At 60.6% G+C, this 40,470-nt stretch carries 61 protein-coding genes and 1 pseudogene; 5 read left to right on the plus strand and 57 right to left on the minus strand.

Features of this window, described 5'->3' with window-relative positions:
- The 30 genes and pseudogenes from FGA82_RS17710 to FGA82_RS17855 form a co-directional block, all read right to left on the minus strand.
- Nucleotides 1–387: pseudogene (locus FGA82_RS17710) on the minus strand (phage tail tape measure protein); the annotation flags it as partial.
- Between the two features lie 150 nt (nt 388–537).
- Nucleotides 538–1,137, minus strand: a complete 600-nt coding sequence (locus tag FGA82_RS32760) for a phage tail assembly protein (RefSeq protein WP_141128048.1) — start codon at nt 1,135–1,137, stop codon at nt 538–540.
- 13 nt (nt 1,138–1,150) lie between these two features.
- Nucleotides 1,151–1,654 (minus strand): phage major tail tube protein, encoded by a 504-nt coding sequence (locus tag FGA82_RS17720; RefSeq protein ID WP_102902301.1) that lies wholly within the window; start codon nt 1,652–1,654, stop codon nt 1,151–1,153.
- Between the two features lie 13 nt (nt 1,655–1,667).
- Complete coding sequence (locus FGA82_RS17725; RefSeq protein WP_141128049.1) at nt 1,668–2,837, minus strand: phage tail sheath subtilisin-like domain-containing protein; 1,170 nt, start codon at nt 2,835–2,837, stop codon at nt 1,668–1,670.
- Between the two features lie 103 nt (nt 2,838–2,940).
- Nucleotides 2,941–3,372, minus strand: a complete 432-nt coding sequence (locus FGA82_RS17730) for a phage tail assembly chaperone (protein ID WP_141128050.1) — start codon at nt 3,370–3,372, stop codon at nt 2,941–2,943.
- Between the two features lie 12 nt (nt 3,373–3,384).
- A complete protein-coding gene (locus tag FGA82_RS17735; RefSeq protein WP_141128051.1) occupies nt 3,385–5,337 on the minus strand; it encodes a phage tail protein in 1,953 nt (650 codons plus the stop codon).
- Nucleotides 5,330–5,938, minus strand: coding sequence for a phage tail protein I (locus FGA82_RS17740; RefSeq protein WP_073473012.1), 609 nt, complete (start codon nt 5,936–5,938; stop codon nt 5,330–5,332). Before FGA82_RS17740 ends, FGA82_RS17735 begins: the two co-directional genes overlap by 8 nt.
- A gap of 1 nt (nt 5,939) precedes the next feature.
- A complete protein-coding gene (locus tag FGA82_RS17745; RefSeq protein WP_141128052.1) occupies nt 5,940–6,821 on the minus strand; it encodes a baseplate assembly protein in 882 nt (293 codons plus the stop codon).
- Nucleotides 6,818–7,144, minus strand: coding sequence for a GPW/gp25 family protein (locus FGA82_RS17750; protein ID WP_141128053.1), 327 nt, complete (start codon nt 7,142–7,144; stop codon nt 6,818–6,820). The genes FGA82_RS17745 and FGA82_RS17750 overlap by 4 nt, the downstream gene beginning before the upstream one ends.
- A gap of 5 nt (nt 7,145–7,149) precedes the next feature.
- Nucleotides 7,150–7,398, minus strand: a complete 249-nt coding sequence (locus FGA82_RS17755; protein ID WP_249384258.1) for a hypothetical protein — start codon at nt 7,396–7,398, stop codon at nt 7,150–7,152.
- Between the two features lie 55 nt (nt 7,399–7,453).
- Nucleotides 7,454–8,038 (minus strand): phage baseplate assembly protein V, encoded by a 585-nt coding sequence (locus FGA82_RS17760; RefSeq protein WP_141128054.1) that lies wholly within the window; start codon nt 8,036–8,038, stop codon nt 7,454–7,456.
- Nucleotides 8,035–8,547, minus strand: a complete 513-nt coding sequence (locus FGA82_RS17765) for a hypothetical protein (RefSeq protein WP_141128055.1) — start codon at nt 8,545–8,547, stop codon at nt 8,035–8,037. The genes FGA82_RS17760 and FGA82_RS17765 overlap by 4 nt, the downstream gene beginning before the upstream one ends.
- Nucleotides 8,540–9,205: a hypothetical protein gene (locus FGA82_RS17770; protein WP_141128056.1), complete on the minus strand. Its 666-nt coding sequence runs from the start codon at nt 9,203–9,205 to the stop codon at nt 8,540–8,542. Before FGA82_RS17770 ends, FGA82_RS17765 begins: the two co-directional genes overlap by 8 nt.
- On the minus strand, nt 9,202–9,522 hold the full coding sequence (locus FGA82_RS17775) for a head-tail joining protein (RefSeq protein ID WP_141128057.1): 321 nt from the start codon (nt 9,520–9,522) through the stop codon (nt 9,202–9,204). The genes FGA82_RS17770 and FGA82_RS17775 overlap by 4 nt, the downstream gene beginning before the upstream one ends.
- A 2-nt stretch (nt 9,523–9,524) precedes the next feature.
- Nucleotides 9,525–10,520, minus strand: coding sequence for a major capsid protein (locus FGA82_RS17780; protein WP_141128058.1), 996 nt, complete (start codon nt 10,518–10,520; stop codon nt 9,525–9,527).
- A gap of 62 nt (nt 10,521–10,582) precedes the next feature.
- Nucleotides 10,583–10,927, minus strand: coding sequence for a head decoration protein (locus FGA82_RS17785; RefSeq protein WP_141128059.1), 345 nt, complete (start codon nt 10,925–10,927; stop codon nt 10,583–10,585).
- Nucleotides 10,924–12,078, minus strand: coding sequence for a head maturation protease, ClpP-related (locus FGA82_RS17790; RefSeq protein ID WP_123377022.1), 1,155 nt, complete (start codon nt 12,076–12,078; stop codon nt 10,924–10,926). The genes FGA82_RS17785 and FGA82_RS17790 overlap by 4 nt, the downstream gene beginning before the upstream one ends.
- The gene (locus FGA82_RS17795) at nt 12,075–13,556 is read right to left on the minus strand and encodes a phage portal protein (RefSeq protein WP_141128060.1); all 1,482 of its coding nucleotides are present in this window, start codon (nt 13,554–13,556) and stop codon (nt 12,075–12,077) included. Before FGA82_RS17795 ends, FGA82_RS17790 begins: the two co-directional genes overlap by 4 nt.
- Entirely contained in the window at nt 13,556–13,762 is a 207-nt protein-coding gene (locus FGA82_RS17800; protein ID WP_064596156.1) for a phage head-tail joining protein, read from the minus strand. The genes FGA82_RS17795 and FGA82_RS17800 overlap by 1 nt, the downstream gene beginning before the upstream one ends.
- A 1-nt stretch (nt 13,763) precedes the next feature.
- On the minus strand, nt 13,764–15,758 hold the full coding sequence (locus FGA82_RS17805; RefSeq protein ID WP_141128061.1) for a phage terminase large subunit family protein: 1,995 nt from the start codon (nt 15,756–15,758) through the stop codon (nt 13,764–13,766).
- 4 nt (nt 15,759–15,762) lie between these two features.
- The gene (locus tag FGA82_RS17810; RefSeq protein ID WP_141128062.1) at nt 15,763–16,332 is read right to left on the minus strand and encodes a terminase small subunit; all 570 of its coding nucleotides are present in this window, start codon (nt 16,330–16,332) and stop codon (nt 15,763–15,765) included.
- Between the two features lie 481 nt (nt 16,333–16,813).
- Entirely contained in the window at nt 16,814–17,131 is a 318-nt protein-coding gene (locus FGA82_RS17815; protein ID WP_249384259.1) for a phage holin, lambda family, read from the minus strand.
- A 231-nt stretch (nt 17,132–17,362) separates the two neighbouring features.
- Entirely contained in the window at nt 17,363–17,806 is a 444-nt protein-coding gene (locus FGA82_RS17820; RefSeq protein WP_141128064.1) for a hypothetical protein, read from the minus strand.
- 40 nt (nt 17,807–17,846) lie between these two features.
- A complete protein-coding gene (locus tag FGA82_RS17825) occupies nt 17,847–19,112 on the minus strand; it encodes a tyrosine-type recombinase/integrase (RefSeq protein WP_141128065.1) in 1,266 nt (421 codons plus the stop codon).
- Nucleotides 19,113–19,263: 151 nt separating this feature from the next.
- On the minus strand, nt 19,264–19,536 hold the full coding sequence (locus tag FGA82_RS17830) for a hypothetical protein (protein WP_141128066.1): 273 nt from the start codon (nt 19,534–19,536) through the stop codon (nt 19,264–19,266).
- On the minus strand, nt 19,533–19,958 hold the full coding sequence (locus FGA82_RS17835) for a hypothetical protein (RefSeq protein WP_141128067.1): 426 nt from the start codon (nt 19,956–19,958) through the stop codon (nt 19,533–19,535). The genes FGA82_RS17830 and FGA82_RS17835 overlap by 4 nt, the downstream gene beginning before the upstream one ends.
- Nucleotides 19,959–19,968: 10 nt before the next feature.
- On the minus strand, nt 19,969–20,181 hold the full coding sequence (locus FGA82_RS17840; protein ID WP_141128068.1) for a hypothetical protein: 213 nt from the start codon (nt 20,179–20,181) through the stop codon (nt 19,969–19,971).
- Entirely contained in the window at nt 20,168–20,629 is a 462-nt protein-coding gene (locus FGA82_RS17845; protein WP_141128069.1) for a hypothetical protein, read from the minus strand. Before FGA82_RS17845 ends, FGA82_RS17840 begins: the two co-directional genes overlap by 14 nt.
- 22 nt (nt 20,630–20,651) lie before the next feature.
- Nucleotides 20,652–21,218, minus strand: coding sequence for a hypothetical protein (locus tag FGA82_RS17850; protein WP_141128070.1), 567 nt, complete (start codon nt 21,216–21,218; stop codon nt 20,652–20,654).
- Nucleotides 21,205–21,468, minus strand: coding sequence for a hypothetical protein (locus FGA82_RS17855; RefSeq protein WP_141128071.1), 264 nt, complete (start codon nt 21,466–21,468; stop codon nt 21,205–21,207). The genes FGA82_RS17850 and FGA82_RS17855 overlap by 14 nt, the downstream gene beginning before the upstream one ends.
- 168 nt (nt 21,469–21,636) lie before the next feature.
- Here FGA82_RS17855 and FGA82_RS17860 point away from each other — a divergent pair, with 168 nt between their 5' ends.
- The 5 genes from FGA82_RS17860 (at nt 21,637) to FGA82_RS17880 (ending at nt 24,194) form a co-directional block, all read left to right on the plus strand.
- Nucleotides 21,637–22,302 carry an XRE family transcriptional regulator gene (locus FGA82_RS17860; RefSeq protein WP_141128072.1) on the plus strand — a complete coding sequence of 222 codons (666 nt, stop codon included), beginning with the start codon at nt 21,637–21,639 and terminating at the stop codon, nt 22,300–22,302.
- Nucleotides 22,303–22,394: 92 nt separating this feature from the next.
- Complete coding sequence (locus FGA82_RS17865; protein WP_141128073.1) at nt 22,395–22,646, plus strand: hypothetical protein; 252 nt, start codon at nt 22,395–22,397, stop codon at nt 22,644–22,646.
- A gap of 36 nt (nt 22,647–22,682) precedes the next feature.
- Nucleotides 22,683–23,099, plus strand: a complete 417-nt coding sequence (locus FGA82_RS17870; protein WP_141128074.1) for a LuxR C-terminal-related transcriptional regulator — start codon at nt 22,683–22,685, stop codon at nt 23,097–23,099.
- Between the two features lie 124 nt (nt 23,100–23,223).
- Complete coding sequence (locus FGA82_RS17875; RefSeq protein ID WP_141128075.1) at nt 23,224–23,871, plus strand: ParA family protein; 648 nt, start codon at nt 23,224–23,226, stop codon at nt 23,869–23,871.
- A 59-nt stretch (nt 23,872–23,930) separates the two neighbouring features.
- Complete coding sequence (locus FGA82_RS17880) at nt 23,931–24,194, plus strand: hypothetical protein (protein ID WP_141128076.1); 264 nt, start codon at nt 23,931–23,933, stop codon at nt 24,192–24,194.
- A gap of 69 nt (nt 24,195–24,263) precedes the next feature.
- Here the strand turns inward: FGA82_RS17880 and FGA82_RS17885 are convergent, their stop codons facing one another.
- The 27 genes from FGA82_RS17885 to FGA82_RS18015 form a co-directional block, all read right to left on the minus strand.
- Entirely contained in the window at nt 24,264–24,506 is a 243-nt protein-coding gene (locus tag FGA82_RS17885) for a hypothetical protein (RefSeq protein WP_141128077.1), read from the minus strand.
- Nucleotides 24,503–24,763 (minus strand): hypothetical protein, encoded by a 261-nt coding sequence (locus FGA82_RS17890; RefSeq protein WP_141128078.1) that lies wholly within the window; start codon nt 24,761–24,763, stop codon nt 24,503–24,505. Before FGA82_RS17890 ends, FGA82_RS17885 begins: the two co-directional genes overlap by 4 nt.
- Nucleotides 24,764–24,840: 77 nt before the next feature.
- Nucleotides 24,841–25,419, minus strand: coding sequence for a hypothetical protein (locus FGA82_RS17895; protein WP_141128079.1), 579 nt, complete (start codon nt 25,417–25,419; stop codon nt 24,841–24,843).
- Between the two features lie 35 nt (nt 25,420–25,454).
- Nucleotides 25,455–25,697, minus strand: a complete 243-nt coding sequence (locus FGA82_RS17900) for a hypothetical protein (protein ID WP_249384260.1) — start codon at nt 25,695–25,697, stop codon at nt 25,455–25,457.
- 14 nt (nt 25,698–25,711) lie between these two features.
- A complete protein-coding gene (locus FGA82_RS17905) occupies nt 25,712–25,963 on the minus strand; it encodes a hypothetical protein (RefSeq protein ID WP_141128080.1) in 252 nt (83 codons plus the stop codon).
- Nucleotides 25,964–25,999: 36 nt separating this feature from the next.
- A complete protein-coding gene (locus FGA82_RS17910; RefSeq protein ID WP_141128081.1) occupies nt 26,000–26,395 on the minus strand; it encodes a hypothetical protein in 396 nt (131 codons plus the stop codon).
- Nucleotides 26,396–26,443: 48 nt separating this feature from the next.
- A complete protein-coding gene (locus FGA82_RS17915; protein ID WP_141128082.1) occupies nt 26,444–26,695 on the minus strand; it encodes a hypothetical protein in 252 nt (83 codons plus the stop codon).
- A gap of 35 nt (nt 26,696–26,730) precedes the next feature.
- Nucleotides 26,731–26,985 carry a hypothetical protein gene (locus FGA82_RS17920; protein WP_141128083.1) on the minus strand — a complete coding sequence of 85 codons (255 nt, stop codon included), beginning with the start codon at nt 26,983–26,985 and terminating at the stop codon, nt 26,731–26,733.
- A gap of 178 nt (nt 26,986–27,163) precedes the next feature.
- Nucleotides 27,164–27,406 (minus strand): hypothetical protein, encoded by a 243-nt coding sequence (locus FGA82_RS17925; RefSeq protein ID WP_141128084.1) that lies wholly within the window; start codon nt 27,404–27,406, stop codon nt 27,164–27,166.
- A 19-nt stretch (nt 27,407–27,425) separates the two neighbouring features.
- Nucleotides 27,426–27,674, minus strand: a complete 249-nt coding sequence (locus tag FGA82_RS17930) for a hypothetical protein (protein WP_141128085.1) — start codon at nt 27,672–27,674, stop codon at nt 27,426–27,428.
- A gap of 46 nt (nt 27,675–27,720) precedes the next feature.
- A complete protein-coding gene (locus FGA82_RS17935; protein ID WP_141128086.1) occupies nt 27,721–27,936 on the minus strand; it encodes a hypothetical protein in 216 nt (71 codons plus the stop codon).
- Nucleotides 27,937–27,955: 19 nt separating this feature from the next.
- Nucleotides 27,956–28,471: a hypothetical protein gene (locus FGA82_RS17940; protein WP_141128087.1), complete on the minus strand. Its 516-nt coding sequence runs from the start codon at nt 28,469–28,471 to the stop codon at nt 27,956–27,958.
- The gene (locus FGA82_RS17945; protein WP_141128088.1) at nt 28,464–28,688 is read right to left on the minus strand and encodes a hypothetical protein; all 225 of its coding nucleotides are present in this window, start codon (nt 28,686–28,688) and stop codon (nt 28,464–28,466) included. Before FGA82_RS17945 ends, FGA82_RS17940 begins: the two co-directional genes overlap by 8 nt.
- A complete protein-coding gene (locus FGA82_RS17950) occupies nt 28,676–28,879 on the minus strand; it encodes a hypothetical protein (protein ID WP_141128089.1) in 204 nt (67 codons plus the stop codon). Before FGA82_RS17950 ends, FGA82_RS17945 begins: the two co-directional genes overlap by 13 nt.
- Before the next feature lie 4 nt (nt 28,880–28,883).
- Nucleotides 28,884–30,260 carry a hypothetical protein gene (locus FGA82_RS17955; protein WP_141128090.1) on the minus strand — a complete coding sequence of 459 codons (1,377 nt, stop codon included), beginning with the start codon at nt 30,258–30,260 and terminating at the stop codon, nt 28,884–28,886.
- 47 nt (nt 30,261–30,307) lie between these two features.
- Nucleotides 30,308–30,634 (minus strand): hypothetical protein, encoded by a 327-nt coding sequence (locus tag FGA82_RS17960; protein ID WP_249384261.1) that lies wholly within the window; start codon nt 30,632–30,634, stop codon nt 30,308–30,310.
- 95 nt (nt 30,635–30,729) lie between these two features.
- The gene (locus FGA82_RS17965; protein ID WP_212760541.1) at nt 30,730–31,143 is read right to left on the minus strand and encodes a hypothetical protein; all 414 of its coding nucleotides are present in this window, start codon (nt 31,141–31,143) and stop codon (nt 30,730–30,732) included.
- 62 nt (nt 31,144–31,205) lie between these two features.
- On the minus strand, nt 31,206–31,520 hold the full coding sequence (locus FGA82_RS17970; RefSeq protein WP_141128091.1) for a hypothetical protein: 315 nt from the start codon (nt 31,518–31,520) through the stop codon (nt 31,206–31,208).
- Between the two features lie 745 nt (nt 31,521–32,265).
- Nucleotides 32,266–33,141 carry a hypothetical protein gene (locus tag FGA82_RS17975; protein WP_141128092.1) on the minus strand — a complete coding sequence of 292 codons (876 nt, stop codon included), beginning with the start codon at nt 33,139–33,141 and terminating at the stop codon, nt 32,266–32,268.
- Nucleotides 33,142–33,487: 346 nt separating this feature from the next.
- Entirely contained in the window at nt 33,488–33,670 is a 183-nt protein-coding gene (locus FGA82_RS17980; protein WP_141128093.1) for a hypothetical protein, read from the minus strand.
- Nucleotides 33,671–33,848: 178 nt separating this feature from the next.
- Complete coding sequence (locus tag FGA82_RS17985; protein ID WP_141128094.1) at nt 33,849–34,643, minus strand: DNA adenine methylase; 795 nt, start codon at nt 34,641–34,643, stop codon at nt 33,849–33,851.
- Nucleotides 34,644–34,796: 153 nt separating this feature from the next.
- Nucleotides 34,797–35,342 (minus strand): lysis system i-spanin subunit Rz, encoded by a 546-nt coding sequence (locus tag FGA82_RS17990; RefSeq protein ID WP_141128095.1) that lies wholly within the window; start codon nt 35,340–35,342, stop codon nt 34,797–34,799.
- Nucleotides 35,324–35,983 carry a glycoside hydrolase family 19 protein gene (locus FGA82_RS17995; RefSeq protein ID WP_141128096.1) on the minus strand — a complete coding sequence of 220 codons (660 nt, stop codon included), beginning with the start codon at nt 35,981–35,983 and terminating at the stop codon, nt 35,324–35,326. Before FGA82_RS17995 ends, FGA82_RS17990 begins: the two co-directional genes overlap by 19 nt.
- A 49-nt stretch (nt 35,984–36,032) precedes the next feature.
- Complete coding sequence (locus FGA82_RS18000; RefSeq protein WP_141128097.1) at nt 36,033–37,082, minus strand: phage late control D family protein; 1,050 nt, start codon at nt 37,080–37,082, stop codon at nt 36,033–36,035.
- A gap of 98 nt (nt 37,083–37,180) precedes the next feature.
- Nucleotides 37,181–37,387, minus strand: a complete 207-nt coding sequence (locus tag FGA82_RS18005) for a tail protein X (protein WP_034156567.1) — start codon at nt 37,385–37,387, stop codon at nt 37,181–37,183.
- Nucleotides 37,362–38,207, minus strand: coding sequence for a phage tail protein (locus tag FGA82_RS18010; RefSeq protein ID WP_123377011.1), 846 nt, complete (start codon nt 38,205–38,207; stop codon nt 37,362–37,364). The genes FGA82_RS18005 and FGA82_RS18010 overlap by 26 nt, the downstream gene beginning before the upstream one ends.
- A 9-nt stretch (nt 38,208–38,216) precedes the next feature.
- Nucleotides 38,217–40,470, minus strand: a 2,254-nt coding sequence (locus FGA82_RS18015; protein ID WP_141128098.1) for a phage tail tape measure protein, incomplete at its 5' end; no start/stop codon positions are given.

Below are 40,470 nucleotides of genomic sequence, written 5' to 3' on the forward strand. Positions count from 1 at the left end.
CGCACCGACAGCGCCCTTCATGCCCTTTACGCCAGAATCAATCTGCTGATGACCCTTGGCTTTCAGCTCGGCTTTGTTGGCCGTCTGCCCCATCGAGCGATAGGCTTTTTCCAGCCGGCCGACCTCGACCCCCTGCTTTTTCAAGCTGTCGAGGTTCGAGTTCAAACGGCTGAGTAATTTGGACGCACCGGCAGCGCCGGTGTCGTGAGCCTTTTTCCATTCTTCACGCAGGCGGATGGTGTCGCCAATCGTGCGCTGCAGCACGCGCGCTTTGTTGCCTTCTGCCTCAAGGCGCTTGATGCGCCCGGTCACATCCTTGAACGCGGCGCCGACCGTGGAACTGACGGCACCGCCGATCACCAGCCCGAGGGCGAGTTTGTTTGCCATGTCGTGGCCCTCATGTGCCCAGCACTACCGATGGCGGCTCAATCCGTGAGCCACCACACCATATCCGCGAACGGCATCGACTGGATCTCAGCGGCGGAAAATCCGGTTTCCGCCGCCAGACGTTTCGCCGCCGACTTGATCACGCTGGGGTTAAAGCCCGTCGTCGTTGTCCATGCGAAAATAGCCGGCCTGCAAGCGGTTAAAATCCACCAGCTTCAGCCCCTCCAGATCCGCGACAGGCGCACCGGACAACGCAGCAAACAACACCAGCTCGCGCTGCTCATCATCGCCACCCACTTCACGGTTAGCCGCCCGCACGTCGCCCACGGTCGGCGAACGTAAGGCCAGCTTGTCGACGGTCACGCCGTTGATTTCACTCGGACACGACAGCGTTACCAGCACCTGATCGGTGGTCAGCGACAACCACGCCGGCATCAAGGCCGAATAATCGGTTTTCGGTACCAGGTGCGAATACGCCGTCTGCACGCGGCGATAATCCGTCAGCTTGAGGCCTTCCAGATCCTTCAGTCCGACTTCGGCGAGACCTGCGAACAGCATCAGTTCGCGCTGTTCATCATCACCGTTGGCAGCACGATCAGCCGCACGCACCTCACGCACGGTCGGGTTACGCAGGTTCAACGTCTCGACGTCGACGCTATTGGCTTGGCTTGGGCGGGTCAGCGTTACAACAGCGCCGAGCGCACTGAGCGACAGCCAGGCCGGCAGGTTTTTAGCGATTACTTGAGTCATCTGGATCTATTCCTTACATGCCGAGGGCTTGGCGCACTTCGAGCAGTTGGTCTTTGCCGTCGATCACCTGAATGCCGGCGACCATGTCGATTTCGTACATCAGGCGCCCGTCAATTTCGAGCTTGTAGTACGTGACCGAAACGGCGTGTTTGATCTCGGCAGCATCACCGGCTTTCCAGTCACCGAGATCGACCTCTTTGAGGCGACCGCGCAGGGTGGCAACGACCGCTGTCACCGCGCCCTTTTGGCCCTTGAAGGCACCTCGGAACGTGGCGTTGAACGCCGTGCCGTCAGCCAAGCCGAAGTACTTCAGCGACTCGCGGCGCACGCCTTTGGTGACAAACGAGGCTTCCATTTTTTCAAGCCCCTGATCCATATCGATGGGGCCAGCCATGCCGCCGCCACGATATTCGTCGGTCTTGGTGGTCAGCTTGGGCAGCGTCAGGCTCGGCACGTCGCCGGAAAAGTTCACGCCGTCGACGAACAGGTTGGTGTTGTACAAAGTCTGAGGAATCATTGGTTACGCCCCCTTAGGCTGCTTCAAGCACTTCGGTCATCCACTGATCGGTGACTTCGAAAAGGAAATTCGGGTTTTCTGCCGGCGGCACGTCGGTGAAACGGATGCGCCAATACACCTTGCCCTGGGCGATCTGGCTGGCCGTGTTCAGTTCGGTGTCGGCGAACACTTCAAAGTTGATGATCGCGCCCTGGGCTTTGAGGTCGCGCAGGAATGCATCCAGACCGTTGGTGACATCGGCCACATAGGTCTTGGTGATCGAGCGGTCGACCGCCCATTTGTGCCCGGCCTGCACCGCGTCCATGAGGATGAACAACGTGCGAACGCGGGTAACGAATGCCCACTTCGGATCGCTCGACAGCGTGCGGTTACCCCACAGGCGATAGCCGTCGTCGCGAATAATCGTGGTGATATTGGCGTTGTTGAGCAGGTTGGCTCGGCACGTCTCGTCGCCGTCCAGGTACTCGACCGCGCGGCCGGTACCGGTGATACCGGTCAATTCCTTGTTCGATGGCGAGGCCCAGAAACCGTATTCAGCATCCGTCCAGGCAAACAGGCCTGCTGCCCAAGCCGAGCCGGGCGCGTCGACGGTTTTGCTGGTGATGGTGTCCCAATACTTGACGCCCGGGTCGACCATGAACAGGTTGCGACTGCCGAAGTTATCGGCGTAGGCCATGGCGGCCTCATCAGTCGTGCCCGGGCCATCGATGATGCCGATGGCGCGCAGCTTCTGTGCCAAGCTGTCGAGCGCCGTGGCCACCGCCTGAGTCGCGGTATGACCCGGCGCGATCAACAGCCGCGGCTGAGCATTGAACAGGCTTTTACCATCGAGCAGCGCCTGTAGGCCGGTACGTTGACCCGACTCCAAAACACCGCCGATGATCGCCGAGGTTTGTAGCGCAGGGTCTTCCAGCTTGGCCACGCCGATGGCGACGATCACCGCCTTGGCTTTGACGTAGATCGCCTGACAGGCCTTGGTGATTGCCGAATCGGCGCCGAAGGCGGCAATGGCTTCGCGCTCGGTAGTGATCAACTTCAGCTCGCCCGCCTTGGCTGTACCGCCGCCGAGGACACCCGGGGTGAAGGTGTCACACAAACCAATAATCGACGACGACGGCAGCGAGATGGTGCGCGCGCCGGTCTCCACCACCGTGGTCGTGATGCCGTGAAATAAACCACTCATAAGGGTCAGTCTCCAGAAACGAAAAAGCCCCGCATAAGCGAGGCTGTGAGGGTGTTCGTGTTACGCGTAACGGAAAAGAAAACGCCCCGTCAGTGCGGGGCGTTTATTGGATCTGCTCTGCCAGCCAAGAAGGCGGCGGCGGACGATGATCAATCAGCGGGAATTCTCCCGCCTCCGGCCAGTTGCGAAGTGCTCGGCGATAAGCCTGTAGCTCAGCGTATTGCGCCGTCGTCAGCGTGGTTTCTTGCGCTTCCTCCAGCTCATCCCGGTGGCGCGAAACAACACCATCCGTAGCAGACAATTGAGCGTCCCGCCAAACGCGCTCATTTAATTGCAACACCTCATCACTGACCGGCGGCGGATCAATCAGCCGCGGATAGCCATCATCACCACAAGAAATAACCTTGCCTGCCGCCTGCCCTCCCATCAGCTCGGCGTGCATCTCTGCAGAGATTCCAACAACGTCATCCGGCATAGACGAATGAATAGATTCGTCATAGAACCCTTTGGTAGCTTTTGAATAGAACACGAGCATCTCCCTAAGCCATTATTGCCCGATTGCAATCCACATCACGGAAACGGTAGTTGAGTAAGTCCCGCGCAATCCAAACTGCGTAAGTGAGTAAATAAAAGCGTTGTCAGAGATAATATTTACAGTGGGTTCAGCCCCAACATGCTGCGAAACAAGGCTATAAACCGCTTTAGTGAAAGCGATCGGGTATGTATTGATGATCGTCGTACCCGAGCTGCCAGCAGTCCCAAAACCCCATTGAATAATCAGACCGCTAGGCATCTTTTGAAAGCCGCTGCCGGAAAGCGAAGCCAGCCCGGTGCCCCCGACAGATAGCCAACCCGCACCCCAGGCGATGAACTCTGCTGCAATACCGCTGCCAAGCACCACATTAGGCGAACCACTTGGATTGCCGTTAGGCCCAGACACATTGCCGTTTATGGACTTTACGGTACAGGCAGTGTTAGAACCGGCCTGTATGTAGAGCTTGCTCCCAGCAGGCAGCAAAGCCGCATCAGGCAATGTAAGGGTCATGACTGGAGCACTTGCGTACACATACTTACCGACATCAGCAGCCGTCAACGTAGCGCTTGCCGAGTAGTTTACGTACCCGGCCAAACTACCCGCTGCACGCTGTACAAACTCAGTTGTTGCAAGTGCTTTGGAGCTATCGAACTGAGGCTGCGTTATCCAGTTTTGACCAGACATAAGGGCGGAGTATTTAAGAGACGCAGACCCGCCACGCAAGCGCCATTCGCCCGTCACCTTAATAAAATATGCGTTATCCCCTGCCCCTAGAACGACCGGCACGACGAGGCCGCTTTGCGCAGTCAGCCCGTCACCGCCAGAAGCCAGAACAGTTACTGCCCCGCCGCCCCCAGCATTAACCACTTCAATCGTGGCCCCAAGCGGCACGCCCGCCGTTGGCGGCAACGTCACATTGATTGGCGTTACAGAGGACGCACTAACCACACCGCCGATAATCGAGTTGGTCAGAACCGTGCTGACGCTGACCGAGGCCAAGCCTGAATATTCAACACCCATCCGCTTTGCAAATGCCGTTGTTCCCAACGAGCCACCACTGTCGAACTGAGCAGGCGTCGGGGCCGTTGGGTTGCCGACAAAGCTCGGAGAAAACAAACGGGCGAGGCCGTCGGTGATGTCCTTGAACGTCAGGGCTGTGACACCCACAACAATCGCGCCATCTGTCACCAACTGCCAGATTGTGTCGGCTTGAGTAGCACCCACCTCAACCGCCAGCGTCATATTCGGCGTGACCTTGGCATTGCTGTCGGCATCCTTGGCCCGCGCCCAGGCACCGACCGCGACCACATATGGCCCGTTATCCTTCGCAACCGTCTGATTCTTCACCAACACCCGATCGCCGGCGCTCAGCGAAACACCATCCACCACCTGCAAACCGAGTAGAGCAATGTTGGCCGTCGTTGCGGCGCGCACAGATTGCTTAATGTCGAGCCTGCTCAACTCGTCCAGAAGACGCGAGTCAACATATTCGCGGGTAGCCAGTACCACCGCTGGGTCAATCTTGAGCGTGATATTTCCGGTGTTGCTGACCACAAAGTTCATGCGCACGACTTGCGTGCGGCCAGAGCCTTGCGACAGCAGCGGCTTGAAGCTTGGCGCGCAGTTGGCCACCGCCACCAGATCGCCGTCCGCATCGTAGAGGCCGATTTCGCGGAGCCACTTACCGCCCTCATCGGCGGGAATGATTTGCTCGGCGATGATCACCGCCGGGTTAACCGGGTCGATCTTCAGTTGGTTGAGCGGCTTGCGGCGCCACTCGTTGAGCAGCTTGGTTTGATCGGCCGACGGAATCGGATTAGGCGGATCCGCCAGCCCGTTCGGGTTGGCATCCCCCACGCCCATTTCGGTGAGCTTCCAAGGAATGCCAAGCGCGTCGGCATTCGCCTGCTTGGCCATCCCCACGTTCGTGAGGATCGCGAAAAACTGCGAGTTCGCATCAATCATAATAAACGTCCAGGGTGTCTATGGTGTGTTCGCGGCCGACCACGCCAAAGCTGCCGGTGACCTCGATGTCACGCATGACGGGTGGGTAAACGTCGATCTCGTCGCCGTCGTAGAGGGATACGGCGATATCTAAGTTGCCTTGGGTTTCCAGGCTAATCGCCAGCCCGGTCAGTTGCCGGGTAACGGGCTTGGCGTCGTCAATCAGGCGCTCTAGCTCCTGATACATTTCCTCGGTGATACCGGTATCCAGCACCCCGACCTTCAGCGCGAAGGTGCCCGGCACACCCTCGGGCACCGTCTGGAACCACTCGACGATCTCAATCAGGTAGCCCAGCGGCTCGACCACGCGGCGCAGCGCGCCGATGGTGCCCTTGTGTTTGTGAATGTAGAAAGACGCCTTGATGGCCGCGCGCTTGGTCGCCTCAGACCATCGGTAGTCCCAGCGATCGACCGACCACGCCCACGCCAGATGCGGCAGCAGGTGCACCGGGCAGGTGTCGGGGTTGTAGAGGTCGCGCAGAGGGACAATCGTCTTTTCGAAAAACGCGGCCTCCATGGCCCGTTCCAGTTGCGTGCTGTTGAGCGGCAGTAGACTTTTCATATCAGCCCGCCAGCCTCACGCTGTAACGCGTACAGAACGCCGCTTGCGCCTTGGTCGGGGCCAAGTCCTGCCACCCGATCAACTCAACCCGGGCAACGCCGGCAACGTGCAACTGAGCGTCAACAGCCGAGCGTGCGACCTCGACGCCCAGCCGCTTGCGTGGATTGATCCAACTGGCCAATCGGCTTTTCGCTTCGGCCAAACTGGCATCCACTTCCGGGCCGGCGCCGGCCATGTGCAAGATGGCATCAATCTCGTAGCGGATCACCTGCGCGCTCTGCACAGTCACCCGATCACCAACCGGCCGCACGTCATCGTCATTCAGCGCAGCGGCTACGGTGGCCAGCAGCTCCGGCGGCGCTTCACCCTCCCCATCAAACCCCAGCACCGTTACCGTAACGTAGCAAGGCGCCGGGCTTTCAGCCGTGGCATCTGCCACCAACCCCGAGGCATTACGCGCGTGCAGGATGTAGCTGTTACGCGGGCCGGCCGTGGTCAAGCCCTCATAGGCCAACTGGATGCGCTCGCGAAACGGGTCGTCGTCTTCCATGACCTTGGGCACCGGCGGCACTGCCAGCAGATCCTCGGCCTGAATGACCAGGCGCTGCAGATTGACGTTGGCCCCCAAGTGATCGAGGTCGCCGCGAATGGCGTGCGCCAGCAATAGCGCCTTGCCGGCGTCATTGACCCGGGCGCGGTTGCTGACCTTGTTGTAAGCCCCAACCTCAAGCACTTTGACCACGGGATCGCTTTCCAGCGCGGCCGTCCAGTTGCCACCCATGTACCCACGAAAGACGCCTAAACCGTCCTGATAAACCTCTTCGAAGTCCAGAGGCTCCAGCACGGTCGGCGCCGGCAGCGACGACAGATCAACGGTACTCATACAGCCACCTCCAACGTGACGCCGTCGCCCAGGTACTTCCCGACGATTTGCAGATTGATTTGCCCGCCAATGACGGAAACGACCCGCACCTGATCCAACTTCAAACGCGGCTCCCAGCGCTCCAGAGCGCGGGCAACCTCAGCCTGTACGGCGCTTTTCCAGCCCTCGTTAACGGGCAAATCGACAAACCGACGCAGCTTGCTGCCGTACTCCATGCGGTGCCGGCGACTGCCCAGGGGCGTGCTCAAGATGTCGGCAATGGATTGCCGTAGATGCTCGATGCCGGATATGGGTAGGCCGGTCTGGCGATCCATTCCGATCATCGATGTCACTCCTTGAACGGCTCGTATTCTTCGCTGGCTTTCAGGAACTTGACCGCCTCGATGTCGGAGGCCGGCACCACGACCGTCGCCTTCTCCACCGGATAGGAACGGTCAGTACCGGGCACGATCACCAGTCGCGACGTGTAGATCTTGTCGCGGAATTTCAAGGACTCCGGCGATGAGTAAGTTGAGGATGACAATGCCGGTTCCGAGGACGTTTGCGCATCGGTTGAGGTCATATCGATCTTGGCCATGTGGTTCTCCAGGCATGAAAAAGCCCGCACTTGGCGGGCTGGATGAATGTTTGGGTTAATGCTTGTGGTGATTGTCGCTGTTGCCGACGGCCATGATGTTGCCAGCGCCGTCGATGTTGCCCGTTACGGATAACGCGCCGTCGATATTGACAGGCCCTTTGATATTCACGGTCGCTTCAAGATCAATCGTTCCCGACTTCACCGTTACCGCGTTATCCGTAACGACGACGTCCGTGCCGCCGACCTTGATCGCCACCGTGCCACTCGGCAGGGTGATGGTGTAAGACTTGGCCTGCCAGTCGTAGACCAGCGAGCCGCCATCATCAAAACGCCAGACCTCGACATGGTCGCGATTATCTGGCGGCGGCCCGGCATTGCCATACAAGCCCGGGACAAACGTGCCTTGTGACACGTCACCGCTGGGACTGATCAAACTGCCCTGCTCGCCCAAAGACGGCGCCCGCCAGTGCCTGGCCTTGCCGGCGGCGATGCTGTGCCACCGCACCCAGGCGCTGACCCATTCACTGCCATCCGACACGCGACATGCCGGCGGCGAAGCGGACAGATCCACCGCGACCACGTAGCAAGCCTTTACCGCCCCCGCGATCATGCGGTCATGCTGGGCGCTTGCGTAACTCACGGCAGATCCTCCGGACTGAATTGCCCGTCACCAGGATCGACTTCAAACACCAACGACCCCGGCGGTTCGTCCGGCCACGGCCATTCCTCAAGGCCGAGATAAACCTGCTGAGTCCACTCCACCAGCCACACCGTGTATCCATCCAGGTGCGGCTGGGTCCAGTCCTGCAGCGATTGCACAAACTCGGCGGGTTCAACTGCCAACCCCCACGTCTGCGAACGCAGCAGCACCGCCAACTGCGTCGCCAATTGCACGGCCTGTTGATGATGGTGCGCCTTGATCGGGTCAACAATGATCCGAGCCTCGAACTTGCACACCAGCGAGGTTTCGCCGGTGCCGATATCTTTACCCGGCTCGATCTCGGCCACCTCCAGAAACACCGCTGGCAGCAACACGCGATCCTTAATGTCTGGCCAGACTGTGACGGTTTGCACGCCAGGCAAGTGGGTACGCAGATGCTGTTCTACCGCCCGATAAAACTGGTCCAGGCTGAACGGTTCTTCAGACATTGCCGATCCTCTTAAGGTACTTCTGCAGCTCAAAGTTGAGTTCCTGCTTGAGAATCTCCAGCAGACGCTCATCTGCCTTTTTGACCCAACTGTCGAAATGCGGACGGGCTTGCTCCAGCGACACCTTGGCTTTGGCCAGCGGGAAACGACTACCGTTTTCGGCGACCCAACCCGAACTCGGCCCGCGACCGGGGGACACCGTGCTGTCCGGGTAGTCGTCTCCGTTGAAATGCTTGCTGGCTGTGCGGATCCAGATGTCGGGTTTGTTGCCGTAGACCTTCTTGAGAAAGGCGCCTTCATAACGCCGCCCCGCCACCGACACACCGCTCCCGGTCTGCCGCGCCCGGCCGATCCGGCTGGATTCGATGGAGTTCAAACCGAACCACAGTTTGCCGCTCGCGGCACCGCCGGAAACCGGATAGCTGCGCAACCGCTGACGCACCGCTGCAACAGCAATGCGCTCTGACCGGCTGACGGCTCGGGCAATGTGCGTGCGCAACCAGCCCAACGTCTTGTTGATTGCGCGTCGATGCGCCGCAGCGGCCGCTTTCGGCACCACCTTGGCAAAGTCCTGGAACGCCTGAAAATCTGCGGCCGAGGACTGGATAGAGATCATCCCGCCCCCGGCCGAGGGTTTGAAATAGCTGCCGACGCTCATGGCCGCAACCTCAGAATCAGGGCGACCAGCCCGTCACCGCTCGGTTCGAGCTGGATCAGATCGTAGTCACCGCCGCCATCCAAGGCAGGCAGGTCAACGCTGACCAGCATGCCCTGTTCCAGACCTTGCGAATCGCTGACGCGGATCTCGAAGCGAGGCTCGCGCAACCCGGTGTTGAGCTTGCCGAACTTGGGTTGCAGCCAGGGCGCGGCAAACATGCCGAACACTGGCTCTTCGCGACCCTCGAACCGTGCCGTATCGCCCAGCGTTTCGAACACCACCGCGTCGACGTCGGCGATCAGATCGCGAAAGCCCACGGTCAGAGTTCCAGCAGAATCTGGGCGCGTGGTCGAGTGCACATGTGCAATGGGTTGGACTGGGCTTCACCGGCCATCCCTTTGTTCATCGGCAACGGCTCGATCATGCTGTAGTACGGAATGCCCTGAGTGTTGACCGTTTCCATGTAGTCGGCCGGCGCGAACACCGAGATGTACAGATCCGGCACGCCTTCAGGCACCAGCAGCGCCTTATCGTCATGGACGAAGGAAACACCGGCGACCTTGCCACGGTAGCGCTCCCAGATGATGCCGCCGAACTCGAAGCTTTCCCGGGCGTCGCCACGCAGCGCTGCCGCTTGCTGACTGTTGAGGTAGGTCTCTTTGACCGACTTGTGAACAATCAGCTTGTTCCAGAAGTTCTTGCCGCAGAAAGCGCGCGAACCGGTACTGGTCACGCTGCCCAGCGCATCCTCCTGCATGTCCAGCGCCTCACCGCACATGACCCGCAGCTCGGTATCGGCCTTGGTCAGCCCCATGGACATCTTCTGACGCTGCACACCGAAGCGCTCATACAAGTCCAGCAGCACCGTCGAACCATCAGCGTCGAGGATCTGGCCGTTGAGTGCGCCCATGCGCTGGAACTCATGCGTGGCGTCCAACTGACGACGCGCCTTAGCCAGACGCGCATTGACCACGTCCTGCACCGCCTGCAGCTCAGTGCGAGTGCCGAAGGCGCGGATGCCTTGGATCTCATCCGCCTTGATGGTGAAACGCTCCGGCAGGTGCACGGTGTTGAACGGGATCAGGTTGCGCTTGCTCGCAGCAACCACCAGGCCAGAACCACCGCGCTCACCGGCCGGCACCAGTGCCAGGGTGTCACCGTCCTTTTCAATCTGCACGGTCAGGGTGGTAATGCCTTCCTCGCGGAACAGGCCCAAGGCGCTGATGCGGCCCGGCAGGTAGGGTTGATCATTGAGTGCAGCGGTCAGCGAGGTAACGGTAAACGCTTCGTCTTCAAAAATGGCGATATCGGCCATGGGTACTCTCCAGAAACGAAAAATCCCGCACGCGGCGGGATGCATACAAAAGAAGGATCGACTTAGCGGACGATCACGAAATGAGTGGCGAGTGCTTTCTCGGCGGCCAGATCCAGACCGGTCAAATGCGCTTCGCTGACTTCGGCCAACCGCACCACGGCGCGACCGCGACGCACCACATCGGATTCGCCCAGCGGGCCGTAGAGAATGGCAACAGCGTTTTCGGTGCCATCCTCAGCAGTCGGTTCGTAGGGGGCGAATTCGCCGGAAGCGGTCACCAGCCCGAGGATTTGCCCGGGCCACAACGCTGGACCGGCCGCGACGTTGATCGCTTCACGCGAAATGGTGCCGGCGCCTTCGGACAGCAGGAATTCACCTGCGTGCATCGGTTCCTGTTTGATGGTCATGCTCTTGCTCCTTTCGCGCTTTGCGCGGTTCCAGTTTGGGCCGCTTGGCGAGCAGCCCAAATCGAGTTGGGGTCAGGTTGTTTGGCCAGCACCTTGGGCGCCAGATCGTCCGCCAGCGGCAGACTGTTGTCGATTTCAAAGCCCTTACCGCTGGTGACAATCTTGTCGAACAGACGCGCCCGCACCGCCGCCTCGTCCAGACCTGCCGCGACATACTCGGCGCTGAATTCCGGCAACCGCGCGGCCACGCAGAGGTCGTTTACCGCCTTGGCGCGTGCCAGACCGGCTAAAACGACCTCTTCACTTTCAAGCTGGGTGGACTTAAGCAGCGGCTCGACCAGGTTGCTGATGCCCGCCGCCGTGCAGCGCTGAGTGACCAGCAATGCCAACTTGGTCGAGTCGACTACAGGCGGCACCAGCGGCGGTTCGACAGGATCAAGATCCGGATCCGGTTCGGGTGCCTCGTCGAGCTGGGCCAGCAAATCAGCCGGTGCGTTCTGGAATCGTTGCAGCACCGCGCCTTGACCGAGACAGGCTTTGACCTTGACGCCGTCGCCCACTTCATCGGCCAGCCCCAACGCCACCGCTTCGTTGGCGGTCAGCCAAGTTTCAGCATCAACCATTCGCCGCAGTTCGGCGTCATCAATGTCGGGCGCCTTGGCCTTATAGGCCGCGATGATCGCCTCCAAGGTCTGATCCAATACATCAGCAACCCGGCGGAAGTCCTCAGCGCTACCGCCTGTATAGGTGTATGGGTTGTGAATCATCAACATGGCGTTCGCCGCGATGACTACGCGGTGTGCGCCGCACACGGCCACACTGGCCGCACTCGCGGCCAGTGCATCGATCCGGCCGGTGCAGCGCTCACCCAGCCGCGACAGCGCGTTGTGCATGGCCAGACCGTCGAACAGGTCACCGCCGATACTGTTGAACGCGGCGACCACCGGCGACACACCATCATCCATGGCGCGCAGATCCTGCACGAATTGATTGGCAGTGATACCCCAAGCACCGATCTCGCCATAGACGAAGACTTCGATCACTCGCTCGGTGGCCTCGCCGCTGGCATGAACGGCATACCAGGTCTTGTCCTTGACCTCGACGCGTTTGCCGGCGCGGTTGTAAATACGCGGTTTCGCGCTCTTGCTCATGGTTGCTCCTTGTCGTCGGTGTCTTCGACGGCATCCAGGGTGTTGTAGTTGAGGCCCAGCTTTGTGGCCCGCTTCAGATCGGCGGCGTTTTCCAGATCGACCGTTTCGGCGTCGTAGCCAGTACGCAGGACCATCTCGCTGCGCGACGAAAAACCGGCTCTCACCTCCATCGCTCTTGCTTGCACGTCTTGAACCGGCTGGATATAGGCCCAGCCTTGCGGTACCCAGCGAGTGCGAAGGTACTGGCGGCGCTTCTGTGCGTAATCGTCCAGCACCAGAACACCCGACAGCACCGCCATGTCCATCCAAGCGGCCCGCACCGGGCGGCAAAGTTGATGGACGTACACGCTGAATTGCAGTTGTTCCAGGCGGCGCCGAAACTCGTTGAGCACCACCCGTAATGCTCGGTCGTTGATTCCGCGCATGTCGCCGGTGAGGATCTCGTAAGGCGTACCGCTACCCGCCGCTGCAGCCATCAACTGCTGACGCATGAAGTCCGGGTAGTTGTTGCCCGCGTCCGGCGGTTTGGAAAATTCCACCTCTTCGCCCGGACCGAGTTCCTGCATGGTGCCGGGTTCGAGCGCAACCATGGGCGTGAAGCCGTCGCGGTCCAGATCCAATAACGCGCCGGTGACCGGATCGCGTGGAGCCGGACCCGCGTCAGGCGGCGGGCGCGTGATGAAACCGGCGAACAGGTTGGCCACCTCCTGACGGAACAGCACCGCGTCGTCGTAGTTGTCCAGACTGCGCAGCCGTTTGAGTACCGGCGACAATCGCGGCACACCGCGCAACTGGCCAGGTTCAACCGGTTCGAAGATGTGCAGCACCTGCGCGGCCGGGACGCGCACTAACTGGTTGTAGCCGGCGTTCAACGAGGCCGCATCACGCGGGTGCGACAGGTACATCCAATACGCTACCCGCTTGCCGCCGGGCGTGAACTCGATGCCGGCACGGATGACGTTGCCGCTCTTGGTGCTCTCGAATTTGTCGTGCGGCACGAACTCCGGCGCCAGGATCTGCAACTGCAGCGGAACCGCCAAACCTTCGTCCCGACTGCGAGGACGCAACCGGACGAAGCACTCGCCCGATGTTTCCACCGTGCGCGCCACTAGCGCCTGCTGGCCGTAAAAGTCGGTGCGGTCATCCGCATCAGACTCATCAACCCAATCGCTCCACAGCTCCTGCAGCAGCTTGCGCAGGACATCATCATCGGTCGCTGGCCGAGGGGTGATGCCGGTGCCGATCAGGTTGCTGACGCGCTTGTCGATGACGTTGAAGGCATACGGGTCATTGCGAACCGCTGCCCGGGAGCGCGACCGCAAATTGCGCAGTGCCGGGGTGTTGATGCTGTTGATCCCGTTGTCGGGAGCGTCCCAGTTAGCGGATCGGCGGCCTTCACCAGCGCCTTCGTAACTGGCCTTGATGTTGGACGGCAGCACAAAGCCGTTACGGGTCAACGTCGGAAAATGTCGGGCCATTAAAGTCCCTTGCCCCCGTGATAAAGGCGGACCACGCGCGAACGTGGCCCAGCGTCGCGTGCCAGCGACGAGCGTATTTCCGCGCGCGCCGCGAGCAGTTCATCGACCGTGCGGTATTCCACGGTACGGTCGGTGTAGCGCACAGTTTTCTCACCGCGAGCAATGGCCGCCTCAACCGCGTCGAGGTGCTTTTTCGTAAATGACATATCAGCGTCTCTTCAGGTAGCCACTGGTGGAGCTGCGGCGTTGTGGGGGAGCGGCTGCCGGACGTGATTTCACGGCTGGTTGCGGCGCCTGTGGTGCTGCCGGTGTTTCGACTGGCCGGCTGAGCCGCTCGCTCTGAACGGGTTGGCCACTATCGCCCGAAACCGACTGGTAGATCGCCTGCCGAATCCGCGCCCAATCGTGCTCTTGGTAGCGATTGATGCCCTGGTAATGGGCCATGGCCAGGTTGTACACCAACAGATCGAGCGCTTCGTTACGCTCGGATTTGCCCTTGGTCCATTCGATGCGTTTATGCCCCCTGACGTAACGGGTGACTTTGCGCTCAGCCACGCACTGGGCGAAAAAGTCATCCGGCAGGTCGTTGGCAAAGTGCAGCGCTCCCGGGCCGGTGTCGAATACATAGCGGTTGTAGATCCAGTCCTTCGCCGTGTCGGTACCAACAAACCAAAGCTCGGCGCCATGCCGTTCAGTCAGGCCCTTCCATGTCACGTCGACCATCGAAGGTCGCTGCGCGATCACCGGCCGGCCCCGCTTGCTCGCCCCCTTGATGGCGAACACGTTGCGCCATCGGCGCATACGGCAGAACTGATAGACCTCATCTGTATGCCTACCACCGGAGTCGACCGCAGTCGCCATGATCATCAGATCAGCACCACAAGGGTGCCGGTAACGGGCCTTGAGTAATTCGTCCAGCGCCGCCCAGGTGCGCTCATCTGTGGGGTCGCTGGCGATCACTTGAAAGTCGACCACCCAGCGTTCCATGCCGACACCCCACCCCATCACCATCAGTTCCAGGCGGTCGGCCTGGGTGTCAACCGAAGCGGTCAGCATCAACACGCCGTCGGGCATTGAGCCAAGGCTGTAGTTTTCCAGCCGCGCCCGATCCCTCAGCACATCGGCCGAGGTTTGTTCCTGAGCGCTATCCCAGACCTTGGCCAGACGAGTGTTATAAAACACCTGCATCGGCTCCAGATCGCCTTTGGCCTGAGCCTTTTTAGCCTTCTCGAATTGCTTGGCCAACGAGGCCCAACCGGTCCACCCGGGCGGCGAGTACAACGCATTCAAGTTAAAACCGATGGTTTCGCCATCGCCTTGGGTGTGTGCCCGCCACTCCCCTTTCGCGAGCATCTCGCCCTTATAGCGCTCCTCGATCAGGACGTCGCAGTCGGGGCCGGCACATTGGTAATGCACAACCTGAAAATCCGCCGAGTAATGCAAACGCTCCCATTCGAGAACCTGCATGTGGTCACAGGTTGGACACGGCACGTAGTAGTAACGCTGATCGCTGACCTCAAACAGATCAGCGATCCGTGACGCCCCCCTGACCGTCGGCGAACTGGAAAAATAAAATTTGGCGTTACGGCCGAAAGTACTGCCGCGAGTCTCGGCCAGTTCGACCGGGTCGCCCTCTTCGCCCACGTCCACACTCCAGCGATCAACCTCGTCGCCGTAGATGTAGCGTGCGGAAAGCTCCGCCAGGTTGGCCGCTGAACCGGCCGTGGTGATGTACAGCGAACCACCCTCGAACTCCTTTGTGTCCATGGTGTTGCGCGCATCTCGCGAGCGGTTGGACGCCACGCGCTCACGCAGAACCGGCGTAGCCTTGATGGTTTTACCAATCCGCGACGATACCCGCTTGGCCAACCCCAGACTGGGCAACAACGTGAGGATGTTGGACGGGGCCATATGGATCAGGCCGCCGATCCAGTTCAAGGCGATCTGAGTTTTCATCAACTGCGAAGCCACCATGGTCACCACCCGCTTGCACGGGTGGGCAGGTGACAGACAGCGCATCGGCTCACGCGCATAAGGGGTACGCGAAGTGTGGTATTGACCAGGCTCGGCCGCACCCGTGTCGCGCGGGATGCGCATGTACTCGTCGGCCCACTGATCAATCCAGACATCTGGCTCTGGTCGCTGCCCACGGAAATACGCTTCGCGGTACACCGTCGCACCGTTCGACATTTCTAAGGACATAGGGTTAGCTCGGGGTAATGGCTTGTTGTAGATCTGCTGCTGACAGCCGCTCAGCATCTTCCAGTGTTTGTCGCAAAGCCGACGTCAGACGCTTTTCGATTTGCCATGGATCAGACAGCGATGCCAGTTCCGGCGATAGCTGTGGCGCCATTCCAAGCAAAAGATCACGCAGTAAGCGACCGGCGTTATAGGCCGCATCTTCGACCGCTTTGCGCTCTACCAAGGTGCCTCGGGCTTTAAGGAAGTTGTCTTTTTCCTGAAGCGACAGGTAGTGCTCACGAAGAGCGCGTGACTTTTGAAAGTCGGGTACCTGACCAGAGGGGTCATCTACAAAATCTGCGATGACTATTTCCAGCGGTGGCTGATCACTCCGCTTCGGGCGATTGCGCTCATGTCGAGCGGCGACGCCGGCCTTGCTCGGGTCGCTCGTCATGGCCAGAAGCTGCTCGCTGGCCTCCACATCAATCTGCCCGGCAGCATTCAGAACCAGTCGTTGACTCTTGACCAGCTTGCCAACGTACTGCCGAGACCACCCCTTCAGCTCGCAGTACTCCTTGCGAGTTACAAAAGCCATGCGGCCTCCATCGTCGTGGCTTGTTAAGCCTGTCAACTAACCCGGCTTAGTTGACAAGCCTTCTGGCCATTGCACAGGGGCTGCTGTTCAAGAAATTGAACAGGCATGAAAACGCCTACAGCCCAATAGAACCGGGGGGGACTCCACTAAAAAACACTGTTTGGGTCATGCGAACGCTGTCGCTGAAAACACAGAATTCCTTGTCAACCTGTCAACCGCTGTCAACTAACTTTCCAGCCCTGTGGCTAACGCTTTCCCGCGGGTTTCCGACCCCGTACCCTACGAAAAACCCCAGGGTCCCCGGCGATTTTCAGCACCAAAACGGTGCGCCGCCGCTCGCATTGACCAATTGCAACTCACTGGAACACCTCGTTATGCGTAACGGCCGGCACGTCACAAGCGGCCGACTCTCGACACTCCAAATGTCCCGACAAGGCATAAGCCAGCAGGACAACCATCAACGTCACCAGCGGCCGGCGCTTCACAGCGTCTCCGCCTTGCGCTCAGCCACACGACGGCCGAACTGTCGCACCTGTTCAACACCGAGAATGCCGACAACACCGGCAACCCCGTAAGACCAGCCACCACCTAGACCGGCCTTCTCAGCGCCGATGCCCACCAGGAACGTCAGAACTCCGCCCAAAGCGGCCTCCAACAACTGGCGATCCCAGCGCGGCTCCTTGTCATCGTAGAGGATCCGCAGGTAGCTCAGGGCGAAGGCCAGCAGGCCAGTAAACCCGTGATCCTTGAGTGCAGCAGCAACAATGACCCAGAAAGCCGGGTCTTTTTCTGGGGGCATGTTCGGCATCTCGTTGTCTCCCGAATCACGGGGGAATAGGCATAAAAAAACCCCCGACCTGTGAGGGCCGGGGGCTGAATTGACTGTTTTGCGATGAGTATCGTGGCCGGAACAACACCACAATGACGCAGACGATAGGGGAAACTGCAAAAGGTTGCAACTCTTTTTGTGTAAAAAAACACTAGACGTGTAAACGCCCCGCCCTGTCAACCCTTTGCTTTTTGGACCAGATCACAGCGCCAAAGCCCACTTGAGTTGCGGCAAGGCGCAGGGCAGTTCCCCCGCCCAAACCCCGCCGCAGCCCCGTGGCATGGGCTTTCGGCAGTGTGCGCAGATTTTGCTTTCCGCCACTTTGCGCTGCTGCTTGATCAAATCCGCGTCACGACGGATCAGCGTCAAAATGTATTCGGTTGCGGTATACGGCTCAGCCCCAGATGCCCGGAATATAAGGGCTTCAGCCAATTGCGCCGCCTCGGCCGGGCCGACTCTCACCTTCAATTCCACGACTCCGGCCGCCGCGTCACGTTCGCGCTGATCCCGCTTGCGCTCCGCCGGCGTCTTCGCCTTTTCTTCATCGTCGTGACGCGTCACAAGATCAATCAACGGGCCTTCAACGCGATCGGTCGCCACATCCAGGCCACCCACCACGAACGGAAACGTCGGCACCTCGGTCATATTTAAAATCCTCTTATATGATTAATTTGGGTTGTACGGCTCAGGCCAGCCATTCCGAGGGGTCCAGCGCGATCGGCTTCTCGGCGCGTCTTGCTCCTGTCTTGTCCTGCAACGCGTCAAAGCCCTGCGCGTCGAGCCACGCGTGCCAGCGCTCCAGGGCGTTGCGCTTGACCTGCTCGCCCATGGCTTGGAAGTAGGTGCGCTCCAGTTCGCTGGTCGCATGGTTGAGCAACAGCTTGCCCACCAGCGGATCCACGCCAAGGTTTGCCCATATAGAAGGCGCGAGTTTGCGCAGGTCGTGACTGGTCCATTCGCCAGCGCCGTAGCGGGTGAACACGGCAAAGGCCTGACTACGGGACATGGGTTGGCCGGCACGCACAGACGACGGGAACAGGTAAGCCCCCTCATACCCTCTCGCCTTCTGGCTCTCTCGGTATCGCTCCATAAAGGCCACGGCTTGCGCGGTCAGCGGCAACACATGGTCGCGCTTGGATTTGGTATCAGTGCCGGGAATGAACCACTCCCCCGCTTCCAGATGGATGTTTTTCCATTTGGCCAGACGGGTTTCGGTGATGCGCGTGGCATGGGTCAGCATCAGCACCATCAGGGCAACGCCGGCCGGATCCGCCGCAAAAAACTCAGCCCACTCAGCCAGCAGATCCACCACGGCGACATGACGCAGACGCGCGCCCTTGGGCCGGATCTTGGCCTTGGTGAAGTTGCCAAACGTGATGCCCGCCATCGGGTTGATGGTGATCTTCTTGAGGGTCAAGGCACGGCTAAACACCACCTTCAGCACGTCCAAGGTCGACTTGACGTAGCCCAGGCTGTACTCCGCCTGCATGTGCCACACCAGATGGCGATCGAGGGTATCGGGGTTGAGTTTGCACAGCGGCAATTCGCCCAGGGCGGGCAGCAACTGGCGGGTGATCGCCGACATCGAGGACGCCCGGCGCTCACTGGACAACGCCCGGTCAGCCTTCAGGCGTTCGACATACCAGTCCAGCACCTGGCCGACGCTCTCCCAGCCATCGACGGTGGCCACCGCTGTCGGATCAGCCATCAGCCGAGCCATCACCCCGGGCACGTTGTCGATCATCAGCCGGGCCGGCACGTCGGGCCAGTTCGCGGCCTTACGCCACTTCCCCCCCTTGTCATACCGCACCAGATGCCAACTGCCTTTAGTGCGGTCGTTACGGTAACGAAAACGCAGCGGGTGTCGCGGGTCTTTGAGTTCATCAATGTGCGGATCTGCAGCGTGCCGCTTGATCACCGCATCAGAAATAACGACTGTGAGTGTTGCCATGGTGCGTGCCTCAATGGTGCCCACGGCCATGCCGGCGGGCGGCGTTGTCTTTCTTCAGGCAAAGCAAGGCCAAAGGCGCAGCAATGCCCGGGAATGGATGGAATGGATCGGGAGCAGCAGAACCGACGCGTTGCGCGTCAGCCGTAACGGGTTATTCGGGCAGACCGGCCTGCCACAACTTCGCGGCCACAGGGGTCAGCGGCTTGGCGAACATCAGGCAATGCGCGCCCGGGGCATTCCAGCCACCGGCAAACTGGTAACCAGCCAAGTCGCCGCCCTGATCCATTCGCGCACGCTGCTCGGGATTGAGCGAGGCCGGCAATTTGCCCAGCTCCGTCTCGACATGGATGGCGAACCCGAGGGCATCCCCTACGGCGTAAGGGCTGGCCCCATGAAAGCCAGAAAACAAAGGGTGAAAATTCATTGGATCCCCAGAACGGTTTCAATGGTTGCGCGCGCCTCGGCGAGACGACTGCGATAGGTTCTTAAACTCACGCCCAAGGCTTCCGCCTTTTCAAACTGGCCGATGCCGTCCTGCTCATAACCAACGATCTTTCGGCGAAAAACGACAGCCCACCAGTTCGCGCCGTACTCCAGGCGCAGCACGTCAGCGCGCAGCGCATCGACAACGAACATGCCCAGCACGGCCGCTTCAATCTTGCTTTCGAGGCCATCCACCGGGCCGCCTGATGGGCCGGAGCCGCCGAAAAAGATTTCGCCTTTATTGTCGATGAGCTTGGCGAGCATGGACTTGCCACTGGTGGTGCCGCCGCTTTCCGGCCAGCTCCAGCGCGCCCATAGTTCCAAGGCGCTATCCAGACGGTTGTTGCCTTTGCGTCTCGCCATAAAGCCCTCTTTAGCCGCCGGCTTCGGGCGTCAGCTTGTAGCCGTTGCGATACCCGCTCTTGCAGGCCGGGAACTTGAGGCCGCTGGTACACACTGCCAGCCCGAAAGCGTACTCGGCGCGTACACACGCCTTGCAACCTAGCGCGCGCAGCTCCTGGCCTTCGACGATTCTTGCCGGGTCACCGTAGGCATACCCGGGCAGGGCTTGGCTACGCCCGACCATTGGCCAGCTCTCCGAGCGCCGCGCGCACGCTGCCATTGCGCGCCAGATACGCCATGCAGGCCTCGGAAAGCGCCTCCAACGGTTCGCGCACATGGGAAAACCCGGCATTACCATCCGTGACGATCAGGTCACCGAGGCGAATGCTGACCGAACCCGAAGGCCGGCTATAGAGGTGCCACACAAAGCCACCACGCTTACGGATTTCATCCGCTTCCAGCTCGCTCAGACAGTTGGCAATCACCAAACCGTCCACCGGTGCCGGTTTGCTTTGGTCGTCGGCCGGGCCATCCAGAAACGCGCGCAGAACCTCCAGACGACGCCCTACGTTTTTCTCGCTGGGGGTGGTCATGGCAAAAGCGGCCAAGCGCGCCTTACCACATAAAACAAGGCGCTCGGCGATTTCGCTACGCTCTTTCGGGTGGCCGCCAGACAGTGCAATCAATAACAAGGAATTCCCCTTGGGCACGCCATCAGCGGCGCGCCACTTCTAATTTTTCTTTGCGCACAGTCATCAAATAGTTATGCAGGGTGGCAGGCGACTTGTCCGCCCCCTCCTGGCTGGCCAGCTCTATGGCGGCTCTCATTTCCTCGACCGTCGTATTGGATGCACACCAACGACGGAACAAAGATTGGATATAAGGGTCTTTGCCTTGGTCCTCGGGCATTTGCGCCTCGGAGATGAACCACAGGCGCCACTCATTGGCGACGAGGGGCAACGGCGAAGCCGGCAAGAATGCTTGGAAGTCCGTAAGCGTTACGCGTAACGATGAGTTAGGTTCGGGTGGCTGATCGAGGCACAGGAAGCCGTCGGCCGCGAGATAAGTCATGAACACACTTAATTCAAGCGGGCCTATCTGCAACGCCTCACGCCAATCACTGCCGGCCAGCTCGACGATGCCGGCGGCACGCGTGGGACTGGCGGCGAACTGCTCCAGAAACTTGATTAAGCGGGCGAACCCAACAACGCCAAAACGCTGCTCGACCTTTAGAACGATCGGCAACGCGGAGAAACCGGACGGCAGGCTAAGCCCTGACATTCTTCACCCTGGCCTTCATCACTTCCAAGGCGAACGGCGCATAAATGCCGTTCCAGTCAACGACACCGCCGGACTTGGAAAGAATGTTCATGCCGGCGTTGAAAGACGGTCGCCGCTCTTTGCGATACCACGAGGAAACCGTGCGCGGCTCTTCTTCGAGCAGAGTGGCAACGGCGGTGATAGCGCCTAGGCTCAACTTGCCCGGCACCGCCACACCACCGACGCTTTCAATCCACTGATTTAGTTCCACGGATAGAGTCCATTTACACGAATTGTGGAATTCTATTTCGACCGCGTCCCATTACTCAAGCTTTTTTTCGCAGTATCTACACTTAAAGTGTATATTTCCTCAGGTTACGGATAATATCCATCTATTGCCAAGGCGTGAAAACTCACGGCGCCGAATGAGAGATTGCGCATGTCTGAATTAATGGAAATTGTGGCCAAACGGATTCGCAAGTGTCGCCTAGAAAAGGGCTGGACACTGGAGGAGACGGCCGCGAACCTAGCCCGCGCCTCAGGCGAGCCGTTCGGTTACTCCCGATATTCAAACTGGGAGCAGGCCGCAAGGATGCCACCGGCCGAAATGGTCTTACTGCTAGCAAAGGTCTTCGGCAAAAATCCTGCCTGGATCAACGGCTACACCGAGACGGATAGCCTTAACGCAGTTTCGTCGGACTATCTGACCGCGAACCCTACGAGCATTCAGACCAAGAAAGGGGCCATCCCGCTGCACCAGGCCACCGATAACACGGCCTTTAACGTGCGCTACCTTAAGCAGCGCAGGCTGAATCACAACAAAATGCTCTGCATCAAACAGATTGATTCCAGCATGGCTCCGCTGATCGACATAGGTGACGAACTACTGATTGACGGCGATTTAACCACCGTTGGCGGCGCTGATTTGTTCGGCATTGTTGTGGCTGGAAATGTCTGGATTCGCTGGATTTGCCCCGAGATAGACGGCACCTTCACCTTAAAGGCCAGCGACATCGAGCAGTACCCTGATAGCAAATTGACAGCCGAAGCTGTTGCCGAGCTGGATATTTTGGGGCGCGTTGTGCGCATATCCCACGATAGATAGCAAAACCGCCCTTAGTCTAAGGGCTTTTTTATTGCTCGGTTTTACACTTTGTGTGTAATATGCCACGCATCTTAGGAAAGGTAGGTTCCCCCATGCAGCAAGGTAGCGAAGTTTCCCACACCCCCCCGCAGCCCATCAGCCAAATCGGCGGCGCAGTGGCCATTCAGCGCCGTCGCGTAGTCGCGATTACAGAAGTCCATTCGCTGGCAGGATCCATGCAAACCACAGCCCTGTATTGCATCGACCAGGGGCACGTCACCATTGAACACATGGAACAGATGGCCGACCTGCTTGGGATGCTGCGCCGTCAACTGGGCGCGCTACGCCTCGACCTTTCCAACTAACACCCCTCCCCGTTATTTCGCAAGGAAGCGCACCCCATGAATGCCCGCGTCCAGATCCACGGCGAGGAAGTTATCGGCTACCCGGGACAGAACCTGTCGGACAGTGAACTGTTCGTCTTGGTCAAGACCGCCGAAGGCTTCCCGACACCGGCTATCGCGAGCGAGCTTCAACTTGATGATGCCGGCATGCGCATGGTCGAGCGCAACATCCTCAGTAAGCTCGGCGCAAAGAATAAGGCGCACATGATCACTCGCGGCTTCACCCTCGGCGTACTGGCCCCGCAAGCGCTGTGCTTCATGCTATGCCTGATCGCCGTCATGGAAGTTGACACCGATTTTAACCGCCCACGCTCCCAGCGCCGCAGCCGCACCCTCACCGAGTTTTCGCGCACTGTGCGCACCTCCCCGGCATCAGCCGGCGGCCCACCTTCCAGGCACATCCTCAACGTCTAACGTTTTCGTTATTTCGTTAAATCGTTAATTCGTTATTTTCTTGATCCTTGGCCCGGGGGCGACATATACTCGCCCAGCGTTAACGAATTGACGAATTGACGAATTAACGAAAAGGATTCTTACCGTGGCATTGATCGTAGGCTTCGCAACTCAAAAGGGTGGCCCTGGCAAATCCACCGACGCACGCGGCACCGGCATCGGTTTCGCGCAAAACGACTGGTCGGTAAAAATTGCCGACTTCGACCTCAACCAATCGACCAGCACCATTTGGCAGCAACGCCGGTTGCAGCGCGGCCACCAACCGCAGATCGACGTTGAACAGTTCGGTTCGGTCGCGCACGCGCTGGCCCAGGCCGACAATTACGACGTGATGATCTTCGACGGCGCGCCGCGTGCCAGTAAGGACACCGCCGAGATGGCCGAAGCCTGCGACCTACTGGTCATTCCGACCGGGCTTTCGCTTGACGACCTAGACCCCGCCGTCAAACTGGCCGACGCGCTGCACCACAAGCACGGCATCCCCGTCGAGCGCATTGCTTTCGCGCTGAACCATGTGGGTGACAGCCTCGCCGAACTTGAAGAAGCCCAGGAATATTTGAGCCAAAAGCCCTACCACGTCCTCGACGGCCATTTGCCGCAGAAGGTCAGCTATAGCCGCGCCATGGACATTGGCCTGTCAGTGATCGAGGTATCGCACAAAGGGCTGCGCGCACAGGCCGAACGTCTGATTTCCGCAATCATCCAGCGCGCGACTGCGTTACAATCAAATTAACGCATTAACGCATTAACGCATTAACGCATTGACGAATTGACGAATAAAGGAATGACGCTATGACTGTCGAAGCCCCAAAACCACCCCGCAGGAACTCCACCAAAGGTGATGCACCGGCCTCCCCTATAGCGGCCGCCGCCCTAGTCAAAGCCGGACACACCCACCAGGCAGCGCCGGAAGATTTGGTAACAGCCAATTTCAAAGTTGAAGCCGCGTTTAGGCACGACATGAAGATGTTTGCAGCCATGCACAAGATGAGCATGGTTGCCGTACTGCGCGAAGGCTTTGCCTTACTCAAGGCCTCCAAACAAGCGCCGAAATAGCCGCCGGCCACCAACGCAAAGCCCCGCACTCGGCGGGGCTTTTTTGTGTCCGTGTGACGGGTAACGCGCTTACTGCTCGACGGCAAACAACCGAACACCCACCGCGTCGGCAAACTTGGCCAAGGTGTCCAGGCTCGCCCAGGTGCGCACCGGCTCACGCTGCGAACGCACGGCCAGCCAGTTCGAACCCGGGCCACCCAAGCGGAAATAGAACGCCCAGCGTTCGCCGTACTTACTGGCCTTGGCCTCGCGCACTGCGCCATTCCTGACCAGATCCAGCAGTTGCCCTTCGTCGTAGCCTTTGCGCTTCATTCCTGCCCCGACCGATCCGCCCGAAAGGTCAGCGACGACGGCGCCAGGTAACGCACCTGGCCGCTGCGCTCTTCGCCATCCGGCAGTCTCACGCGCACCCACACCGCCGCCTGTGCCGCCGGCAGTGCATGCGGAAAGCTCAGTTCAAACAACCCTGGCATGGTTTCGCCCAGGGTGACGCTGACGTCGGCGGACGGCTCGGCGCCGTCCTCCTGGATAAACGACAGTCGCGCCGGCCCCACATATGAATAAGCCACTCGATTCTCCAACCAGGTCACCGCCCAATAACCCGGAAGCGTACCAGATGGCCGGCGCGTTACGGATAACGCTTCGATCATTCGAAACTCACCAGTTCGCCCGGCTCGGTCTTGTCAGCCAACATCTGCCGCGTGGTGCCGCACGGCGTGCCGTCCTCTTCGGTCAGCGGCTTGTCCAGTTCGTCGGCGGTCAACTCGCGCACGTCATCGAGGTCGAACGTCTCCGGCATCCCCGAATGCCCTTCACACAATTCAAGCGCCTGCTCGGGGGTGTGCGCGGCATACACGTCATGCTCCCCGACCCAGAACGCCCGCAGCGGTGCGGCCGCCGGCACGTCGCCGAGCAGATCCACCGTGACCCATACGCCACGGCCCAGCCAGCCGCCTCGCCGGGCGGCCTGCAACCGGGCGCGCAGCGTGATCGACGGCTCAGCGCCCATCATCGGCGCGTCGAGGGCGTCCGCGCTCACCGGGCGGACATCGGCCAGCCCGCAGTCAGAGGCCGCCGCGCTGTAGGCTCGGGCCATGGCCAGCGCCTGCTCGGCGTCTTCGGCGGCGAAAACATTTCGCTCCCCCTCCCACTTACCCACCCAAAAGGCCAGCAGCGGCCGGCTCGGATCACGTTCAAGGCACACGGTTACGGCGTTTGCAGACATGGGTGAATCTCCTTCCATCAGTAGGTTGTGACGCGTCACGCCGCGTCGTATTTCGCCGGCATCGGCCGCACGCGGCCCGCTTCGACGTAGCGCACACGCCGGACATGCTCGCGGCCGCGCCAATGCCGCTCGCCGAACACCAGCACTTTCACCCGGTCGCCGGGCATCGCCTTCAAGACGTGGCACGGCATGGCGTAGGTTTTCGTCCAGCGGCAAACGTGCTGGCAAATCAGTTGATGCGTGGCATTGACGGCGGTCATTTCCGGCGCGGTGGTCATGGCCTGAATCCCCCTTACTCGCCTTGATTGGCCAGCATGTTCAGACGCTGGTACGACGTACCCGGGATGCCCTGATAGGGCAGCGGCTGGGCGTCGGGTGACAGCGCGGCGGTGATCGCCTCGTCAATGGTCAGGCCGTAGCCCTCGTACAGCGGCCGGGCGGCATCGTCGTAAACCTCGGCATGCCAGCCACCCTCATGTTCCGGCGTGAGGGCAATGCGCCGCGATTCCATCAGTTCAATCAGCGATTGGTTGGACTTGCTCATAGGTTGAATCTCCCTCTCTCAGTAAGTTGTGACGCGTCACGCGCCGGACTTGGCCAGAAGAACCGCACGCACCCGCTCGGCCTCGAGCAGATCCTCGCCCTGCTGCGACAGCTCCCACAGCGCCGGGCTGCGCTGGACGCGGATCAGCAGGCCCAGTTGCGTCAGCAGGTCGAACCAGTGGCGGCCGATATCGGCGCCCTGGTTGTCTTCGGCGCACGCCCAAAAGCGCTGCAGCTTGCTGACGACCTTGGCCGCAAACGGCGCCGGCTCGCCGACAAACTCGGCCTCATGCAGTACCGCCGGATCGGCGACCTTGGCCATGCGCGCGCACTCACGCGCCCATTCGTCGCGGGTGTAGCTACCCGCGCCGTTCAGCATGCGTTCCATTTTGCGGCTGAAGTAATCGACATCGAGGCCGTGGCTGTTTTTCATCGCGTTGAATCTCCCTCTCTCAGTAAGTTGTGACGCGTCACGCGCCGTTCAGTTGGGCCAGACGGCGCCGTGTTGAATGTCGGCCTCGCGCTCGATGATTTCGCGCACCAGACGCACGTCCCACGCACACACGCCCAGCAGCAACGCCGGCAGTTCGTCCAGGCGCTTACTGCCGGCGGCCAGACACTGGCGAATCTCGACCAGCGTTGTCGCTTGGCTGATCGCGCGCAGGATCTCGTCGGCCGCCTCTTTCACCACTGGCTGCAACAGCAGCTCGGTCAGGTCGTAGGGTTCGCGCACGGCGTGAACCTCCTTTCTCAATGGGTTGTGACGCGTCACGCGGCGTCGGTGTCGGCAGCGGCGCGACGTTCGGCGGCTTGGTTGTTGAACAGCTCGGCCACCCTGTCCGCCTCGATCACCGTCAGCGTCGCGGAGCAGGTATCGCAGCCGAGATAAAACAGGCACTCGACGTCCGAGGTGTTGAGTCGACCTTGCTGCACGGCGGAGCGGTTGACGATGGAATTTGCCCAGGTCAGTTCGGTGCTACCGCATTCGCGGCAATGGGTGATGCTGAAGGCTCGGGGGGTCATGGCGGGGCATCCTTTGCTTTGCGAGTGAGTGGCCGGTATTGCGTAAAATCAGAACCGGCAAAAGTGATGTATCACTTTACCGCAAAGTGATTATCCGAGACAGAAAAAAAGACCCCCGTCAGTCGGGCAACTGACGGGGGTCATTTGACATAGCACACGTTATTCGTAACGCGGCGCCTTACTCGGCCTGGGCGGCTTTCCGCGCCGCGTCCCGCTCCTGAATCAACTGCTCAAACATCGGCACGCTGATCAGGCCATGGGCCAACAATGCCCCCAGGTGACCCGTCACCATCATCACCGCGCCATGCCAGAGCATGGCGTCGTCGGCGTGCCTGATGACCTCCTGCACCATTTCGGCGATTGCCTGCCGGGCAACTTCAATCACTTCAGGGCTGTCTTGCTCGATCGGGATCATGGGCATGGCGGGGGTTCCTTTCAGGTCAGTTCGTTACGGGTAACGGCGGGTCAGTCCGGACGGCCGACCATTTCAACTTTTCCTCGGTCAGCAAGGCCGCCGCCTGCCGGGCACCGCGCTCGGTGCGATAGATCCGGGGCAGCTCGTCGTAGACCTTGAAGCCCGCTCGATCAAAACCGCAGTCCAGCATGTAGATCGAGTAACGCAGATCCGGGTCTTTTTCGATCCACAGCGCACAGCCCTTGGCGTCCTTCGTTTCCAGCACGGTCAGCATGGTGGGGATTCCTTTCAATTGAATTCGTTACGGGTAACGGCGAAGGTCACGCCTTGCCACCGACCGGCATTTCAACCGGCCGCACCGTCAGGCTCAGCGCCTGCTTGCGCGCCTCACGCACATCATCGAGCAGCGCGAACACGGCGGCATCCGGGTCGGACTCGCTGGCCGCCGAGGCGTCCAGACGGGTGATCAGGTCGTTCAACTGGTCCAGGGTCAAAGCCAGCGGGTAACGCGGCTCAATGCGGGTCGGTTCGGTCATGGCGGGGATTCCTGTCAGGTCAAAAAAATCTCGGGGGTTTGGGATGGCTTTGCTCGGCCAGCGCGCACATGCCACAGCCAAAACCCGGCCGATCGATCCAGCCGCCATAGAGTCGCAGGCCGTCGTGATTGCACATCGGGCACGGCTCGCAGACGTCGACGCAGTTAAGCAGGCGATACGCCCGACTGCGCCCGGCCTGCCAGTCATCACCGGGCGCGGCCAGTGCCGCCACCTGGGCGACCGTCAGCCCTGACCAGTCGTCGATCAGTGCATCAGCGGCGGCCAGCTCGGGCACGGCCAACGGCACAAACTCGCCGGGCCGCCAGTTAATGCGCTCGCCGTTGGGGCCTTCGCATTCATCAATGAACCCGGAAGCAATGCAATCGGCGCCGTCAGCGCCCGGCACGGCCGCCTCGTCCGCCGGGACCAACCCGCGCGCCGCTTCCAGCCGGCGCCGCGCCTGCGCCCAGCTTTCGCCCGGGCGCGCGCCGGCCTGCACCTGGGCATCGGTCAGCGGTGCCAGTGGCTCAATCATCGTCAGCCCCCGGCACCACCTCGGCATCGGCGGCATCGAGCAAGCTTTTCAGGCGCAAGGCCCGGGTATGCATCTGCACGGCGTCGAGTTCCATCTGGGCCAGCGCGTCGCGCACGTCGACCGGCTGGCCGTTGAGCAGATCACCATAACCTTCCTCGTCCAGCGCCTCGCTGACTTCGGCATACACGGCGGCTTGCAGCTCGGTCAGGGCTGGCATGGCGGCACCTCAATCGAGGCCTGCACCCCGGCCAGCCGCTGCGCGCGGCCAACCTCGCGAATCCGCGCGCTGCCGGCGTCGTAGCACAGCGGACACCAGCGGCAGCCGTAGACCTGACACGGTGCGCCACAGTCCTCACAAGTGCCGTTCGCGTGGCTGGGGTTGTCGGGAAACTTCGGGGTGTCGGTCATCGGCTCAATCCTTGTCATTCGTTACGGTAACGTGACCCTGTTCGCCCGGCAACGGGCGGTAATCGGTCGACTGGCCAGCCGCGCGCAGGCGGTTTTCCCAGGTGCCGATCGCCTTGTGCGCCTTGTTGCGCTCGCTTTCGAGCAGGGCGTTTTCCCGCTCCAGTGCCACGACCTGACGGCGCAGCTCGGCCACGTCGTCAACCTTAGCCGCCTTGGCAACAGCGGCAGGCGCGGCGGCCTCGATCGGCGCCGGCGTGCCACTGACTTCGGCGGCGATCGCCTGCAAGCCGCTTTTCAGGCGCTCGATTTCCGCACGCGCCTCGGCCAGCTCCTTGCCCTGCGCGGCGGCGATCTTGCGGTACTTCTCGTATTCTTCCCAACCGCGTTTGCGCTCCGATTCCACGCGCTTTTCGCCGTTCAAAATCCCTTCATCCTGATCCAGCCTTTCGATCGCCTCGGGCGTCCAGAAAGGCAAACCGCCAAAAATCTTGGCCAGACGCTCGCGCACATACGGCTGCTTGAGGTGTTCAAGGTCACGCCGCGCCGTCAGGAACACACTCATGGCCCACCACATATAACTGAGGTCATCGCGCCCCAGCGTGAGCGACACCAGCCCTTCCTCCTTGGCCGCTTCTTTCTCGGCGCGCTTGCGCTCGCGGAAAGCCTTTTGGCGCGCCTTGTTGCTCATGGGCACCTTGGCATTCGGGTCTTTCGGCGCATCGCCGAACATCGCCAACTGACCATTTGGCTTGATCCCGGCCAGCGCCTCGATCAGCCATTTCGGGCGTTTATCCTTGCCGCGCCGCTCGACATACTCCCCCTCGATCGACTTCAACTTACCTTCAGTCTGCCTCAGCTCCAGCACCACGCGCCGCACCGTCTGGTCCACGCTTTCGCCAACGCTCGACGTGGCGCTCAAGCTCACCGAGCGGTATCCGGTTTCGCTGATGAATGGCTTGTCCAGATCCACGGCGCGCAGATCACAGAAGCGGTGATTGCCGAGCATGTGATGGGGAAGCACCACCCACACGCGCAGCCCTTCGACCTCCAGCAGAAACTCGCCCGCCTGACCCCAGCTCGGCACCTGCCCAGGGCGCGCCGCGACGGCGCGGGCCAGCACATGGCCGGCGCTGTCGTCATCCGCTTTGCAGCCGGTCAGCGTGTCGCCGTTGAGCTTGTACACCAGCGCGCAATAGGCGTCCTCGGCCTGATCGAGCGCCTCGATATGCCCGGCCAGAACGGCGTCGTGGTACTTCTCGGCGGCCTCCTTGGCTAGCGCCGGAAAATGCTCGGCCGGCACGTCGGCCAGCGCGGCGACACGGGCGAGGAATTCCGGGCGCTCGTCCCGGGAGAGGTGTGCGGTGGGTTTCTTGCGAGCCATCACGGGCGCTCCTTGGCAGGCCCCGGCGTGCGCCGGGGCGGACTTCCTTAAAGGTGGGTATCCAGACCGGTCAGGCGGGTGAAGGCACGCTGCAGATCCTCGCCATATACCCCATCCTCACGGGCCTTTTCCTTGAAGTCGAGGCGCGCCCAGCGGCCGGCGATCACGTCGTAGGTGTCCATGGCATTCAGCTCAACGCGGATCATGTTCACGCCGGCCCGGGCGAAGTGCGCCGGCAGCCTGAATTGCAGACCTTGAGCAGTGGCCACCAACTCGCGGGCGCCGGTCATCACCATGAAACGGCGAGCGCCGAGCTGGTCAAGAATGGTCGCGGCGACTTGCTGGGCATTGGTCAGGGGTTTGGCTTGGGTCATCGGGGTCTGCTCCGGTGGGCGGCCTTGGCGGGAGATTGCCCGGCCTTGGAGCAGACTTTAAAACCGTTTCGTTAATTCGTCAATTCGTTATTTCGTTATTTCGTTATTTCGTCATCGCGGACAGAAGGCTTGGCCAACCCTGCATAAATGCTTAGCAGCCGCCAGACTGCGTAAGGCACGTCACCCTCGCCACCAGCCCACTTGCGGATCTTTTTCTGCGAGACACCTACCAGCATCCCGGCCGCACTTGCCGGCAACCCGGTCACCCGCAACAGCTCGCGGAATTCCTCTACCGTAGGAGGCATCCACCCAGGCGCAAAGGCATCAAACAACCCGGGGCGATTCAGGGCCAGCTCCTGGCGCACTTGCTCAGCAGTCATTGAGCGCGGCGGATCGCCCGGCACTTCCAATTGCTCAGCGTCCAGACGCAGCGCTGCGCGCATCGCCTCCCACATATCCGGCGCGTCGAATTCCTCGCGTGACCCGTCACGCCGCAACAAAGCAAACATCCATCAGCCTCCAATGCTAAACCGCCGGCAGTGCCGGCGGTTGTCGTTATTTCGTTAAATCGTTATTTCGTTAATCGGTCGGGGCAGTACCTGACCTTGACCGAGGCCCCGCCATGCCAGCAAGTCCAGCCAGAAGGCGACGCCAGCAATCCAACGCGGCCGTAATCCTCGCACGAATAGTAGCCTTGAGCCTCTAGCCAGATACCGATATCAACCAACTGCACACGGTCGACCTCGGGCAGCTTGCGAAATTCCGGTACCGCCAGTACCAGACAATCGCGCTGGGATCCCCCAGCGATACGAACATTGAGCTGAATTGCATAACGATCAAAGAACGCTTTTTTCAAAGCGACCACATGCGGTGCTTGTTTAGTCATCGGTTTTATCCCGGAGTGCGGCCTTGACGTAATGCCCGGCCTTGGGACAAACCTTATTCGCGCTTCGTTAATTCGTCAATTCGTTATTTCGTTACTGAAAAATCCTGTCGCGCATGCCTACGGTGAAGGACCGCGCCCGTAGCCGCTGAGGGATCGCCGCAGGCAAGTCGCAGGCTCGGCATGGACTTGCCCAGGAAACCGCCGAGACAAGCGCAGCAGGGCCAGCAGGCAGACAACGAACGCAAGCGAACCCCCCTCACTGTCAACTGGAGCGCTTGCGCGACCGACTTGGCCAGCGGCCGGCGCGTGATCGACTGTAGGGCCGGCATGATGGTCTGTGGTCTTGCGCGGAAGTCCTCCGGCTCGCAAGGAGTGGAGCGCGCCTCACTGACGGAACGGCGGCGTTACTGACGCCGAGCTGTTTCCTTGCCCCGCGCCTCCAGGCGCGAAGTGGGCAGGCATATCTATTTCGTCAGACCGTCATGCACCGTTGGCATGGTTTATGAGCTTTAAAGGCTCTTTCTTTATGCCTTGCGGTACCACTACACAGAGAAACTTGCAGAATTATAAAAGCACGGCGCATTGATCGACCGGCGCCGGCAACTTTTTTGCGCCTGACTCGCAGATCGAGGGGGAAGGTTGTGCGAAAAGAGGGGGATTTGCAGGCCCTGGTCGGTCGCCGGGAGCGTTTCCAGGTTGCGGACGTGCGAAGACACCGCCTTAAGCGGTGCCGGTTGTGGCGGGGTTATGGGCGGTAACGCTGATTAAACAGCTTGCTCCGCTGGTTCATTGGCAGCGATTGCACTTCAGGTTCGGAACAGAAGGCCACCCAGGCAGCCGCACGGGCACGCTCGGCATTCTCGGCCGCCTGAGCCTGGGCTAGCGCTTCCTGGCGGCGGCGCTTGGCCTGGGCGGTGACGTGCGACTGCTTACGCGTGGCGGCGTCGGCGGCGTTGCTGATCATTGCGTCAGCACGGCGCTTGCCAAAGGTGGCCAGCAACTGAGTACGCTTGGCTTTCTTCTGCATGCGGGCCTCGGCGAGCTGGTAGCCCAGGCCGAGCTGGATAAAGAAGCGCGGACGAACGTTGATCGTGACGCGGGTGATCCAGAAGCGGCCGTTGTAGCAAATCCGGCGCATCTTGCGATAGACCATCTTCGACTTCTCCAAGGCGCCCATCACGCGGGAGACTGTCCACTCTTGCAGGCTGGTGTCTTCGGCTAGGCCGCGCTGCCGGTTGAGGCGAAACTCTCCGTCCTTGTCCAGATATCCCAGCACCAGAGTAGCGATATCCATGCGCGCGAGGATTGGTTCGATCAGTTCGGCGAGTGCGTCCCAACGCTTTTGGCTGGTCCGGTAGCCACTCTTTTGGAAGATATCGAAGTCGCGCAGCCACTTGCATTGGCGGTCTTTGGCTTCTTCACGCACGCGCTCGGCGGCAGTACCAAGAAACGTTTCGCGCTGGGCGGCCGTCAAGGCACGCGGGCGGCGCTGCTGAGCCGAACGATCGACACGCTTTAAGCGCTTGGCGGGGGCTTTGGTCTGGACAACCGAAAGGCCATTGTAGGCCGCCGCTGCCGGGGAGCTTGGCAGGTGGTGGATGGTGGCGGTTACGCGCTTCATAGCGAACCACCAGCCGGGGCCGTTCGCAAAGCGCGGGCCAGGAGCTGCCAATCTATACGCCCCCGCATAATGCCGGGGCGGCCTTCTGCTGAGGCTTCGCCGATCATCCAAACATCCCTAATGGCTAGGGCTTGCTTATGCGGTGATCAGCTAATAGACTTCTACCTGCCCGGTGAGTAAGCCTATTTTGTGCTGATCGCCGAAAACCTCCGTCCCGCCAAGGTCGGGGGTTTTCTTTTTTAAGCCTGCCTAAAAATTCTCTAATTCTTCTTACTGCTTAGCCCCAAGGGGCTGACGGCGCTCAGAATAACGCGCCCGCCTTTGCTCGTCCACATTTTGTGTAAATTTACACATTCTTGAGCGAAGCAACGGCCAACCGCACCGTTTCCAGGTGCAGCCACTCGCCCGGATGCGCTTCCAGGTCATTGCCTTTCTGAATACACAACCACGCAAGGTACTGATATATCGCGTCGATAGTAGACGCTTGGTCACTTTTGATCAAAGGGTTTACAGAGGGTGCTTCCGACATAGGGGGGTTCCTTCCTACAACAGTCGTTCAAGTGCGGCGATTCTATCTAGAATCGCCTAATACTGGATATATAAACAGTGGTGGCTTTTTGATGGTCGATCGGGCGCATGCTACCGGACTGACCGCCGATCGCCCCCATCCCTCTGTCGGATATCGACGGTCTAGATAGATCGCTCGCCTAGAACAACCCTCCCAGCGCCGCCGGCTCCCAATTCATAATCACCAGTTCGCCGGTGATTTCTGCCTGCCCTTGGCGCTGGTTGGCAGTGGTGTAGCGAATGTCCAAGGTTTCAAAATGGAAACCCTCAAAAGCACGACGGATGTCCGGGTGGTCGTTAATGCTGACCATCACCTTGCCCTTGCAGCGGCGCATAAAGTCGGCCATCCGTTCGTAGTTCTCGAAAGGAAAATCAACGCCGTAGCCCGCCGTCTGCCAGTAAGGCGGATCCATGTAGTGGAAGGTGTGCGGCCGGTCGTAGCGCTCGGCGCACTCTAACCACGGCAGGTTCTCCACATAGGTGCCGGCCAGGCGCTGCCACGCTGCAGAAAGGTTTTCCTCAATCCGTAGCAGGTTGATCGGCGGGGCCGTTGTGGCAGTGCCAAACGACTGGCCGGAAACCTTGCCGGCGAACGCGTGGTGCTGCAGGTAGAAAAACCGTGCGGCGCGCTGGATGTCGGTCAGGGTTTCGGGCCTGGTCATTTTCTGCCACTCGAAAATCTGCCGCGAACTGAGCGCCCATTTGAACTGGCGCACGAATTCCTCAAGGTGGTTTTGCACGACGCGGTACAGCGTTACCAGATCGCCGTTGATGTCGTTAAGAACCTCAACCCGGGACGGCTGAGGCTTCATGAAATAGAGCGCGGCACCGCCGGCAAAAACTTCGACGTAGCATTCGTGTGGTGGGAAAAGGGGGATAAGGCGATCGGCCAGACGGCGTTTGCCGCCCATCCAAGGGATGATGGGGGAAGACATTAAAAAGCAAGTTCCTTTGCTGCATGAATAGACAGGTGCTAGGCTCGCCGCGCTTCGTGCACGGAGTAAGAGCCTTGGCTGGACTTGCAGGGAGTTTCTGCGGGGACAGTGGCCGGCCGGGATGTTGACGCACCCCGGTCCGGCCGCTCTTTTCTACTTCGGTGCCGACACTTCTTTTGCGTAAGCCTGACAGGCTTGCAGCGCGATCAATCCTCGATCGCCGGCGTCGGTGATGCCGATAATTCGCCGAGCATGCGCTGGGTCAAGTTCGGCTCTTGCGCTTCCATGAACCACGCCGCCGGCGCTGGCAGCGGCTGACACCCCGTCACAACGGGCGGCGCTGCTGCCGGCGCTGAGTAGGACTGACAACCGGACATCAGCAGTGGCAAGGCGATCAGACAGGCGTTGCTGAGCTTTTTGCGCATCGGATAGATCCTTGTAATGGGTTTTGTCGTTGTCTTTCAGGCGCTGCTCCAGCGCCAGGCGCTTGTCCTGCTCGATCACCAGCGCGCCCACCGATGCCTCGGCGGCCGCCCGGGCCACGTCGGCGGACTGGCGGGCCTGTTCGGCCAGCGCGTTACCGTAACGCCAGTCCTGAATCACCCAACTGCCCGCAGCGCCGGCGACGGCGATCGACAGCAGTACCAGGGCTATCGCCCACGGGCGCACCGGCGCCGGAATCAGATCGAGGACTGACATAGCACCGCCTTGGCCTTGGCCCACAGCTCGCGGCGATCGGCCAGACCGGCGCTGGCCACGTTGATTTTCCGGGTGATGCCGTCGAACAACCCCGCGTCGGCCAGATCGTTAAGGCCTCGATCCCACCAGTACCAGGCCGCCGACAGCGCGGCATATTCCGGCTGCTCGAGCAGCTCGGGCCGCTCGAGCAACGGCAAGCCGAGCGCCTTGCCGCACAGACGGTAATTGTCGCGGCCGGTGATCTGGATCAGACCGCGACCGCGATAGCGGTAACCATCGCCAGAAGCCTCTGGACCGTTGCCCATGCGATCGGCATAGACGCGGTTGGCCAGCTTTTCCGAGTTGCACAGATAAGCTTTTGCGGCCTCGATCTCGGCCGGATCTGCTCGGCCGTTACGGTTGTCATCAAAACCCGACTTGAACAGCCGCGCGACGCGCTCGGCGTCCCGGTAGTAGAGGCTTTCCGACAGCTTGGTCAGGTGCTGCGACTCGTGCCCGCACTGCGCGATAAACGCCGCTTGGCGCACTGGCGAGGTGATGCGGAAACGCACCATGGCCGCCTCAAGCACGGACACAAAAACGCCCGCGACAGGGCGGGCGTTGGGGAGGATCTGCAGCAACTGCTGCTGACTGATAGGCATAAAAACTCCAGACACAAAAAAGCCGCACTCAGGCGGCGATGGGATGCGGTTACTGTTTCTCGATGTTCACAACCTTGAGCGGTGCTTTTGGCCCTTTCTTTTTCTTGCCCTTGGATTTACCGGCTTTGCCGGCGTTGCATTCGACTGTGGTCGACCAGCCGGACTGGGTGAACACCTGCTCGACCGAATCCGCCAAGTACTCGCCATCAAGCCCGACCTTGAAACCCTGAGCGATGATGGGACGCTCGGCGAAGATGTCCGTTCGACCGGGCATTTCAAGCCGCACACCGGCGGTCGAGCGGTTGAACGCCGACAGACGGGCCTTGGCCGCCGCTTCAGCAGCGCCCTTGTCCGGGTAGATATGGCGGTCGGTATGCACTGCCGGCAATCCGTCCGGGGCGTCATCGTTGTCGATGGTAACCACCGCGAGCTTGCCGTTCTTTTTGTCCTGATGCTTGGTGGCCACCGCCTTGTGCGAATTGCGATCGCCGAGACTGAATTGCCAGCGGCTGAGGTCACTACGGGTCAGCGTGATAGCGCCAAATGCTTTGCCGCTGGCCGTCTGGCCACCTTGGCGCGGCATCACCAACAGCTTGCCGTCCGCCACCTTGGCCGTGCAGTCGTATTGCTTGGCCAGACGGGTGATGAAATTAAAATCGGACTCATTGAGCTGGTCGACCCGGGCGACCTTGGTCGACACCGGACACACCGGCTTCCAGCCATTTCGCGCAGCCACGTCAGCCACGATCTTCGACAACGGCACGCCTTCCCAGCTTCCGCTACGGATGGTTTTGCCACTGCCACGCACGTCGCTGGCCTTGCCCTTGATCACGATCGTGTCCGGCGGGCCTGACACCTCGACCGTATCGACGGTGTAACTGCCCATACGCGTCAAGGTCGTTTCGGCATAGCCCAGGTAGATCTCGATTGAGCTGCCACGCCGTGGCAATTGCACTTGCCCATCACGGTCGTCGATACGCAACTCAAACTCGTCGGACTCCATGCCCGGCTTGTCAGAGGTGCGCAGCAACAACAGCCGATCGTTGATCTTGGCCGTGATGTCGGCCCCATCGGCGACAATGCGAAACATCGGAGTCATGGTTTTTTTCCAATAAAAAACCCGCACAAGGCGGGCCAGAAAAACAAGGTGTCGTTACGCGTAACGCGACGCGGCGCCGGCGAAGGCATCGCCCCGGGTCAATCCCACAAGCTGACGCCTTCATTGGTCGGGCTGGGCAGATCCGGCAGGACGATGATCACCCCCAACCGGAACGGCTGAGGCTCATCGGCCAACCCCTGATTGGCATCGAGCACGGCCTCGACGCTGCCATTCAGATGACCGTAAACGTTGTTGCAAATGACATCGAGCATGTCGCCGTCAGACGTCCTGCATGTCGTCGCCATAACGCTCAAACTCCAAAGTGAACCCCTGTTTGCGAGCAATCCCGCCGTGCAGCAGTGCGGACTGTTCCTCGTTGATGTTTTTCAGGCACCACGTCCCGATCACCTCGCCATAGCCCGTGGTCAGGGTCAGCGGTTGCAGCCTGGCCCCGATGGAACGCAGCGTGTCGAGCTGCTTTAAACCGCCTTTGAAGCCCGGATAGATCGTGCCCTTGAGCGTCAACTTTTCATCGCCCATACCGATGGCCTGCTTCGCCGGGCGGCGCGTCAGCCGCTCCTGCGAAGCCCAGCGGAATTCGGTCGAACGGCTCAGCTCGTCGAACGCTGCCGTGTCGAGGTTGAAGTAATACGGCTCAATCTTCGGATCGCGCGGCTGAATGATCATCAGATGCGGGAACGGCTTCACCGCCTCCGGCGCCGGCGTGGCCTCCACGGCAAAGGAACTGGTGGGCACGATGTTGGCCAGCGACGGACTGACCTTGCCGGCGACGTTGTTGATCGCCGTGGCCGCCTTGCCCGCCTGTTCCTTCAACGTACCCAGCCGCTCCTGCACTTCAGCCGCCGCCCGGGTGGCGCGGCCGTACACCGCTACCACCTGACCGACCTTGGCCTGAGCCGCGTCGACGCCGCGCATCACTCGCTGAAGTTTGGCGCCGATGGCCGGACCAACAAACGGGATGTTTTCCAGCTCGGACGCGGCGCCGGTCAGTTCGCGGATCGCGCCATTGACCGGGGACAGCATGCCATCCGCGCTACGCCGCCCGGTTTCCGCTGCATCCACCAGATACTTCAGACTTGATTGCATCTGCTCCATGTAAGCCATGAAACCTCCTTAGACATGGGGTTCATCGTACAGCTTGGCGGCGTTACTCCTCGCCGCGTCCGCCATCATTCGCTGCATGTGCGGCATCAGATCCTGCGCCAAGGTTTGCGGGTCTTTGACATCGCCTTGCACGGTCACCGGCATGTTCAGTGAATACTGAAACTGCTGATCCACCTTGGCCGGCTCCGGCTTCGCCGCCTCCTTGGGCTGGATAGCCAGCGCCGCCGACTTGAGCGGCGCCGTCACTGCCATCGAGCGCGCGACATCCCCCAGCACCGGGCCTTGCTGCGCCGCTGACGCCATCATGAGCGGCGTGGTCGGCACCGGTGCCTTTGCCGTTTGCTCGGGCTTTTCATCCTCACCGCCGAACAGCGACTTACCCAACGACCCGCCCAGCGCCGCACCGCCCTGACTGCCCAGGTAAGCACCGATCATGCCGCCGATCGCGGTGCCGATGATCGGCACAACCGAACCAATGGCGGCGCCTGCTGCTGCACCGGCCATGGTGCCGGCCAGGTTGCCGGCAGCCGAACCGTAACCTTCGGCTTTTTCGTCCTTGGTCTTGGCGTTTTGAAAGGTTTCAAGCGCCATCGCGCCGGACTCCAGCAGCGTGCCGCCAGGAATGACCTTGGCCACCTTGCCGGCCTTACCGACGGTTTCTGCGACGACGCCAAGCTTGGACAATGCTCCACCAGGAACGGAAGGGACTGATGGCGACGGGATCGAAACAGGTGGACGTGAAACCGGAACAGGTGGACGAGGCACAGACGGACGAGGACCTCTAGAACTCGGCAACGACCGGCGCCGAGCGCTGCGCCCTGACCCACGCCTACGTCGGCGCGACTCGCCCGACGCATCCACACCGCCACCCATAGCGCCGGCATTTACGACGAAAACCTTCTTGACGCCGTCGTTACCTGCACCACTGTCAGTACCCAGGCCGCCGCCTGTTGCCGCTTCCTTCACCCGCGAAACAACATCCAGGCCAGTCGCTACCAGATCAAGTTCTCCGGGGTTTTTATTTGGGGCTTCGCTCCCATTTCTGCCACCGCGCGACCCACGCGCAAGGTTTAGCAGCCCCTTGCTGATCTTGATCGTGCTGAAGATACCCTTTAAGGCGATCAGCCCCGCCCCGACCGTGGCGATACCAGCAACTACCCCGGGCGCGCTATCCGTCAGCGACGTAATGCCTTTAGTAACCTTGGTCAACGACTCGGCCACGGTGTCCGTCACCGGGCGCAGCGCATCACCGATGCTGCGCATGGCGTCATCCATCGACTGGGCCATTTCTGCCCATTTCTGCGATGACGACTCGCGCCGCTCGGCGAGGTTCTTGTCGAGGATCCCGGTCGCGTCACGCGAATCGTTTTTGAGCTGGCTGTACAGCGCCTTGTTCTGCATGTAGGCCGACAGTGCGGCCTTGACCTGCATATCGGCGAACAAATCGCCGGTGCGCAGGGATTCTTCCAGCGAGGCCATCATGGCCTTCGCCTTTTCCGGATTGGCTTCCTTGCTGATTTTTGACGTCGCTTCGGCCATGGCCGCCGCACGCTTCGGATCGGTCGCCTGAATGTATTTCTGAGCCAGCGCCATACTGGTTTCGAGCGTCGACATACCGTTTTGCAAACCGGTCTGCATCGAACCCTTGTAGTCAATCCCGGCTTTTTCGTAAGCCTTGACCGTGTCGGTCGAGCCGATTTTACCCATCCAGTTTTTCAGGTTGTTGGCCGCTTCGTCCGAACTGCCGGCCTGTTTCATCTGGACCTGCAGCATGGCACCCAGTTGGGTCACCGCATCCAAGCCGGTGATGCCGTTGCTGGCCATGTTGGCCAGCAGTTCCGGGAACCACTTGGCCATGTCGGCCGCTTCAAAGCTGCCCGCCTGACCTTGGTAGGCGATCGCTTCCAGCGCCTGCTGCATCTGCTTGGGGTCGGTGATCTTGGCGTTCTGCCCCAGGGCGTTGATCATCTTCGCCGTGTCGACGCCGCTGGATCCCTGCCCCACGACAAACTTGGCCGCGACAGGCGCGTATTCCAGCGCCTTGCTCAAGTCCATACCGGCGCCGACCAACTGATTGACCACGTCGGCCACATCGTTGCGCGCCATGCCGGTATCGCGTGACGTGTCGATGATCTTGCGCGACATCTCCTGCTCTTGCGGCTTGTTGGCAATGCCGGCCTTGATCGCGATGTCACGGACAATCGCGCCAAAATCAGCGCTGACCTTGGCCGGCACCGCCATGGCACCGACACCGACCACCGCC

The sequence above is a fragment of the Pseudomonas fluorescens genome (assembly GCF_005938625.1).
Taxonomy (GTDB): Bacteria; Pseudomonadota; Gammaproteobacteria; order Pseudomonadales; family Pseudomonadaceae; genus Aquipseudomonas; species Aquipseudomonas fluorescens_BD.

Bases quoted from the DNA above. Each gene is read 5' to 3' on its own strand.
- FGA82_RS17885 (WP_141128077.1), bottom strand. From the start codon at position 24,506: ATGAAGCGCAAAGGCTACGACGAAGGGCAACTGCTGGATCTGGTCAGG.
- FGA82_RS18000 (WP_141128097.1), bottom strand. From the start codon at position 37,082: ATGACTCCGATGTTTCGCATTGTCGCCGATGGGGCCGACATCACGGCC.
- FGA82_RS17790 (WP_123377022.1), bottom strand. From the start codon at position 12,078: ATGAGCAAGAGCGCGAAACCGCGTATTTACAACCGCGCCGGCAAACGC.
- FGA82_RS17780 (WP_141128058.1), bottom strand. From the start codon at position 10,520: ATGGCCGATATCGCCATTTTTGAAGACGAAGCGTTTACCGTTACCTCG.
- FGA82_RS18005 (WP_034156567.1), bottom strand. From the start codon at position 37,387: ATGGCGACGACATGCAGGACGTCTGACGGCGACATGCTCGATGTCATT.
- FGA82_RS32760 (WP_141128048.1), bottom strand. From the start codon at position 1,137: ATGACTCAAGTAATCGCTAAAAACCTGCCGGCCTGGCTGTCGCTCAGT.
- FGA82_RS17920 (WP_141128083.1), bottom strand. From the start codon at position 26,985: ATGACCCCCCGAGCCTTCAGCATCACCCATTGCCGCGAATGCGGTAGC.
- FGA82_RS17820 (WP_141128064.1), bottom strand. From the start codon at position 17,806: ATGACCGAGGTGCCGACGTTTCCGTTCGTGGTGGGTGGCCTGGATGTG.
- FGA82_RS17980 (WP_141128093.1), bottom strand. From the start codon at position 33,670: ATGTCGGAAGCACCCTCTGTAAACCCTTTGATCAAAAGTGACCAAGCG.
- FGA82_RS17730 (WP_141128050.1), bottom strand. From the start codon at position 3,372: ATGCTCGTGTTCTATTCAAAAGCTACCAAAGGGTTCTATGACGAATCT.
- FGA82_RS17750 (WP_141128053.1), bottom strand. From the start codon at position 7,144: ATGATCGGAATGGATCGCCAGACCGGCCTACCCATATCCGGCATCGAG.
- FGA82_RS17975 (WP_141128092.1), bottom strand. From the start codon at position 33,141: ATGAAGCGCGTAACCGCCACCATCCACCACCTGCCAAGCTCCCCGGCA.
- FGA82_RS17805 (WP_141128061.1), bottom strand. From the start codon at position 15,758: ATGTCCTTAGAAATGTCGAACGGTGCGACGGTGTACCGCGAAGCGTAT.
- FGA82_RS17985 (WP_141128094.1), bottom strand. From the start codon at position 34,643: ATGTCTTCCCCCATCATCCCTTGGATGGGCGGCAAACGCCGTCTGGCC.
- FGA82_RS17940 (WP_141128087.1), bottom strand. From the start codon at position 28,471: ATGATTGAGCCACTGGCACCGCTGACCGATGCCCAGGTGCAGGCCGGC.
- FGA82_RS17945 (WP_141128088.1), bottom strand. From the start codon at position 28,688: ATGCCAGCCCTGACCGAGCTGCAAGCCGCCGTGTATGCCGAAGTCAGC.
- FGA82_RS17955 (WP_141128090.1), bottom strand. From the start codon at position 30,260: ATGGCTCGCAAGAAACCCACCGCACACCTCTCCCGGGACGAGCGCCCG.
- FGA82_RS17835 (WP_141128067.1), bottom strand. From the start codon at position 19,958: ATGGCGAGACGCAAAGGCAACAACCGTCTGGATAGCGCCTTGGAACTA.
- FGA82_RS17810 (WP_141128062.1), bottom strand. From the start codon at position 16,332: ATGGCTTTTGTAACTCGCAAGGAGTACTGCGAGCTGAAGGGGTGGTCT.
- FGA82_RS17830 (WP_141128066.1), bottom strand. From the start codon at position 19,536: ATGAATTTTCACCCTTTGTTTTCTGGCTTTCATGGGGCCAGCCCTTAC.
- FGA82_RS17725 (WP_141128049.1), bottom strand. From the start codon at position 2,837: ATGAGTGGTTTATTTCACGGCATCACGACCACGGTGGTGGAGACCGGC.
- FGA82_RS17930 (WP_141128085.1), bottom strand. From the start codon at position 27,674: ATGCTGACCGTGCTGGAAACGAAGGACGCCAAGGGCTGTGCGCTGTGG.
- FGA82_RS17765 (WP_141128055.1), bottom strand. From the start codon at position 8,547: ATGTCTGAAGAACCGTTCAGCCTGGACCAGTTTTATCGGGCGGTAGAA.
- FGA82_RS17865 (WP_141128073.1), top strand. From the start codon at position 22,395: ATGCAGCAAGGTAGCGAAGTTTCCCACACCCCCCCGCAGCCCATCAGC.
- FGA82_RS17785 (WP_141128059.1), bottom strand. From the start codon at position 10,927: ATGACCATCAAACAGGAACCGATGCACGCAGGTGAATTCCTGCTGTCC.
- FGA82_RS17895 (WP_141128079.1), bottom strand. From the start codon at position 25,419: ATGTCTGCAAACGCCGTAACCGTGTGCCTTGAACGTGATCCGAGCCGG.
- FGA82_RS17870 (WP_141128074.1), top strand. From the start codon at position 22,683: ATGAATGCCCGCGTCCAGATCCACGGCGAGGAAGTTATCGGCTACCCG.
- FGA82_RS17755 (WP_249384258.1), bottom strand. From the start codon at position 7,398: ATGGCCAAGATCGATATGACCTCAACCGATGCGCAAACGTCCTCGGAA.
- FGA82_RS17840 (WP_141128068.1), bottom strand. From the start codon at position 20,181: ATGGTCGGGCGTAGCCAAGCCCTGCCCGGGTATGCCTACGGTGACCCG.
- FGA82_RS17850 (WP_141128070.1), bottom strand. From the start codon at position 21,218: ATGTCAGGGCTTAGCCTGCCGTCCGGTTTCTCCGCGTTGCCGATCGTT.
- FGA82_RS17735 (WP_141128051.1), bottom strand. From the start codon at position 5,337: ATGATTGATGCGAACTCGCAGTTTTTCGCGATCCTCACGAACGTGGGG.
- FGA82_RS17770 (WP_141128056.1), bottom strand. From the start codon at position 9,205: ATGAGCGTCGGCAGCTATTTCAAACCCTCGGCCGGGGGCGGGATGATC.
- FGA82_RS17965 (WP_212760541.1), bottom strand. From the start codon at position 31,143: ATGTTTGCTTTGTTGCGGCGTGACGGGTCACGCGAGGAATTCGACGCG.
- FGA82_RS17720 (WP_102902301.1), bottom strand. From the start codon at position 1,654: ATGATTCCTCAGACTTTGTACAACACCAACCTGTTCGTCGACGGCGTG.
- FGA82_RS17950 (WP_141128089.1), bottom strand. From the start codon at position 28,879: ATGACCGACACCCCGAAGTTTCCCGACAACCCCAGCCACGCGAACGGC.
- FGA82_RS17935 (WP_141128086.1), bottom strand. From the start codon at position 27,936: ATGACCGAACCGACCCGCATTGAGCCGCGTTACCCGCTGGCTTTGACC.
- FGA82_RS17795 (WP_141128060.1), bottom strand. From the start codon at position 13,556: ATGGCCCGACATTTTCCGACGTTGACCCGTAACGGCTTTGTGCTGCCG.
- FGA82_RS17910 (WP_141128081.1), bottom strand. From the start codon at position 26,395: ATGAAAAACAGCCACGGCCTCGATGTCGATTACTTCAGCCGCAAAATG.
- FGA82_RS17740 (WP_073473012.1), bottom strand. From the start codon at position 5,938: ATGAAAAGTCTACTGCCGCTCAACAGCACGCAACTGGAACGGGCCATG.
- FGA82_RS17745 (WP_141128052.1), bottom strand. From the start codon at position 6,821: ATGAGTACCGTTGATCTGTCGTCGCTGCCGGCGCCGACCGTGCTGGAG.
- FGA82_RS17860 (WP_141128072.1), top strand. From the start codon at position 21,637: ATGTCTGAATTAATGGAAATTGTGGCCAAACGGATTCGCAAGTGTCGC.
- FGA82_RS17900 (WP_249384260.1), bottom strand. From the start codon at position 25,697: ATGACCACCGCGCCGGAAATGACCGCCGTCAATGCCACGCATCAACTG.
- FGA82_RS17970 (WP_141128091.1), bottom strand. From the start codon at position 31,520: ATGACTAAACAAGCACCGCATGTGGTCGCTTTGAAAAAAGCGTTCTTT.
- FGA82_RS17825 (WP_141128065.1), bottom strand. From the start codon at position 19,112: ATGGCAACACTCACAGTCGTTATTTCTGATGCGGTGATCAAGCGGCAC.
- FGA82_RS18010 (WP_123377011.1), bottom strand. From the start codon at position 38,207: ATGGCTTACATGGAGCAGATGCAATCAAGTCTGAAGTATCTGGTGGAT.
- FGA82_RS17800 (WP_064596156.1), bottom strand. From the start codon at position 13,762: ATGTCATTTACGAAAAAGCACCTCGACGCGGTTGAGGCGGCCATTGCT.
- FGA82_RS17880 (WP_141128076.1), top strand. From the start codon at position 23,931: ATGACTGTCGAAGCCCCAAAACCACCCCGCAGGAACTCCACCAAAGGT.
- FGA82_RS17925 (WP_141128084.1), bottom strand. From the start codon at position 27,406: ATGCCCATGATCCCGATCGAGCAAGACAGCCCTGAAGTGATTGAAGTT.
- FGA82_RS17990 (WP_141128095.1), bottom strand. From the start codon at position 35,342: ATGTCAGTCCTCGATCTGATTCCGGCGCCGGTGCGCCCGTGGGCGATA.
- FGA82_RS17815 (WP_249384259.1), bottom strand. From the start codon at position 17,131: ATGCCCCCAGAAAAAGACCCGGCTTTCTGGGTCATTGTTGCTGCTGCA.
- FGA82_RS17995 (WP_141128096.1), bottom strand. From the start codon at position 35,983: ATGCCTATCAGTCAGCAGCAGTTGCTGCAGATCCTCCCCAACGCCCGC.
- FGA82_RS17905 (WP_141128080.1), bottom strand. From the start codon at position 25,963: ATGAGCAAGTCCAACCAATCGCTGATTGAACTGATGGAATCGCGGCGC.
- FGA82_RS17960 (WP_249384261.1), bottom strand. From the start codon at position 30,634: ATGACCCAAGCCAAACCCCTGACCAATGCCCAGCAAGTCGCCGCGACC.